The sequence below is a fragment of the Amycolatopsis sp. NPDC114503 genome (assembly GCF_055633655.1).
In genome coordinates, this window is sequence record NZ_JBVKDT010000001.1 from 191,500 (window position 1) to 246,038 (window position 54,539).

Below are 54,539 nucleotides of genomic sequence, written 5' to 3' on the forward strand. Positions count from 1 at the left end.
CGGCTGGCGATCGCCGACGGCACCATCGCGTTGTGCCCGCTGGTGCAGAACCTCGACGGCTCCGGCGAACCGACCGCCGCGCTGATCCGCGACAGCAGTCTGCTGGCCGCGCTGATCGCGCTGTTCGAGAGCTATTGGGAACGCGCGTGGCCGTTGCGCGCGGACGGAACTCCGCAGGACGCCCCCGGCGGTGCCGGGCCTGACCGGGACGAGCTGCATCTGTTGTCGTTGCTGGTCGCGGGGGTCACCGACAAGGCGATCGCGACGCGGCTCGCGGTGAGCCAGCGGACCGTGCAGCGGCGGATCCACGACCTGATGACCCGGATGAACGTGCAGACCCGGATGCAGCTGGCGTGGGAGGTCAGCAGGCAGGGCTGGCTCGACGAGCCTGCGGCAGCCGGATAACCGCGAGGGGTTATCCGGCTGCCTCTTTCTCAGGAGAGCCCGTAGGCCCGGATTACTGTCTGCTGCACCGCATTCCCGTCGGTGTCGGACCCGTGCACGCGCAGGGAGACGAAGCCGTTGGTCCGGTCCAGCCGCGGATGGTCGACCACGGCGCGGAAGCGGCCGTCGCTGATGCTGTCCATCCGCTTGACGTTCGTCCACGTGCGACCGTCGTCATAGGACACTTCGACGGCCAGCTGCGGATTCTTGGGCGCTGCCATGCCGTCCTGGTTCCGGACGGTGAACTCGACCGGCAGCGAACGCCCGGCGCGCGCCTTCTGCGTCAGGTCGGTCTGCACGCCGTAATCCACCTGCAGCAACGGAAGCAGGTCCGTTTTGCCTTCGGCGGGCCGCTTCGACCCGAAGGTCCACGACGTTTCGGTGTGCGTGCCGTACGCCCAGTCCGGAGTGGACTTGGTCAGCGACAGGTCGAGCCGGTACTTCGCCGGGTCCGCCGAAGCGGGGAACTTGCCCCACGCCGCCGGGCCTTCCTGGACGAGGTTTCCGTCCTGGTAAAGCTTCGCGCTCACCTGGTCCGGCTGATCGTCGCCCAATTCCGCTTCGGAGAACGCGTAGTGCGAGGTCTCCGGGTCGGCGAACTCCGGGATGCGGAAGGCGAAAGTGTCGCCGGTGCGCGACGTTTCCAGTCCCGCTCCGCGCGGGATCGCCGGGCGGACCACTGGCGCGTACCAGTTTTCCGTCGACCGTTGTCCGGGGTTGAGCGTGTGCGGCTGTTCGAGCATGCCGACCGCGAGCGGCTGGAAAGTGTCCCAGCTGAGCTTGTTGTTCACGCGGTGCTGCCAGATCGTCTCGTCGGTCGAAACGATCTCCTCGCGAGCCGTTCCGGTGTGCGCGTACCGCTGATACTGGTTGATCGCGGTCTTTTCCCATGGCCGCCAACCGAACCGCTGCTCGGAAAGCCACTCGTCCTTGCCGGTCGCGTGGTAATTCGCGGTGACAGTCGCGCTGTTGCGGTCGCTGACCTGATAGACGATCTTCTGCGGAATCTGGTCGTGCGTCACCTGCATGATGTCGTACAGGTACGGGCTCACCGGCGTGCCCTGCAGGAACATGCTGGTGAAACCGTATTTGGCACGCTCTGCCAGCTTCATGCCCTGTTCGTTCGTGACTCGCACGGCGGGAATCGCCAATCGCTTGCCGCGCGGCTGCCAATGTGCGTACGTGTGTTCGTCGGGCAGGCTGACGACCATCACCATCGCGGCGCCCGCGGCGGCGGCCAGCTTCGCCGCGTCCTCCGGGTTGGTGCCGTCCTTCGCGGGGGTCACCACCGCGATTTTCCCGCGCGCCTTGGCATATTGCTCCGGCTTGTTCGCGTCGACCGGAACGACGTCCAGCCACTTGAACCCGGAAATCGTCGGCGACGACGCGTAGTAGAACAGTTCGGTTTTAAGGCCGAGCCACGGCACCGTGGTCGCGGTCAGCATCGGCGCGGTGAGCTGCCACCGGCTGCCGAATTCGAAGGTTCCGTTCTTGACCTTCTGCGTCGGCGTCACGTAGATGTGCCGGACCCCGGGGAATTCCATGACGTAGTTCGAGATCTTGCGCGAGCCGAATTCGCGGTGCGCGTAGCTGCTGATGATGTTTTCCAGCGTCGACGGCCGCGGCGTCTTGATCTCCACCGGCACCGCGTTCCGCGCGTCCAGCACCAGGTTCATGTCCTTGGTGATGGAGAACTCGGGATTGAGCACGATCGCGAGTTCCTCGTCCGGAGCCAGTCCGGTGTGGAACATCCCCCGGGCGTAGTAGGTGCCCTCCGGGAGTTCGGTGACGAACGGATGGTCGCTGACGATGGTCCGGACGATGTCGTACCGCATGTCGTCCCCGAAGAGCTGGAGATCCATCGGGTACGCCTTGCCGTCGCGGCCGATACCGCTGATGGTCACCTTGTGCTTCGGCGGTTCCTTCACCAGGCCGACCGTCGTGTGCACCGCGCCGACGAGAACGCTGCCGGTGTAGTTGCCCGGCACCAGCGCGGCCGAGTCGACGGTGATCGCGACCGTCGCGGTCCCGTTCGCCGGAACCTCCACAGTGGACTTGTCGAGCTTCACCGCGTCACCCGGCGTGGCACCGTCGCCACGGCGCAGGTCGAGCTTCGGCGTGAGGGTGACCGGCGCGGAAGTCGTGTTGGCGTAAGTGATTTCCTTGCGCACCGGACCGCTGTCTTTGGTGACCGGGCCGAGGTTCAGCGTGCCGGTCGCGAAAACTCCGGGGTGCACCGCCGCGGCGGCGACGTCCACCCGGCCGCCACCCTGCTGGAAGGCGTTAAGCCCGGCAGAAGGTTTCGACGTACTGGCCAAGCCGTCCTTGAGCTGCTGCGCAGTCCACTGTGGATACCTCTGCGACAGGATCGCCGCCGCGCCAGCGACATGCGGAGTCGCCATCGACGTGCCGGACGCCGCGGTGTAGTACTGATCCACCACCTCGCCAAGCGAAGTGCCCGCCGCGCGCGCCGCGACGATTCCCACGCCAGGCGCGGTGATGTCCGGCTTCACGGCCTGGTCGCCCTGCCGCGGGCCCATGCTGGAGAACGGGGCCAGTTCGTCCTTGCGGTCCACCGCGCCGACGGTCAGCGCGGAATCCGCAGTGCCCGGCGTGCCGATGGTCGACGCGCCTTCCTGGCCGTCGTTGCCCGCGGCGACCACGAACAGCGCGCCAGTACGGGCGGTGAGTTCGTTGAGGCCGACGCTGAGATCGTCCGTGCCGTCGGTCGCGCCGCCGCCGAGGCTCATGTTGATCACCTTGGCACCGGAGTTCGCGGCCCACTCCATCCCTTGCAGGACTTCGGAAGACGAGGCCGTCCCGTCGTCGCCGAGCACCTTGCCGACGTACAGCTTCGCGCCCGGAGCGGCGCCCTTGCGCGTGCCGCCCGCGGCCGCGCCGCTGCCCGCGATGGTCGCCGCGACGTGCGTCCCGTGCCCGAACCGGTCGACGACGTCCGGACTGGTCGAGAAGTTGGCCGACTTGGCGACCTTGCCCGCGAGGTCCGGATGGTTGGGGTCGTAGCCGGTGTCGAGCACGGCCACGGCGACGCCGGATCCGTCGAACCCGGCAGCCCACGCCTCCGGCGCCCCGATCTGCGGGACACTGCGGTCGAGCGACGCGTGCACCTTGCGGTCCAGCGTAATCCGTTCCACCGCACCGGAAGCCGCGCGCGGACCGGTGAAGGACTGCCAGAACTCACCGGCGCGCTTCTTGTCTTCACGGACCGCGCGGCCGTTGACGCTGGGCAGTTCGGCACCCTGCGTGGTGGCGGCGAACGCCGGCGCGGAAGCGATCGAGACGCCCTTGGCGTAGTGCGCGATCATCGGCACCGTCGGGCTCGACTCGTCGGCGTAGCCCTGCGCGATCAGGTCGGTGACGTTGAACAGCGCTTTGTCGAGGCGTTTGTCCGCCACGAGCGACACCGCGTCGGCCGGGACGACCTGCAGCTTTCCGTCCACTTCGGACTGGCTGAAGCGGATGTTCTCCCGCCCCTTGCCCGGCCGGACGGTCGCGATCTGCCGTCCGCCTTGGACGCTTTCGACTTGCACGACGTCACCGGTGAGCAAGGTGACCGTGTGCCGCTCACCGGGACCGGATGCCGGTGAACCGCTCGCGGGCTCGGCCGCCGCGGGCACCGCTTGGCCGAGTGTCGCGACCAGTGCGCCCGTGCAGCCGAGAGTGATGGCTCGTGATCTCCACGTCATCGCACAAGATTCGGGGCGAGCCGGGGTTCACGTCACTACCTCTCGGTGTCGCGGTTGTGACATGTCGCAACTGGGACAACGCCTGGTTAGCCAGCCACTGCCGCGTAATAGGCCATTAGGCGGTCGGCCAGTTCGTCCGGACGGCTCAGCAGCGCGAGATGCGAACCGGCCATCTCGTCCGCGTCGATCCCCAGCCGCTCGCGCGAGACCCGGCGCAGCAGATCGGCGGAGAAGAACCGGTCGTCGCGGAAGAGCAGGACTTTCGTTGGCACGTCCGGCATCCGCTCGCCCGGCCACGGCACGCTGTACTCGGCGCTGTTCTGATCCCGGCCGCGCCGCTCGTTCTCCTCCGCCAGCTCTGCGGGGAGGTCCGCCAGGAACTGCTCAGTGGTGCTCAGGCCTTCGGCCGACTCGAAGCCGACGTTGCCCCACCACTCCCCCGGAGCCTCGCCCGGCGCGGGCACCATCCCGGCGACGAACACGAGAAGCCGCGCGCCGACCCGTTCCGCCACGAGCGGCGCGGTGAACCCGCCGTAGGAATGGCCGACCACGACGACGTCCCGCGCATCGCCGATCGCCGAGACGACGGTGCCGGTGAAGTCGGCGAACGTGGCCCGCGGATTCTCGATCGGCAGGTCCGGTGCCACGACCTCGTGCCCGGACGCCTTGAGCCGCGCGGCGACCAGGTGCCAGTCCCAGCCGCTGCCGCCGCCCCCGTGGATCAGTGCGAAAGTCGCCATGTCGCCCAGCTTGTCACGCTGGGCAGCGCTTCAGCATGTCCTGCAGCGCGTTCTTCTCCATGTCCGTGATCGTCAGCCCGTAGTAGTGCTTCACCGTGACCCAGTCGGTCGCGTACGTGCACCAGAACGACACCAGCGGCGGCTTCCACTCGTCCGGAGCCTTGTCGCTCTTCTGCCGGTTCACGCTCGCCGTCACAGCGAACAGCTGCGGGCGCGTGAGGTCGTTCGCGAACTGCTCGCGCTTCTCCTGGGTCCAGTCGCGCGCGCCGCTCACCCAGGCCTGGCCGAGCGGGACCATGTGGTCGATGTCGAGCTGAGTCGCCTTGGTCCAGGTCTGCCCGTCGTACACGCTCAGCCAGGTACCGGACGTCGGCTTGCAGTCGCTGCCCGCCTTGACGTCCTTGCCCGCGCGCTTGAGGACGGCCTCGCGGGTGTCGCAGCTGTCGCCCTGGCTGTCCCAGTGCTTGAACTTGTCGCGCGAATAACCGGTCATGGTGCCGCGGGCGCCGATTTTCAGTTCGGACAGCTGCTTCGTCGCGTCCGCCGCGGACGCCGGCGCGGCCTCGGACTTGGTGTCGCCGACTTCGCGCTGGCCGTACCAAAACCCGGCGACAGCGATGAGCAACACGACCGCGAGCAGCACGGTGCGCTTGGTGGGGAACGGCCGGGCCATGGTGCGCGGGATCCTCTCGGGCGGGGAGTTCGGGAGCCGGAGTATGCCTGTCGCCGGGCCGGTAATCGCGCAGACACTCTCGGCAGCGCCCGGGGCGTGGCAAGGACCACGTCGGACCAGTTGTTGCCCGCCAACGAAAAAGCCCAGTTCAGCGGGGGTGGATAACGCTCGCGAAGGTGTCACGTCCTCGGCCGCGCGAACGATTGTCTTCAGTGGGGGGCCGGAAAGGAGCGGGTCCGAGATGCCCGGGCGGCTGCGGAAGTGGAACACACGCGTCGACGACTACCTGCGCCGGAAGGCGGCAGAGGGCGGCAACGTCGTCGCGATGACGCGCGTGGCTGCTGACCTGCGCGAACGCGGCGATTCGGCGGAGGCCGAACAGTGGTATCGCCGGGCCGCCTCGGGTGGTGACCGGATCGCGATGACCGCGCTGGCCCACCTGCTGGCCGAGCGCGGCTCCGAGGACGAAGCCGCCCGCTGGTATCACGAAGCCGCGCAAGCCGGTGAGCCGCACGGCATGCTCGGATACGCGCGGACCTGCGAAAACCAGGGGCACCTCAACGACGCCGAGCACTGGTATGCCGCCGCGTTCCAAGCCGGCGTGCGGGAGGCGGCCGGACTGCTCGGCCACCTGCTCGTCGAAGACGGCCGGTACTCCGACGCCGAAGGCTGGTGCCGCAGCGCCGCGGAAGACGGCGACTCGACGGCGATGCTGGACCTCGGCGTCGTCCTGCGAGAACTCGGCGCGCCCGACGAGATGGCGCACTGGTGGCGGGCCGCGGCGGACGCGGGCGAACTCGCCGCGACCTGCCTGCTCGGCCGGGAAGCGGAACGGACCAACCGGGAAGGCGACGCCGAGCGGTGGTTCCGTCGCGGCGCGAAGGGCGGGCACGTCGAGGCGAAGGTGCGGCTGGGGCTGCTGCTGCATCGGCGGGGCGACCTCGAAGAGGCGGAGAACTGGTACCTCGAAGCCGCCGAGGCGGGTGACGCGGCGGCGATGACCAACCTCGGTGTCCTCGCCCGCAACCGCCGCGACGACGGCGAGGCTGCGGCCTGGTACCGCAAGGCCGCCGAGCACGGCAGCATCCCCGCGCTGACCAACCTCGGCCACCTCGCCGAATCCCGCAGCGACCTGGCGCAGGCCGAACGCTGCTTCCGGGTCGCCGCGGAGACCGGCGACGTGCAGGGAATGCTGAGCCTGACCCGGATGCTGCGCGCCCGCGGCGCGACCGCCGAAGCCGACCACTGGCAGGCGCTCGCCGCCGACCGTCCACAGTAGACACAGGGTTCTCGGGGCAGATCTCCGGGATCTTCCCGGATGTTCCCCGGCTCGGGCGCGGCTAGCGTCGATCGAGTGTTCAGACGCGTGCTTCTCGCCATCCTCGCCGGTATCGCGGTGTTTCTGGTGCCGTGGACCGTCTACCTCGGACTGACCCTGCCCGAGCATTTCGACACGAGCCAGTGGCGGGTCGCCTGGGTCGGCTTCGACATCGTCCTGCTGCTGTGTTTCGCCGCGTCCGTGCTGCTCGGGATGCGCCGCAGCCGCGCCGCGGTGCCGATGCTGGCCGCGACCGCGGCGCTGCTGTGCTGCGACGCCTGGTTCGACGTCGTCCTCGACTGGGGCGGCCCCGACCAGTGGGCGAGCCTCGGCACCGCGCTGCTCGCGGAACTGCCGATCGCCGTGTTCCTGATGCTGCGGGCCCGCGCGCTGCTCGCCGGCAACGCACGGCCACGGCCGCTGACCATGCGCGACATCGCCGTGCACACGAACCCGAACTACCAGCGGATGCTCCGGCTCCTGCCCGCCACCTCGGCCGAACTGCGCGCGCAACTCCCTTCCATCGACGTTCCGGCCGCGCTGCTGACTCTTACCCACGCCGGGTACACCCGCCGCACCCGCGACGGCCGCTGGCACCCCGTTCCGCAGAGCACGAACGAAGCGAAGCCGGAGGACTTCCCCGAGGAAGACCGTCCCAAGCTCGCCGCCTACCTGGACGCGAAGTACGACCGCGAGGTGCGGCTGATGGCCTGGGCCGCCGAGCGACGCGACACCTTCGACGGCTGGACTGCCGGGAGCCGCGCCGGAATGCGGCTGAGCTTCAAGGACTTGAAGGAGTTCGAAGCGGAGTACCTGGAACTGGTGCACCGCTACGCCGCCCGCCAGTCCGGCCCGGCCGACGGACGCCAGCTGGCCGTGCGGTTCTACGCGTTCCCGGAACCGCAGCCCGCTGAGCTGGCGTAGGTTTCGGGACATGATCCATCACGTGCAGGTCGCCTGCCCAGCGGGCGCGGAGGACGAGGAACGCGCCTTCTACACCGGCGTGCTCGGCTGGCCGGAACTGCCGAAGCCGCCGCTGCTGGCCGCACGCGGCGGATGCTGGTTCCGGGTTCCCGGGGTCGGCGGTCCGGACGGCGAGCTGCACGTCGGTGTCGAGGCGGATTTCCGTCCGGCGCTCAAGGCGCACCCGGCTTTCGTGGTCGACGTGGACACCGTCTCCGCCGCGATCGAAGCCGCCGGACGGCCCGTGACCTGGGCCGATCCGGCGGAAATCCACGGCAGGCGGCGGTTCCACACCTTCGACCCGGTCGGCAACCGGCTGGAGTTCCTCGCCGGCTGAGCCGCTTACAGTGTGGGGATGAGCCAGGAGGCGGAAGAAGCCGAGCAGCGGATCACGCGACGCCTGCGTGAGCTTCGCCTGGAACGCGGGCTCACCCTGGAGAAGGTCGCCGCTGCCGCGGACATCACCCCTGGCTACCTGTCCCGCGTCGAGAGCGGACAGCGCGTGCCCAGCCTCGGCACGCTCGTGGTGCTCGCGCGGGTGCTGGACGTCAGCGTCGCCGATCTCGCCGCTTCCGAAGAGCGCCGGTCGCCCATCGTCAGGCGCGCGGACGCCATCACGTACGGCACCAACGACGCGTCCATGACCCACCTGTCCCCTCCGTCGTCCGGCGTTGAGGCGACCCTGGTGACGCTGCGCGACAAATCCGTCCCCCCGCGCCCGACCCAGCACCGCGGCGAAGAGTGGCTGCACGTCGTCAGCGGCCAGCTCGAACTGACCCTGAACGGCGAAACCCACCTGCTCACGGCTGGTGACTCGGCCCAATTCCCCGGCACCACCGAACACACCCTGCGCGGTGCACCCGACGCGGAAGTGCTCGTCGTCATCGCTTGACACGCATTATGTCTCAGAGGCACTCTGATTGCCAGACAGGCAACAGTGGGAGATGCTGATGACCGACGCCCCGGTAGCCGAACTCGACCTCGACACCCTGCCCGAGCAGCTGGATTCCGTCGCCGCCGAACGAGCGCAGCGCAAACGTCAGCTCGCCGTCGCCTTCCGCCTGTTCGCCCGGTACGGGTTCGACGAGGGCATCGCCGGGCACCTCACCGCGCGGGATCCCGAGTTCCCGAACCGGTTCTGGGTCAACCCGTACGCCGTGCATTTCTCCCGGATCAAGGTCAGTGACCTGCTTCTCCTTGACGAGAACGGAAAAGTGGTCGAAGGAACGCGGCGCACGAACAAGGCCGCCTTCGCGATCCACTCGACCATCCACGAGGCCCGCGAGGACGTCGTCGCCGTCGCACACGCGCACACGATCCACGGGCGCGCCTGGTCGGCGTTGAATCGCCTGCTGGACCCGATTGTCCAGGAATCCTGTGCGTTCTATGAAAATCACGTGCTTTTCGACGAGTACAAAGGCCTGGTCCTGGAGCGCGACGAAGGCGTCCGCATCGCCGCCCGGCTCGGGTCGAAACGCGCCGCGATCCTTCGCCACCACGGATTGCTGACCGTCGGGCGAAGCGTCGGGGAGGCAGCGTGGTGGTTCATCACCATGGAACGCGCCTGCCAGATGCAACTCCTCGCCGAAGCCGCCGGTACGCCTCGCGTCATGACCGCCGAAGAAGCCACGCTCGCCGCCCGCCAGTTCGGCAGCGCGAACATGGCGCGCAACAACTTCCGCTTGCTGGAGGAGCTGATCGTCGAACAGGAACCGGACGTGCTGGACTGATCAGCGTCAGTCGCCGACCGCGTCCCGCCCGCGCTTCACGATCAGCGGATCCGGCTCCCCGACCACGTTCTCGTCTTTGCCCTCGTACTCGAACCGCGACAGGAAATACCGCATCGCGTTGAGGCGAGCGCGCTTCTTGTCGTTGCTCTTGATCGTGATCCACGGCGCGAGATCGTTGTCCGTGCGGAGGAACATCGCCTCCTTGGCCGCGGTGTAGTCGTCCCATTTGTCGAGCGACTGCAGGTCCATCGGAGACAGTTTCCACTGCCGCACCGGATCGACCTGGCGGATGATGAACCGCGTGCGCTGTTCGGCCTGGGTCACCGAAAACCAGAACTTCGTGACCGTGATCCCGCTCTCCACCAGCATTTCCTCGAACAGCGGCACCTGATGCATGAACTGCTCGTACTGGTCCGGCGAGCAAAACCCCATCACCTGCTCGACCCCGGCCCGGTTGTACCAGGACCGATCGAACAACACCATCTCGCCCGCGGTCGGCAGATGCTGGACGTAGCGCTGGAAATACCACTGATGCGCTTCCCGGTCGCTGGGCTTGGCGAGCGCGACCGTCCGAGCGTGCCGCGGGTTGAGATGCTCCATGAACCGCTTGATGGTGCCGCCCTTGCCCGCGGCGTCGCGCCCCTCGAAGAGAATGACGTGCCGGCTGCCGGTCTCGCTGATCGAGTTCTGCAGCTTGAGCAGTTCGACCTGCAGCAGGTATTTCGTCTCGTCGTACTCCGCGCGCGGCATGCGCTCGTCGTAGGGATAGTTCTCCCGCCAGGTGTCGACAGCCTTGCCGAACGCGTCGATCAACACGGGATCGTCATCGTGATCCTCGCCGACCGAATGCCCGTCGATCTCGAGCCGATCGATGTACTCCCGCACGTCCCGCAACATGCGGCCGACCTTAAGCAGGGCAGGTGAACGGGAGGTGTCTCAGACCAGGAACCGCTGGAGATCCGCGTGCGGCGTCTCCGGCTGCGGCATCTGCCATACCGGCAACCGATGTGCCTGCGCGACCGTCAACGGTGCGGTGAAGTCCACTCCGTACTCTTCACCGCTGATTCCGTTGAACCGCAGTCCCGCCGGGGAAAACCCGCTCCCGATCGCGACGAGACGCGCGTCGGCCACCTGATCGCTCACGGCGAGCCACGCCCCGGCGAAGTGCAGGACCGCCGCGTCCACCGTGGTGTCCCGCACAGTCCACCGCACTCGCGGCCAGCACTCGCTCCGCTTGGCTTGTTCGCCGAGGTACTGCCGCACCGCCGCCCCGACCCGGCTGCGCTCCGGCATCGTGGCGACCGGCTCGACGATGTTCATCAGCTTTCCGAGCGGACCGTCGAGAACGTCCGCGGTCTTCCCGACGAGCACTGCCCGGTCGCCCGCGTCCGTCCGGTGTCCGAGCCAATAAACCCCGCCCGCCGAAGTGTCCTCGACCGTCGCGATCCATTTCCGGTGCGGTTCCGGCCATTCGATGTCGAAAACCTCGCCTCGCACCGCGGCAGCTTCCTGAGCAGCCCCGTCGAGCCGTTCGCCGCGCAAGGGAGCCAGGTCCGCCATGACCGAACTTTACCGCGCATTGACCAGGTACAACTCGGCTCTCCCGTAGAGCGGCGCGGAAATCGTCCAGTGGGCAAGGTAATCCGGCGGCGGCGGACCCCAAACCCGCCGCAATGCGAGGTCCAGCCCGCGCGGCCGCAGGGTGTAGTCGAAGAACGCGAAGTTCACCCGAAGCAGTCCACGCGACAGATGCCCGGCCCGTGCTTCCGGGTCGGTGATCGCCCCGGGCATGCGGCCGCGGTCGGAGAAGACGTCGATGATCGCGCAGTCGCAGGTGTAGGCCAGCACTCCGATCTCATCGGCGCTGGCGACCGTTCTCCCGGCCGCCAGCCTGCCTACTTCACGGCCGATTTCGGCGTACTGCGCGCTCGTGGTGTAGTTCGACGTGAACGGGGCGAAGTCGCGCGGCAGACCGGCCCCGGCGTAACCGGCCACGCTGGCACCGACCAAAGCCACGACGACAGCCGTCCCGGCCGCGCGCTCGATTCGGCGGGCGGAGCCGGCCACGACCGCACAGACGAACAGCGTCGCCGCGACGATTCCAGGGCCGTAATACCAGTGATACGGCGGCACTTTCAACGAAACGTACGCCAAGCTGTGCCCTGCTCCGGCCGCAGCGAGCGCCGCGAACGGGAGCAGCCGGCGGAGCGCCGCGTCGCCGCGCAACGCCAGTACCAGCCAGCGCACCCCGGCCAACGCCGCCAACCCGACGCACGAGAACGCGAGCACCGTTTGTCCCGGCATGTTCTGCCAGTACAGTCCGACGCCGTTGCCGAATTCCCACTTCCCCCAAGCATTTCGCGCGCCTTGCAAGGTCTTGATGACGAGCGTGTCCGGAACAGCGGCTCCCAGCACGATCCAGCTGAACGCGAACCACGGCATCGCGATCAGCGCCGCGCCTTGCACGCTGCGCAGGCCGTCGACCCAGAATCGCCGCCGTACCAGGAAAATCACGCCCGCGAAAAGCAGCAGATCGACCCGGACCAAGGCCAGCGCACCAGCCACCAGGCCGAAAGCGAACGGCCGCCGTTCCACCGAAAAGACCAGCAGCCAGCCAAGTCCGGCCGCGCCGAGTTCGACTTCCATGCCGATCGACGACACCAGCAGCGGGTTCACCGTCAACGCGGCGATCGCGAGAACCGGGAACCAGCGAGGCAGCCCGGCAGCCGCACCCAGCCTCCGCAGCGCCAGCACCAGCAGCACCTGGCAGGCCGCATACAACACGCCCGCGGCGAGAACCGCGTCCCGCAGCACGAATGTCAGCGCCGCAAGCGAAAGCACGTTCAGCGGCGAGGTCGCCGTATTCGAGGTGCTGTCGGCCAGCAGTCCCCAATTTCCGTGGAACGCGAGATTGCGCGCGTAGCTCAAGGTGATATAGGTGTCGTCGATCAGATGACTGTGCGCCACAACAAAAAACAATGCCGACGCGACCGCCACTCCGAGCAACAGCCAATCCACCCGTCTTCGGACGGGAACCAGCTGTTCGCGACCTGATCGAGGCGTCGTCAAACCCAGTGCCATTATTGCGTTTCCCCCAGCAGAAGTCTTCGTGAGCCGACCGCTCCGGCGCTATCTCCCCGGAACGTCGCGGACTTGCCCGTCGCGTGTGGTCACTCGGAATTTTCGGTGGTAATCGTCACGCGGAGAACCGCCCTCGACGAATTTCACGACGAAAGTGCCGTCCTTCAGCAAGGCGGGAGTCATCGAGTCGTCCGGCCCGTACATCTCCACTTTGGTCACCTCGGGAGTGGCGACCCCGAACACGACGCTCGACCGGTAGGGATAGCTGACGCTGGTGAAACCGCAGATCGGGCGGGCGGCGCTGAGGAAGGCGTAGCCCTCTCGCCCGTGGGTCCAGTCCCTGGCGTCGGTGACCATCACGCCGGAGTTCCAGCCGTCAACGCCGGAACCCTGTCGGTGCCAGAACATGCAGGCCGCCGCGAGCGAGGCGTTGCGGATGACGAGGTAACTCCATTCCGCGTCCTGATCGATCTTGAGCGTCGAGCGCCAACTTCCCCGGTCAGGCAACTCGGCGCCAAGAGAGGGTGCGTTGTCGAGGCAGGACTTGAGCATTCGCGCATCCTCGGTATCCGGCTGGGCGGCAGCCGGAACCCGCGTCGGGTCCGGACTGGCGTCGTGCACCGGCGAGAACACCAGCGTCGCGCCCAAGGCCAGCGCGCCGACTCCCGCGGCGACCGCCAGCGGCAGGCCCAGCTTCCGGCGCCGTCGTGCGCGCAGTTCCGGAACGAGGCGGTTCCACATGGATTCCTTCAGGAGATCAGGCATCGGCCGGTCGGGCGGCAGGTTGAGATCGTCGGCCATCAGAACTCCTCGCTGGTGTCTCGCAGAAACGCGCGCAGCCGGGTTCGCGCCCGCGAAATCCGCGCGCGCACGCTCGGTTCGGCGATCCCGAGTACCGCGGACGCTTCCGCGGTCGACAAACCGCCCAGCAGACAAAGCTCAACAGCCCGCCGTTCGGCCCGAGGCAGCTTCGCGACCGCGCTCAGCACGACTTTCAGCCGTCGGTCCGCGTCGATCTGATCGGCCACGTCCTCAGCGTGATCGCGCACAACGTTGGTGCGCGGCAGCCGCGGCAGCACGGCCGCGAACCGGCCGAGCCGACGCTGTTCCCGACGAGCCAGGTTGGCGGTCACGGTGTACAGCCACGGCCGTGCGCTGTCGTTCACCAGCGTCACCTCGCCGAGGCGACGCCACGCGGTGAGGAAGGTCAACGAGGCCAGATCCTCGGCCGTTGCCCAGGAACCGGTCAGCCGGTAGGCGTAGTTCCACACCGCGCCGGCATGCCGGTCGAACAACTCTCCGAACGCCGCGACCTCGCCCGCCGCGGCTCGTGCCCACAGCTCCTGGTCGCCACCGGGGACGCCCGGGACGTCGGCATCGTGCTCCGCCGACATCCCCCACCCCCGCCCCTGATCCGAAACTGTCGTCACAACCCCATGTCCCCGCACGGAGCGGGAGCGTTGCATCCGGCCCGGGACGCAAGTGATCAGTGTCTCGCCTCGGCCGAAACGGGCAGATATAGTCGGGCCGAGCCAGGTCACGGTGCCCGGTTCATCGGGCGGAGGGCTGCGGGGGATGACCGACAACGGCCGCGACGACTCGCGGGTACCGGACCGCATCGAGCCGCCGACGAATCCGTTCGCCGCAGCCGGATACCCGCCACCTCCCGCGAAACCCCGGCGAACCGGCTGGATTATCGGCGGCTCCGCCGCGCTGGTGGCAGTGCTGGGAGCCGGGATCGCCGTCGGCGTCGTCGCCGGGCAGGCTTCCGATCCGCCGCCGAAGCCGGTCGCCGCGCCGGGCTATTCGATGGACCATGTCGGCAACGCCTGCGATCTCGTCGATCCCGCCCCGCTGCGGAAGTGGTCGCCCACTCCCGCCGGCCCGCCCAAGCACGAGGAAGTCCGTCCGAGCAAGACCAGCTCCGGAAGCCTGAGCTGCCAGATCCGCTACTCCAGCGGCAATGCCCTGGACACCGCCGAGATCCTCCTCGACGTCGAATTCACCGAAGGAACCGCGCCGTCCTCCTACGAGAACTGGAAACGCGGCACGCTCGCCAAAACCGGCGAGGGCAAGGCGTCCGGTCCGATCACCGGAATCGGGACCCAGGGCTTCTGGCACTCCGAGGTCTTCGGCGACCTGGTCGCGGACACGCGCTACGTCCTTTGTGTACTGGACGGCAACGTCTCGGTCCGAGTCCGGCTCAACTTCAGCCGCAGCCGGGACGTCGCCCAGGTGCACCGCACCGAAGTCCAGCCGATCGCCGAAGCGCAGGCCCGGAAGGCGTTGAACGGACTGAAAGGGAACCAGTGACCGACTCCCCTGGCGGCCGGCATCCCGATCCCGTTGCGGGACAACCGGTTCCGGGCTGGGTCCAGCACCCCGGCTACCCGCCGCCCCCGAAACCCGGCCCCAAAACGGGTTTGATCGTGGCCGGTGCGATAGGACTGGTCGTGGTCCTAGGCATCGGAATCGCGACCGGCCTGTCCCTCAGCGGCGGCTCCTCCCCTTCCGAAGCCAAACCGGCACCGACCCCCGCCCCCGCCACCACGACCTCGCCCACCGCGCCGCCGGGCAAGTACTCGATGAGCGGGATCTCCAACGCCTGCGACCTGCTGGACCCCAAGCCGTTGGCGAAATGGTCCACCACCCCGACCCCGCCGGTGCACCGGGAAGACCAGCCAAGCGGCGGCTACGGCGGCGGCCTGACGTGCAGTCTCCGCTACACCAGCACCTCCAAGACCGACGGCGTCGCCACCAACGAGGCGGGAATCGGCGTCCAGGTCGAGTTCACGTCCGCGGGCCAGCCACCGGCCTACGACAAGTGGAACACCGGCCCGTCGAAGGGCTGGACCGCCGGCACGACCGCCGGGCTCGGCACGCGCAATTACTGGCGCGCCGGTGCGGTCACGGAGCCTGGGCCGGGCGCGAGTTACGTCGTCGGGGTTCAGGACAGCAATGTCTCGGTGGAGATCCAGGTCGCGGTCCACCGCGCCCCCGGCGAGGACCCGCTGAAGATGGACGACTTGTCGTCGATCGCGCAATCACAGACTCGCGCAGTGCTGGATCGGCTGAAGAAGGCGTAAATGCACAACGGTCCGGGAGCTAAAGCTCCCGGACCGTTGTTTACTGTCTCGACCAGACAGTGCGCCCGAAGGGATTCGAACCCCTGACCTTCTGATCCGTAGTCAGATGCTCTATCCAGCTGAGCTACGGGCGCGTGTTCAGTTGTTAATCTAGCACCTGCCGAAACAGGCACCAGCGGAGGCTCCGGGATTTGAACCCGGGAGGGGGGGTTACCCCCAACCGCATTAGCAGTGCGGCGCCATAGACCAGACTAGGCGAAGCCTCCTGGGTCCCAACGACCACTGCTCAGATAGGTTACACACCCCTCCACCCCCTCCGGAAGGCACCCCCCTCAACGGTGCAGCACCCTGCGTAACCAGGGCGAACGGCCGCCGAGGCCCTCGGCCTCGAAGGTCGCGATGCCGACGCGGGGCAGCGATCCGACGCCCGGGTACACGAGGTAACGCGGCACCCACCGGGGCTGGAACTTGGCGTTGAACCGGTAGAGGCTCTCGATCTGGATCCAGCGCGAGAAGAAATGCAGGACCTTCGCCGAGAGGCGCGCGACTGGTCCCGCGCCGATGCGCTGGCCCTGTTCCATCAGGGCGCGGAAGGCGGCGAAGTTCAGCGACACCTGGTCGATGCCGTGCTCTCGGGAGTACAGCAGCAGCTCCGAGATCATCAGTTCGTTCACGCCGTTGTCGACGGTGCGGTCCCGGCGCATCACGTCCAGCGACAGGCCCCGCTCGCCCCACGGCACGAACTGCAGCACGCCTCGGACGCGGCCGCCCTGTTCCGCGGTGACGATCACCGAACCGTGGTCGCCCATGCGGCCCAGCGCCATCGAGAACCCTCGTTCGGTCTCGGTGCCTCGCCAGGTGGCGGCCAGGTGCGCCAGTTCGGGCAACTCGCCGGAGCGCAGGTCTTCCGCCCGGCGCACCAGGACCTTGTAGCCGGCCCGCTTCGTCCGCGACGCTGCCTGGCGCACGCCGCGCATCACGCGGCCTTCCAACGTGAACGTCTTGGTGTCGACGACGGCCTCGTCGCCGATTTCCAGTACCTCCAGGCCGAACCGGGCCCACACCGTCGCGCCCAGCTCGGACGCGCCCATCGCGGCGGGCACCCAGGCGTTGCGCTGGCAGATGTCCAGGTACTCCTCGATCGCGCCGGGCCAGGCCTCGTGGTCGCCGAGCGGGTCGGCCGACGTCAACGCGACCCCGGCGATCACGCGGAACGTGACGGCCGCCTTGCCGGTCTTGGAGAAGACCGCGAACTTGTCGCGGCGCAGCGCGAAGTAGCCCAGCGAATCCCGTTCCCCGTGCTGCTTCAGCAACTCGTGCAGCCGCGTCAGTTCGTCGTCGGACAGTTCCGGCGCGGGTTCGGCCGAGCGCAGCAGGAAGTACGCCGACACCAGCACGCCGGTGATGCTGAAGACCAGCCCGATCGACGCGGACAGGTCCTCGAACCACATCTCGTGGAACACCGCGGGCCCGCTGACGCCGGTGAGCGCGAGCGCGGACTGGGAAAGCCGGTCGGCGAAGCTCAGCGGATCGAGCATCCGGGCGGGCGCGACCGACAGCAGCGCGAAGTTGAGCACGAAACCGGCCAGCACCAGCTGCAGCAGCACCCGCAAAGCGCGCCAGCGGCCGACGGTCGGGTCCGGGCGGGCGATGAAGTACCGCCGCGTGCCGAGAAGTCCGGCGAGCAGCACCACGGACACCACGCCGGCGCCGAACACGTGCCGAAGCCCGAGGTGCGACAACGCCAACAGCGCCGCGAAGCCGACCGCCAGCTGCCAGGCGCGGCGTTTGCGGCGGCGGAGCCCGGCGGCGAGCATGATCAGCAACACACCGGTGACCAGTGCCACAGCGGCCGCGGCAGTAGTCGCTTCGCTCGGCAGTTCCAGCCATTTCGCCACGTGCCCGCGCACGTCGCGGCCCACCGGTACGACCGTGGACACGACGGTCAGCAGGCCGGCGAGCCTGGTCACCCATGTGATCGCGACGACCGACGTGACGCCGGCCGCCTGCCAAGTGTGCTGCGCGCGTGTCCCCGTCACCACGCGTGCAACACGCACGGCCCTGCCATGCTTCCCCCCGTTGGCGCGTTCAGTGCGCGGCGAGCTCCACAAAGGGGGCCAGCGCGGCCGGGTTGGCCAGCGCGTCCCTGCTCACCGCCCTCTCCGGCGCGACTCCGGAGAGGATCCGCTTCACTGGTACTTCGCACTTCTTACCGTTCAACGTACGGGGAATCTCGGAAACGACGATGAACCGATCGGGTACGTGTCGTGGCGACAGTGCGTTGCGAAGCTCTTTCCGCAGGTCAGGCTCCACTTCTTCAAGTGTGACGCCGTCGGTGAGTACTACGAAACACAGCAGTCGCCCGTCTTCGTTGCCCGCCGCCGACGTGTCGATGACCAGGGAGTCGGCGACCTTGGCGAATCCTTCCGCGACCCGGTAGAACTCGGCGGTGCCCATCCGGACGCCGCCGCGGTTGAGCGTCGAATCGCTGCGGCCGTAGACCACCGCCGAACCGCGGCGCGTGATCTTGACCCAGTCGCCATGCCTCCAGATACCCGGATACGTCTCGAAGTACGCCTCGCGCAGCCGGGAACCGTCCGGGTCGTTCCAGAACGAGACCGGCATCGACGGCATCGGTTCGGTGATCACCAGCTCGCCGACCTCCTCGACCACGGGCTCGCCGTCGTCGTCGAACGCCGCCGCGGCCACGCCCAGCGCGCGGCAGGACAGTTCGCCGAGCCACACCGGCACGTCCGGCGCGGCCGCGACGATCGCCGCGCACAGGTCGGTGCCGCCGGAGACCGAGCAGATCTGCACGTCCCGGCCGATCGCGTCGGCGATCCAGCGGAATCCCTCGGAGGACAACGGCGAACCGGTCGAGCCGACCACGCGCAACGCGCTGAGGTCGTAGCGCTCGGCCGGGGCGAGGCCCGCTTTGAGACAGCTCTGGATGAACGGCGCGGACGTGCCGAAGTAGGTGACGCGGTGCTGTTCGGCCAGATGCCACAGCGCGTTCAGGTCCGGATGGCCAGGACTGCCGTCGTACAGCACGATCGTGGCTCCGACGAGAAGCGCGGAGGCGACGAAGTTCCACATCATCCAGCCGGTGGTGGTGAACCAGAAGAACCGATCGCCCGGACCGAGCCCGCTCTGCAGGCCGAGCGCTTTGAAGTGTTCGACGACGATGCCGCCGTGGCCCTGCACGATGCCCTTCGGGAGCCCGGTCGTGCCCGAGGAATACAGGATCCACAACGGATGCGCGAACTCCACCGGCTCGTACGCCAGCTCGCCGCCGGCGTGTTCGGCGAGCATCGCGTTCCAGTCGATGACGCCGTCGAGCGTCTCGTCTCCCAAGTATTTCACCAAAACGGTGGCTTCCAGCGACGGAATCTGTTCTCTCAGCTGCTGAACGGTGTCGCGGATGTCGAATTTCCGGCCGTTGTAGGGGTATCCGTTCACCGCGACGAGCACCTTCGGCTCGATCTGGGTGAACCGGTCGGCGATCGCGCGGATCCCGAAGTCCGGAGAGCACGACGACCAGATCGCGCCGAGGCTGGCGGTGGCCAGGAAAGCGATGAGCGTCTGCGGGCAGTTCGGCGCGAGCGCGACGACGCGATCTCCTTTGCCGACGCCGAAAGCACGCAACGCGGCCCGCGCGGCGGCGACGTGGGCGCGAAGGTCGCCGTAGGTGAATTGCTCGGCGAGCCCGTCCTCGCGGTGGAAAATCACCGCGAGTTCGTCGTCGGCCTTCGGCGCGCCGCCGGTGCCCGGGCTCAGTGAGTGTTCGGCGTAGTTGAGCGCGCCGCCGTCGAACCATTTCGCGTCCGGCATCGCGCCGGACAGGATTTCCCGCGGTTGCTCGTGCCACCGCACGCCGAAGAACTCCGCGACCGCGGCCCAGAACTCCGGACCGTGCTCGACCGAGTAGTGCCACAGGTCGTCGTAATCGGCCAGGTCGACGCCGCGTTGCTCGCGCAGCCACCGGCGGAAGGCTTCGATCCGCGTGTCAGCGACCCGGTTCGGGTCGGGTCGCCAGAGCACCTCGGGAACAGCGGCGTTCTCGGTCACCCGCCGATGCTAACCCCGCGATGCTCGCAACGTCCTTTTTCGACCGCGCCCACCCCGGCCAGCACCGCGTCGACGACGCCCTCGATGAAGGAGGACGTCAGCTCCTGGTGGCCGAACAGCATCCGGAAGACGACCGGAGCGGCGAACAGGTCGATCAGCAGCTCGGCGTCCCGACCGGGACGGAGGTCGCCGCGTTCCTCGGCCTTGCGCAAGGTGCCGAGGCAGGCTTCCCGGCGCGGGGCCCAAAACGTGGCCAGAAAGTCTTCGCGCAGTTCCGGGTCGTCCGCCAGATCGGCGGTCAGCGCCGGGAGAACGCGCCCGAAAACCGGGTCGGCCAGCCCGGTCCGCAGCGCTTCGAGGTGGCCGACGAGGTCGCACCGGGTGCACCCGGTGTCGATCTCCGCGACCCCGATCCGCGCCTCCGCCAGCGCCGCGACCACCACGTGCTTCTGGCTTTTCCACCGGCGGCGGATGGCGGGTTTGGTGGTGCCCGCGCGCTGGGCGACGGCCTCCATGGTCAACGCCGAATAGCCCGATTCCCGGACCAGTTCGCACACCGCGGCCAGCACGGCGTGGTCGATCCGCTCGTCCCGTTGGCGCGCCATGGATTCTCCCGCTATTCGTTGAGCAGAACGACCTTACCGAACGATTTCCCGTGCTCCACGTGCCGGAGGGCGGCGGCGGCCTCGCCGAGCGGGAACGTCCGGTCGCGCACGGCGGAAAGCCGGCCGCCAGAGACCAGCTCGAGGACGCGGTCCCACGACTTCCGGCGTTCTTCCGACGACACCGAAGTGAGGCTGAACGCGAACAGCGTCGGCGACGTCGGAAAGTTGCTCATCAACGGCCCGAAGGCTTCCGGCTCCGGAATGCCCGCGGTTCCTCCACAAAGGACATAGCGGCCGTTGGGGCGCAACAGTTCCAGATGCTCGCGAACCTGTGGGCCGGCCACGGTGTCGATGATGACGTCGTAAGTCTCCTCGGGACGCTCGCGGGTGCGGTCGACGATCTTCGCCGCACCGAGCGTCCGCAACCGTTCGCCGTACTCCGGCGAGGAAGTCACCGCGGTGACCTCGGCTCCGCGGGCGTGGGCGATCTGGGTCGCGAGCACGCCGATCCCGCCGCTCGCCCCGCGAACGAGCACTCGCTCGCCTGGAGCCACTGCGGTCCGGTGCACCGCGCCTTCCGCGACCATCGCATTCACGCCGAGGGCGACCACGTCGGCCGGATCGAGGTTTTCGGGCACGGGGTACAGCTGGTCCGTGTCGGCCGAGACCTGCTCGGCGTAGCCGCCGGAAAGGATCAACGCCAGCACCCGCTGGCCCTGTTCGGTCCGGCCGACAACCTCGACACCAGGCACCGAAGTGACGCCGTTCCGCAGATACATGATGTCGACGTAGCCCACGCCGATCGCCTCGACCCCGACCACCGCCTGCCCTGGGCCAGGGGCCGGGTCGGGGGTTTCGGCCAGGACAAGCCGCTGCTGGGGTTCGACAAGCACCGCTTTCACGGATGGTTCCTCTCACTATAACGTTCCGATCCGGATCGGAACGTTATTCGCTTGCGCAGCGACCCGTCAAGGGTGCTGCCGGAGATCAGCGGAGGTGCGCGTCGAACCAGGCAAGGGTGCGCTGCCAAGCCTCTTCCGCCGCGCCGGGGTCGGCGTCGAAGCGGTGGTTCGCGCCCGGATAGCGCACGACGTTCGTCGCGACTTTCGCCGACGCCGCGGCCTCGCGCAGCTGCTCCACCTCGGCCTCGCCCGCCTCGTCGCCGGCGTCGCCGTACATGCCGAGCCACGGGCTCGTCACGCGACCGGCGATTTCCAGCAGCTTCGGCAGTTCCGCCACCGCCTGGCCGCCGACGCTCACCGCCGCGCCGAATTTGCGGTGCGAGGCGACTACCAGCGCCGCCGTGCCGCCGAGGTCGAAGCCGACGACGCCGCGCAGATCAGCTTCGACGCCTCGGTCGGTGAGCCATTCGAGCGTGCGGTCAGTAGCGTCGAGGAGATCGCGCTGAGTGAGCTGTTCGCCGGACTCGATGTGCGGCGTGACGGTGAGCCAGCCTTCGCCGGCAAGGCTTTTGACCAGCAGCAGGACGCCGTCGGTGACCCCGTCGCCCTCGTGCAGGACCACCAGGCCGCCGCGAAGCGCGCCGTCGGGTTCGGCGAAGGTCAAGCGGAGGGCGCTGCCGTCGGTACGCTGGTGATCCACGGTGGTCGTCGACGTCATCGCCTCATGCAATCACCTCTGGGTGAACATTGGGAACCTTCCCGGATCGGCCGGGGCGAGATACGGTGACCCCGTCGTCCCGTGAAAACCGAGGAGTTCCGACGATGCCGTCCCTCGCCCCCCGCCCTGACCTCGATTCGTTGCCGAAGTACGTCCCTGGCCGAACGATCGAAGGGGCCGTCAAGCTCGCGAGCAATGAGGTGCCCGGCGGTCCGCTGCCGAGCGTCCAGGCGGCGATCACGGCTGCGGTAACCGGAGTGAACCGGTACCCGGACAACGGTTCCCAGGCTTTGCGCGAGCGGCTTTCGCGGCGGCTGGACGTCCCCGCCGAAAGGCTCGCGATCGGCTGCGGTTCGGTTTCGCTGTGCCAGCAGATGATCCAGGCGCTGTGCGGTCCCGGCGACGAGGTGCTGTTCGGCTGGCGGTCGTTCGAGGCCTACCCGATCGTGGTCCAGGTGGCGCTCGCGACGGGCGTGAAGGTTCCGCTGACGCCGGAGCATGGGCTGGACCTCGACGCGATGCTGGCGCGGATCACCGACCGCACCAAGCTGGTGTTCGTCTGCAACCCCAACAACCCGACCGGCACCGTGCTGCACCGCGACGAGATCGAGCGGTTCCTCGAAGCCGTGCCGCCGCACGTGCTCGTGGTGCTGGACGAGGCGTACAAGGAATTCGTCACCGATCCCGAGGTGCCGGACGGCGTCGACTTCACGCGGACGCACAGCAATGTGGCGGTGCTGCGCACGTTCTCGAAGGCGTACGGGCTCGCCGGGCTGCGCGTCGGGTACGCGGTGGCTCCGGAGCCGATCGCGCAGGCGCTGCAGCAGGTGTACGTGGCGTTCTCGGTGAACAGCATCGCGCAGGTGGCGGCGATCGCGTCGCTCGACGCGGAGGACGAACTGCTCGCCCGGTGCCGGGAAATCATCTCCGAGCGCACCCGCGTGCGGGACGCGTTGCTGGAGATGGGTTACGAGATCCCGCCGACCCAGGCGAACTTCGTGTGGTTCCCGCTCGGCGATGCCACCGCGGCCTTCGCCGAGCACATGCTCGACCGGAAGCTGATCGTGCGCCCGTTCCCCGGCGAGGGCGCGCGGGTGACGATCGGGACTCCGGAGGAGAACGACCTGTTCCTGGCCGCGGCCAAGGAATTCCAGGCTATTTGAGGATCAGCTGCACAACCGCGGCGAGCCCGATCACGACGATCACGCCGCGAAGCACGGTGGGCGGCAGCTTGCGGCCGATCCTGGCCCCGAGCTGCCCGCCGATCGTGGACCCGAGCGCGAGCAGCCCGATCACCGGCCAGCTCACCGGCGCGACGAACGCGTAAATCGTGCCCGCGACGATGTTCACGACCGCGGACAGCACGTTCTTGACGCCGTTGAGCCGCTGCAACGGTTCGGACAGCAACATGCCCATGACGGCCATCATCATCACGCCCTGCGCGGCGGTGAAGTAGCCGCCGTAGATGCCGATGACGAAGAGCAGCCCGAACAGCAGCGGCCCGGCGTGATGCTCGCGCCCGTTGGCCTCGCGGCGCTTCTGCACCCACTTCGAGACCTTCGGCTGAACGATCACGAGCACGACCGCCAGCCCGACGAGCACCGGCACGATCTTCTCGAAGGCGTCCTTGGGCAGCGTCAGGAGGAGAATGGTGCCGCCGATCGCCCCGAAGAACGAGGCGACCGCGAACCGCACCACCTGCGGCCAGTACCCGACGAGCTCGTGCCGGTAGCCGTACGCGCCGCTGATCGTGCCCGGCGCGAGCCCGACCGCGTTCGACGTCGTAGCGGTCACCGGCGGATACCCCAGCGCGACGAGCACCGGAAACGTCACGAGGGTCCCGGAACCGACGACGGTGTTGATGGTCCCGGCCCACACCCCGGCGATGAAGATGACGACGGCATGCCACCAGGTCATAAAGCACTCACCCGCTGACCCTAAGCAGGACCCTCGGCGGTCGGCGACGCGATGTGTCCGGTCAGACACTCGAAGGCATCGCGGGGGCTCGCCTGCGATGGCTCAACGGTTGGCGGTCGGGTCGCCCTGCCTCAGCAGCCGACTCACTCCGTCCCACCGGTCAACGGCCGAGCAGCCCTGCCTCACCAGCCAACAGCCGACTCACCCCTGCCCGCCCCAGCGACCGCCACCCCCTCCCTTCCAGCCAACGCTCCCCTCACCGCTCAAAAACGCAAAACTCATTCCCCTCCGGATCCGCCATCACATGCCACTCCCGATCCCCGCCCCGCTCCGCCACCATCCGCGCCCCGGCCGCCCTCAGCTCCTCCGGATCGCCCCACACGTCGAGATGCATCCGGTTCTTCACCGTCTTGCGTTCCGGCACCGGGTTCAGCCAGATCAGCGGTCCCTCGCCGCCGGGGTCGACGATCGCGACCGGCCAGTCCGGCGGGCGTTCGCCAGGCGGGCTCCGGCGGACGTAGCCCATCGCCGAACACCACCAGTCCGCCAAGCCTTGATGATCAAGAGCGTCCAACGCCAGGTCTTTGAACTTCGCGGGCATGCTCCCTCCCTTCCCTCCTCGACGATGGTGACACCCGCCACCGACAATTTCCCGCGTCTCGGGTCGCCAGCTGCCAGGATGGGCGGCGTGGCCCACGAAACCGACCAGGTCTGGAGCGCCACGGTCGACCATCTGCGCGCGATGATCGATTCGGGCGAGCTTCCGCCGGGCTCGCGCCTGCCCGCGGAGCGCGCGCTGTGCGAACAACTCGGCATCAGCCGCGGGTCGTTGCGGCAGGCGTTGCGCGTCCTGGATTCGATCGGGTACGTCCAGATCCGCGCGGGGTCCGGCACCTACGTCCGCGAGCAAGGCACCGAGGAAAGCCCGCTGAGCAGCTGGTTTTCCGAGCACGAACAGCTGGTGGAAAAGCTGTTCGACCTGCGCGCGACCGTCGAGCCGACGCTGGCCGAGCGGCTCGCGCGGCAGCACACGCCGCGCGTCGTGCAGCGGCTCGCGGACAACGTCGCGGAAATGGAGGAGGCCGCGGCGAACGGCGACATGTTGCGCGTCATCGCGACCGACGCCGAGTTCCACCGGGTGATCGCCGGCAACGCGGGCAATGACGACGTCGCTGACCTGCTCCGTTCGGTGCTCGCCCTGGTCGGCGAGGAGCGCCGGGCCGCGCTTCGGCTGCCTGGGCAGATCCGCAAGGCCGTGGCCGAGCATCGCGCGATCCTCGAAGCCATCGGCCGTTCGGACGCGGCAGCCGCTCGAGAGATCACCCTCAAGCATTTGCTGGACGCGAAAACCTACGCCCACGATTACGCGTCTTCCTGAATCAGCACCCGCAGCATCCGGATACTGCCGCGCCCGACAATCAGCGCTACAGTCTTCACAAGTTTGTGAAGACCGTGACACCGAGGGGCTGACCGTGGAGAAAGTGCACTTCACCGAGGAGAAGGCGACCAACCTCGGCACGCTGTACGCCCGCGCGCTCGACGCTCGCCGAAAAGACCCGATCCTCGGCGACACCGCGGCCGACGAAGCGGTCAAGAAGATCGACTACGACTTCCGCAAGCTAGGCGTCAACGAGAACGCCGCCGTCTCCGTCGCGATCCGGGCGCGCGCGATCGACAAGATGGCGGGCAACTGGCTGGCCGAGCACCCCGACGCGATCGTCGTGCACCTCGGCTGCGGCATGGACACCCGCGTGTACCGGCTCGACCCGCCGCCGTCGGTCGAGTGGTTCGACGTGGACTACCAGGAGGTCGTCGACGTCCGCGGCCGGATTTACCCGCAGCGGCCGGGGTACTCGACGATCGGCTCGTCGGTCACCGATTTCGGCTGGCTCGACCAGGTTCCCGGCGACCGCGAGGCGCTGATCGTGGCCGAGGGCCTCACCATGTACCTCACCGCGGAGTCCGGCGCCGAACTGGTCCGCAGGCTCGTCGGCACGTTCCCGTCCGGCCGGATCGTGGCCGATTTCTTCAGCTCCCTCGGCATCAAGGCGCAGGTGATCAACCCGGTCGTCCGCCGCGCGGGGGCGACTTTGCATTGGGGCATCGACGATCCGCACGAACTGGAGCGCTACGGCCTCCGCCTGGTGTCCTGTTTGGACGCGACCGATTGGGCGACCGACGACGCGGTGGCGAAAATCCCGGCGACGTCCCGGCTGGCCTTGCGCGCGTCGGCGCTGTTCCCGATGATCCGCAAGATGGGGCGGATCGCGGAGTGGGACTTCTGAACCTCTAGCGAACCCGGCGCACCACCGCGTCGGCGACCTCGGACACCGGCACCGTGGTCACCACCTCGAATGTCGCCGAAGAACGCAGCAACGGCTCCACTTCGTCCAGATACCCCAACGTCTCGGCCAGCTCGTCCGGGTGCTTCCCGTACGGATTGCCCGTTCGCGTCGTCAGCCGTTCGATCAGCACCTCGCGCGGCGCGCTCAGCAACACAATGTCCGTGAACCGCGGGTAGAACCGCACTTGGTTCGAGACCGTGCCGGACACGAACAACGGCTCCGGCGTCGACAACAACGCGTCGATCCGGTCCTCGCGCCAGAGTCCGTCGCTGGTGTAGCCGCCGTAATCGGTGTCGACCGTGCGGTACCCGCGCCGGGAAAGTTCAGCGAGCAGGCTGCTTTTGCCCACTCCGGACATCCCGGTCACCAGCACCCGCACGGCGGTTACCGGGTTTCCAGCACCCGAGCCACGAACCGCCCGATTTTCTCGCTCATCCGCTCGACGCGCTCCTCCTCCGAGAGCGACTCCTTCGGCTGCGGCACCGCCGGCTTGAGTTCGCCGCGCAGGTACGCGCTGCACGCCAGGTCGGCGCACAAATACGTGCCCACCGTGTTGCCGTCGCGACCGGGCTTTCCGGCCAGCCGGGCGGTGAAGAGCGTGATGTCGGCGAGCGGATGCGTCGTGGAGCAGAACGCGCACATGTTGCTGCGCAGCCGCGATTTCGCCGGCGGCGCGGCGCGCAGCGACAGGCCGATCACCTCGTCGCCGTGCGACACGACGAGGTACGCCCGGCCGGGTGCCTTCACGTCGCGCCAGCCGAGGAAGTCTCGCTTCTCCCACGGGACGTCCACCGGCAGCGTGACGGACTTGGCTTCCCCGCGGGAACAATTGACGAACGAGGCGCGGATCTCTGCGGGGTCGAGCGGTTGCATACGGCCACGCTAACCATCGCCGCACCGCGAGGGCGACGGCTTTTTTCGCTCCCGGTGCCGCCACCCCATACGATCTGCGGGTGCGCACGATGATCGCGGGGAGGTTCCGGCTGGTTCTGCGCACCAGTCTGGGCTTCGCCGCGCTCGGCGTCGGATCGAGTGTCGCCGGTGCCGGAGTCGTCGCGTTGCTGCTGCTCCTGCAGGGTTTGCCGGAGGACGTCGACGACCGCGGCTGGGTGCTCGGAGTCACCGCGGCGGGCGTGGTCGCGCTGGCCCTGATCGTCGGCACGCTCTGGACCGCCTACCTGCAACGCCGCACCGTGGTGTGGTTCACGATCGGCCGCCCGCCGACCGCGGACGAGGCCAAACGGGCACTGCGGCTGCCCTTTGACATGGCGGTGGTGAGCGGCACCCTCTGGCTGATCGGCGCGCTCGCGCTCGGCATCCTGGCCGGAGTCCTCGGCTCGATCGGCGACGCGGCGGGCATCGCGCTCACCATCGGGCTCGGCGGGTTGACCACGGTCGGACTCACTTATCTGGCCGCGGAATGGGTCGCACGGCCGGTGATGACGATGGCGCTGGACGTGCTGCCGCCGCGCGGTTCGCTGCCGGTCACCGTGCTGACGCGGCTGGTCGTCACGTGGGTGCTGGCCAGCGGCGTGCCGCTGATCGGCGTGCTGCTGGTGACCACGCCGCCCGATCTCGGCCGCAACGGCAACCCGACAGCGAGCCTGATCGTGCTGTCCGTGACCGGCCTGACGACCGGCGCGATCGGCACCGCGCTCCTGTCCCGCGCGGTCGCCGCGCCGTTGCACCGGCTGCGGATCGCGTTGGACGGAATCGCGCGCGGGCGCAAGGACGTGCACGTCGACGTGGACGATTCCAGCGAGATCGGGATGCTGCAGACGTCAGTCAACGATCTCGCCGCCGGCCTGCGCGAACAGGACCGGATGCGCGACCTCTTCGGCCGCCACGTCGGCACCGACGTCGCCCGGCACGCGCTCGAATACGGCGCTTCGCTCTCCGGCGACGTCCGCGAGGTCACCGCGCTGTTCGTGGACGTCGTGGACTCGACAGCGCTCGCGTCACGGACCCCGCCGCAGGAATTGGTCGAGAAGCTGAACCGGTTTTTCGCGAGCGTGGTGTCCGCTGTGGACGCTCGCGGCGGGCTGGTCAACAAGTTCCAGGGCGACGCCGCGCTGTGCGTTTTCGGCGCGCCGACCCGGCTGTCCGACGGCCCGACGATGGCACTCGCCGCGGCCCGCGCGATCCGCGACGCGGTGGTGTCGGAAGGCGAACTGGACCTGGGCATCGGCGTCGCGACCGGGCAGGTGTTCGCCGGGCAGCTTGGCGCGTCGAGCCGCCTGGAGTACACCGTGATCGGCGACGCGGTGAACGAAGCCGCGCGGCTCACCGAACACGCGAAAGCCGTGCCGTCGCGGGTGCTCGCCAGCGAAACGACGGTGAAGTCCGCGCTCGGCGGCGAACGGGAACACTGGCGGCTGCACGGCGAACTCCACCTGCGCGGCCGCCACCGCGAGACCCGGACCTGGACGACCTAGTACTCCCGCCCCTCGTTCATCGCTTCCGTGATCCGGGCCAGAAAGTCCCGCACCACAGCGTTTTCCGACTCGCTGAGCGTGCGCGACACCGCATCCAGCTTCTCGATCGCCGGCCACCACACCGCCGTCGCGACCGTGCGGGCCTGCTCGGTGACCGTGACCGCCACCCGGCGCCGGTCGGTGTCGCTGCGGACGCGCGCGAGGTAACCGGCCTCTTCCATCCGGTCCACCAGCGTCGTCGCCGACGGGCCGCTGATCCCGAGCCGGCGGCCCAATTCCACCGGACCCATCGGTCCGTAGTGGTTGAGGAGCGCGATGGCGGTGAGGTCGTTCGCGTTCATTCCGACGCTCTTCGCCATCCGCGCCATCAGGTCGCGGCTGGCTTCGATGACGTCCCGCACCGCGAAGGTCGTCGCGTTCACGTTTTCGAGCGCTGCCTGGTTCTCGTCCACGCGCCCCTCCTTGTCAGTAGACAAACTAATAGATAGATTAACTAGGTACTTGAGCAACGGCAAGGAGGAGCATCATGACCCGTCGCAGTCTTCTCGTCTCCGGAGCCAGCATCGCCGGCCCCGCGCTCGCTTCCCGGCTCGCGCGGTCCGGCTGGGACGTGACCATCGTCGAACGCTTCGACCATCTGCGCGAGGAGGGCCAGAACGTCGACATCCGGGGCATCGGCCGCCAGGTGCTGCGCAAGATGGGGCTCGAAGAAGCCGTCCGCGCCGCGCACACCGGCGAGATCGGCACGCAGTTCGTGGACGAACACGGACGCGTCGTCGCCGAGTTCCGCGCCGGCGAGGGCGATTCCGGAGGCGGGACCGCGGAGATCGAAATCCTGCGCGGCCAGCTGTCGAGACTGCTGTATGAGCAGTCAGCGAGCGAGACGACGTATCGATTCGGCGACCAGATCCAGGCGCTCCACGACGACGGCGCCGGCGTGGACGTCGACTTCCAGAGCGGCCGGACCCAGCGCTTCGACGCCGTGGTCATCGCCGAAGGCCTGCGTTCCCGCACCCGCGCGATGCTGATGCCGGACGTACGTCCGCACGAACTCGGGCTCTACACCGCACATCTCGCGCTCCCGCGCATCGCGACCGATAACGCTTGGTGGCGCACGATGTTCTGCGGCCGCGGCCGGATGTTGTTCCTGCGCCCGGACAACGTCGGCACGATGCGCGCCGGGCTGTTCTTCCTGTCCGACGTACGCGGACTGGACCGGCTCACCCCCGAGGACACGGTGTCCGTGCTGCGCAAGACGTACGCCGACGTCGGTTGGGAGGGGCCGCGCGTTCTGGCCGAAATGGACAATGGCTCGCTGTACCTGGAGGACGTCGGCCAGGCGAAACTGCCGACGTGGCACCAAGGCCGGGTCGCGCTGCTCGGCGACGCGGCTTACTGCGCTTCGCCGGTCAGCGGCATGGGCACCACGCTCGCCCTCACCGGCGCGTACATCCTGGCCGGAGAACTCATGACGAACGAAGACCCACAGGCCGCGTTCGGCCAGTACGAACACCGGATGCGGCCGTTGGTCACCGAGGCACAGCGGCTGTTCCCCGGCGCACCACAGGTGACGATGCCGCGGGCGCAGGCGCATCGGACCGCGATCCACGCCGCGCTGCGGATGGCGAGCACGCCGTTGGCGCGACGGCTGGGCAAGGCCGCGGGACGGTTCGGGAAGCCGCGTTCGGAAGCGATCGCGCTGCCGGAGTACGCGTAGCTCGTGAGTGGCGATCCCGGTTCTCACCGGAATTGCCACTCACGACAGCTCGGGCCAGGTCAGCACTGTCGAACCCCAGGTCAGCCCGGCCCCGAACGCCGTCAGCAGCACCTTGTGCCCCGGCGTCAGCGTCCCGTCGGCGACCGCGTCCGCGAGCGCCAGCGGGATCGACGCCGCGCTGGTGTTGCCGACCCGGTCGATGTTCGACACCACCGTGTCCGCGGGCATGCCGAGCTGCTTCGCGGTCGCCTGCAGGATGCGGATGTTCGCCTGGTGCCCGACGAACCGGTCGACGTCGCCGACCATCCAGCCCGCCTCCTCCAGCACCGCGCGCGAGGATTCCGCCATCCGCGCGCACGCCTGCCGGAACACGGCCGTGCCCTGCATGACCATGAACCGGTCCTTCGGGTTCTCCGGCGCCCGCTGCGCGGCACCGCCCGCCTCGACCCACAGCAGCTTGGCCTGTTCGCCCTCGCTGTGCAGGTCGAACGGGCCCAGCGCGCCGCGTTCGCCGGGCTCGCCCGCGCGCAGCAGGACCGCGCCGCCGCCGTCGCCGAAGATCGGCACCGTGGTGCGGTCGTCCGGGTCGATCAGCGAGGTGAAGACGTCCGCGCCGATCACCAGCACCCGCTCGGCCATTCCGCCCGCGATGAATCCGGCGGCGGTCGCGAGCGCGTAGACGAAGCCGCTGCACACGGCGTTGACGTCGAGCGCCGGCACCGTGCCGAGGCCGAGCCGGGCCGCGACCTGCGGCGCGGTGGCCGGGCACAGCTGGTCGGCAGTGGAGGTGGCGAGCACGACGGCGTCCGCGTGGCCGTCCGGACCGAGCGCCGCCCGGCCCGCCTCCTCGGCGAGGTCCACTGTGGACTGGCCGGGCGCGACCACGCGGCGCTCCCTGATCCCGGTGCGGGTGCGGATCCACTCGTCGGTGGTGTCCAGGCGGGCCGCGATCTCGTCGTTCGTCACCACGCGCTCGGGCAGCGCGCCGCCGAGTCCGGCGACGACGGCGGCGCGGTGGCGCGACCGGACAGCACTCATGGCGGAACCTCCCAGACCGGCTTGTTGGCGGACGTCGCCGGTTGCCTCCCTTGTATGGCCTACCCCTGGGTAGACCGGCCAGTTGTGTTCCACGTCACTAAGAGACCTCTTCCACATTCGCTCAATAGGAGGTATTGCGATCGGCTGCTGAGCAGCGTGGTAATTGCGAGGCTTTTTGTCGGTCCGCCCGGTTAGCCTGAAGTGTGCGCACTCCCGACCTGGACCAGCTTGACCTCGCCATCCTGTCCTGCCTGCAGAACGACGCCCGCACGATCGCCGAGGTCATCGGGTCCAAAGTCGGCCTGTCCGCCGCGGCCGTGCAGCGGCGGATCAAACGGCTGCGCGAGGCCGGAGTGATCGAGAAGGAGATCGCGGTGCTGTCCCCGGCCGCGCTCGGGCTGGACATGACGTTCGTCGTCATGGTCGAGATGGAGCGCGAGAGCATGGCGGTGCTCGACGGTTTCCGCACCCAGGTCCTCGCCGACGACTGCGTGCAGCAGTGCTACTACGTCACCGGCACCGCGGATTTCGTCCTCGTGGTCACTTGCCCGGACATGGCGGCGTTCGAGACTTTCGCGCGGCGGACGTTCTTCGACAACCCCAACGTCCGGCACTTCACCACGAGCGTGGCGATGGACCGGGTCAAAGTGGGCCTCACGCTGCCGCTTTCCTGACCTCGGCGGAAACGCAAGGGTTCTGTGTCCGGCGTTACGCGTTCGCGTCCTGATGCAACCGATCGCGTGAACGTCGGCGGAACGACGTCATGTGCTCCCCAGTCGATCATCTCCCTGCCGACCAGTTCGCGAGGCGCGAACGACCGGAGGACTCCAGGAGCAGCCCGTGCACACCACCGACGCCGTACACCAGACCCAGTTCGTACTGCTGAACGAGAGCACTACGCCGGTGCTGTCCCGCCTCTCCTTCCACGTGTCGGAGCCTTACGCGGTCACCGTGGCGTTCCGGACCGAACGCGGCCGGTGGATCGAGTGGACGTTCGCCCGCGACCTGCTCGTGACCGGGCTGGACGAGCCGACCGGGATCGGCGACGTGCGGATCCGGCCGGACCTGTCCGAGGACGAAGCCTTGCTGACGCTGGAAATCGAGTCGCCGGACGGTTACGCGTCGTTCGAACTGGAGCGCGCCGACCTCGAGGCGTTCCTGGACTCTTCCTACGACCTGGTGCCGCTCGGAGCCGAGAGCGAGCACTTCGACATCGACGGGCTGATCGAGGAGATCAGCAACGTGTGAGAAGACCTGCCGATCCCGCGGCAATGAGGACAGGGGCGGTTCGAGTGCGCTGGAGGCACTCGAGCCGCCTTTGTCGCATGTGGACTCACTGTAAGCCGGAGCACAGTACCGATCGGGATGTCACCCGCCAAGCTCACCCGAGCTGCCGTCAGTGCCGCAGTGCTCGCGAGCGCCTTCCTCTCGCGGCCTGCGGTTCCGCGACCGATTCCTCCGCGCCATCCTGAAACGAAAGAGTGCCCGCACCGTCGCCGGTGCGGGCACTCCTCCCCCGGACGTCAGCCCCGGACGAGCGTCGTGCCGGTCGCGGACAGCGCGACGTTCACCGGGTAGTAGTAGCTGTTGACGGTGTCGCCGCCGGAAACCATGCCCTGTGCCTGGTTTCCGCTGATGAACGAACCGCCGGAGTCGCCGTGGTCGGACCGGGCGTTGGTGAGCACCATGCCGGTCACGGTGCCCTCCTGGTACCGCACGGTCTGGTTCTTGGCGCGGATCGTGCCGCAGGTCCAGCCGGTGGTGGAACCGGACTTGCAGACCGAAGCGCCGACCGCGGCCTCGGTGGAACCGGCGACGCGGGTGCCGTTGTTGATCTGGCCGACCGGGGTCCAGTTGCTGTTGACCCGCGCGGCCGCGTAGTCCGCGCCGGGGAAGCGGTAGGTGGAGAACTGACCCATCGCGACCCGGTTGTAGCCCGACAGCGCGCCGCCGCCGGTGAGCGCCGCGCAGTGGCCGGCGGTCAGGAATCCGCCGTTCACCGAGAATCCGACGGAGCAGCGGGACGAACTGCCGATGTAGTACGCGTCCCCGCCGAGCACGTTGTAGTGCGCCTTGGGCACCGCGGAGGTTTCTGTCACGCTCACCGCCGCAGTGTCCACACCGGACTGGCGGACGAACTGCTCCGCCGCGCCGCGCTGTCCTTTGAGGACAGTCAGGCTGATCCGGTTGTTCGCGGTGTCGATGCCCCAGCCGGTGACCGATTTCGGCGCGGCCTTCTCCTGGGCATTGAGCTTCTGCACGGTCGAGTCGAGCTGCCGGGCGCTGAACCGGACGACCTGCGCCTCGGCACCGACCGCGCGCACCTGGTCGACGAGCGCCGCGTCGGTCACCGCGACCACCGCCTTGCCGGTCGCCGCGTTGAAGCTCGTGCCGCTGAAGCGTTCGCCGAGAGCCTTCTCCAGTGCCGCGCCGACCTTGGTCGCGGCCTCCTCGTTCGCGAGCCGGGCGAGTGCCTGGCCGTGGGTGAGGCCGAGGTCGCGCTGCATCGCCGGGACCATGTCGGGGTTGAGCGGGGCGGCGCTCGCGGCCGGGACACCGGCGAAGATCGCCGCGACCGCCGCGGCAGCGGTTGCGGCACCGAGGAATCTGATGGCTTTCATGCTTCTCCCTCGCGTTCGGTTCCCCCCGGCCTCGAAGGGTGCGGCGGCGGTCCAATTCACTGCAATAAGTGGCCGCGAGAATAGGTAGCGGAGCAATCCTTAAGTAGGGACTTGCGCGACTACCGAGCGTTCGCCGCCGGAGCGGGCGTCCGTGGGTTGTTCCACTGAACCGGGGAACTCCGCGAGGTTTCGCACTCTTTGTGACCGCGCGCCGGGTTTTCTTCTGCCATTTGGTGACCGTACGGAGGCAGACGTGTGAGTAGCGTGCCCGCGTACCCGTCGAGAGTCGGTTTACCCCGCCCCGCGCACTGCTTAAGCTCCGGGCGAAACGGACAAGACGCTCGCTGGGGAGGTCGTGATGTGGCCGGCCGTTCCGACGTTGGTTTCCGTGCGTCCGCGACCGGCGGCATTCGCCGGACGCGACCGCGAACTCGCCGCCGTCGCTGAAGTTCTCCGCCATCGGCCCGCCGCGGTGCTGGTCGAGGGCGCGCCGGGAATGGGCAAAACCCGGCTGCTCGCCGAGCTCGCCGCGCGGCCGGAGTTTTCCCGGATCAGGGTGCTGCGCGGCGCGTGCCCGCAGTTGGCCGAGCCCTTTCCGTACGGCCCGGTGTTGGAAGCATTGCGATCCGCCGGGGACAGGCTCGGGCCGCTGAGCCCCGTTTCCGGTGCGTTGCAACCACTTCTTCCGGAACTGGCCGACGTTCTGCCTCCCGCGCCGGAGCCGCTGCCGGACGCTGGCGCACAACGACATCGGGTGTTCCGCGCATTCCGGGAACTGCTGATTGCCTGCGGGCCGACTGTCCTGCTCATTGACGATCTGCATCACGCCGACCCGGGAACCGGTGACCTGCTGCGGTTTCTCGCGGTTGACTGGCCGCCGGACCTGGGCGTCGTCGCCACTTGCCGCACCGGGGAGTCCAGCGTTCGCAGCGTTCCAGGGGTGCACAGCGCGCAGGTCACGCTCGGACCGCTCGACGCCGCGGCGGTCTCTGCGATGGCTTGCGACCTTCTGGATTTGCCCCGGATCAACGCTGGCTTCGCGGTGAAGCTGCATGAGTTTACCGCCGGGATTCCTTTTGTCGCAGAGGAAACTCTCCGCGCTTTGCGTGGTGTCGAGCTGACCGAGTCAGCGCTGGAACGGCTAGAAGTTCCTGCCGCGCTTCGGGAATCGGTGTCCAGGCAGGTGTCCGCGCTGCCGAAATCCGCCGTACAGCTCGCCAAAGCCGCGGCCGTGCTCGACGTCCCCGCCGAACTGTCGGTGTTGAATGAGCTGGCCGGGTTGGCCGAGGACGAGATCGTGGTGCCCGGTGGCCTGCTGGACGAGGTCGACGACAATCGCTACGGCTTCCGGCACCCGTTCGCGCGCAAGGCCGTGTACGATGGCCTTAGCGCGCTTGAACGAAAACTCTTGCACACCAAGGCAATGCACCTGCCAGGTCAATCCCTGTCGCTGCTCGCCGCGCACGCCCACGCCGCCGGGTGCGTCGAGGAATGGCGGCACTACGCCGAAGAAGCTGCCGACGAGGCGATCGCACACGGCGACACCGCACGCGCGATCGACCTGCTGCAGGCGATCGTCGCGAAGGCGGACGAGGACGCGGTCGGCCGGTTGGCGAAGAAGCTCAGCGACGTCGCGCTGCGCGTCTTCCGGCCGGATGTCCATCTGACGCTGGAGAAAGTGCTCGAGGACCGCCCGCTCCCGCCGGCCGTGCACGGGACGATCCGGCTCGCGCTGGGCATGCTGCTGGTCCGCGTCGCCGGACGGCTGGAGCAGGGTCGCGCGGCGGTCGAACGCGCCGTCGCCGAACTGTCGGACCGGCCGGAACTGGCCGTGCGCGGGATCAACCTGCTCGCGTTGCCGTTCGACGGGCTCACCCCGCTGTCGTGGCACGAGCAGTGGATGCGCCGTGCCCGGGAAGTCCACTCCGGACTGACCGATCCCGAGCTTCGGCTGACGCTCACCGGAGACCGCGTCGCGACCGCCTCGCACATCGGCGACGGTTCGGCGTGGGCGGAGTTCGAGGCGATGCCGGACACCGCGCCGAGCGTCGCCGAACGCGTCCAACTGGCCCGCCTGTGGTGCAATCTCGCCGACGCGCAGTCCTGGTCCGGACACCTCGACCGGACCGAAAAGCTGGTCGCCGAGGGGCTGCGCCGGGCTTCCGAAGCTGGCGCGCTGTACCCGAAAGGCCTGATCGAGGGCACCGAGGTGCGGCTCGCCTGGTTCCGCGGCAAATGGGACGGCCTGGCCGGGGCGACCGAAGACGTCCGCACGCGGCACCCTGCGCTGGGCGCGATCGTCATGGAAACGTCGCTGGTGCTGGGTGGCTTGGCCGCAGTGCGCGGTGAATTCGCGGCAGCGCGAAGACACTTGGCCGACGCCTCGGCGCACCGTCCGGGCGAAGGCCCTATCCCCGTTGTCTTGTGCGCGGCTTCGGTGTTGATCGGCGTGCATCTGTCGACCGACGACGTCGCCGCAGCCTGCGAAGCCGCCGATGTCGCTGTCGACGCCGCGCGCCGCAAAGGCGTGTGGGTCTGGGCAGCGTCGCTCGTCCCAGCTGCAGCGGAGGCGTACACGCGCGCAGACCGTTGGCACGACGCTGACGCCTTTGTCGAAGAGTTCGCGCGCGGCATCGAAGACCGCGACGCACCTCTCGCCGCCGCAGCCCTGCACGCTGGCCGCGCTGTCCTAACGAACGCCCGCGCGAAACACCTCGCCGCCGCGACGCTCTTCGACACCGCCGCCGACTCGTACGCAGAACTGCCGATGCCGTACCTCGCCGCAGGCATGCGTGAACGCGCAGCGCATTGTCGCCTCGAAGCAGGCCAAGACGGTGCGACGGCCGCCCTCAGCGAGGCCGCAGCTGCGTACGCACAGCTCGGTGCCACGCGCGACGCTGGCCGCTGCCATCACGTGCTTCGCGAACACGGTGCTTGGGCACCGTCACAGCGCGGCCGTCGCGGCTACGGTCGCGAACTGTCCCCGCGAGAGCGCGAAGTCGCCGAGATGCTCGCGGAGGGCCGGACAAACCGACAGATCGCCGACGGTCTGTTCCTGTCGCCGCGCACGGTGGAGCAACACGTGGCGAAGGTGCTTCGCAAACTAGGCGCGCGAAGCCGCACGGACGTCGCGAGGAAGCTGCCGAGCGTTCCGTCACCCTGACGCCGGTTCGTCCTCTTCGACCGCGCTGCCCGTCTATCGCTGCGACGCGCCAACCCGCGGCCTGCGCCCTACCGTTGTCCAGGTGGCTGACGAATCAGTGCCTGCCTGGCGGCGGGCGACCAAAGGCGAGACCCGATGGCCCGCGACGGCCGTCGTCATCGGGACCCTCGCCCTGCAGCTCGCCCTGCCCGACGAGATGGTGCTGCACCCGTGGTGGCTGCTGCCCTCGCTGACCGCCGTGCTGATCATCGCGCTGCTGTTGCTCAACCCCGGCCGGCTCAGCGAGTTCAACATCGTCGAGCGGATGGTGGCGCTGACCGCGCTCGCCGTCGTCAGCGTGCTCAACGGCGCGTCCGCGGTGCAATTGGTGATCGGGATCGCACAGGGCGCGCAACGCGGGCACGCGGTGCAGGTGCTGATCAGCGGCGTGGTCATCTACTGGACCAACATCGTCGTCTTCTCGCTCTGGTACTGGGAGTTCGACCGCGGCGGCCCGGCCAGGCGCGCGGCGGGCCGGGCGGACTTCCCCGACCTGCAGTTTCCGCAGATGAGCGACCCGTCGATGGCCAAGGACGAATGGGAACCGCGCTATCTGGACTACCTCTACACCTCGTTCACCAACGCCACCGCGTTCAGCCCGACCGACGTCATGCCGCTGCGGATCTGGGCGAAAATGACCATGATGGTCCAGGCCGGGATCTCGCTGCTGCTCGCGCTGATGGTGTTCGCCTGGGCGGTCAACGGCCTCCAGGGCTGAAACCCACTGGATTCGCGCGCGTCCGCCCGGTATATCTCCGGCCATGGAGCTTCCCGAACCGCCCTACTACGCGGTGATCTTCACGTCCCGGCGCACCGACGGCGACCGCGGCTACGCCGAGCGCGCCGCCACCATGAACGAACTCGCGGCGCAGCAGCCCGGATACCTCGGCATCAACTCCGTCCGCGACGAATCCGGGCTCGGCATCACCGTGTCGTACTGGCGGGACGAGGACTCCATCACCGCGTGGCGCACCAATCTGGAGCACACCGAAACCCGCAACCAGGGCCGCGCCGAGTGGTACCGCTCCTTCGACGTCCAGGTCACCCGGGTCGAACGCGCCTACCGCTTCGAACGTCCGTGAAGGGAACCCTGAGGGACTCTGATTCCCTCAGGGCTCCCCTCACGACCTTTTACTACTGACGGTTCATCGAGAAGCTCTGGCCGTCGGAGCCGATCGCGCCGGGGACCCAGGTCGCGCTGCCGCCGTCGTCGGCGTTGAGGCCCTGCGGGCTGGTGTCGGCGAGGTTCTTGCCGTCGAACTTGACCCCGTCGAACTTCACGCCGCCGTTGATCGCCGGGTACGAATCGGACGGCGATTCGATGATCGCCTCCGCCGACGAGTGCTTCGCGTTCAGCGACTGCGTGGTCGTCTTCGTCCAGCCCTGCGTGTCATTCTTCAGGTCGAGTTTGTAGCTGTTGTTGCTGCGCGTGACGGTCGCGGTGATGTGGTCGCCCGCCTTCACCGGCGCCTCGCTCGCCGAGTAGTACACCGGCGCGGCCGGGTACATTTCGTACCACGCCTGGTATTGCGGGCTGCCGCTGGAACAATCGGTCGCGACGCCGGTTTGCTCCACAGAGGACGATCCGTCGCCGTCGATGCCCACCCACGGCGCGAAAAGGTCGTTGCTGGAATTGCAGGTCGCCGACGGTTCGGTCCAGCCCGCGGTCGCGGTGGTGAAACTGCCGAAACTGACGTAGCCGCCCCAGTTTCCGCCGGAGTAGTGGTTCCCGTGGAAGTGCTTGCCGAACGTGACGGGCCCGGCTCCCGCGCCGGCGACGAGGGTCGCGGCCGCGAACGCGCCGACCGCCAGCAATCCGAGGGGACGACGGAAAGATCGTGAACTCATGGGCATCCAATCTGGTCACGGGAGTGCCTGCGCGTACCAGTGTTGAATTTCGCTTGCCCGAGTTGGTAGCTACTTTCGAAGGGTATTCGCATCTGGGGAAAACTTCACCAAATGTCCCGATTCTCCTTTGTGTACACGGAAGTCCGTGCCGGCCCGCCAGGGGAGGCGGCGGGCCGGCACGGACTCCTTCCGAAGTGGACTACCGCGCCGTACGGGCGTGCGCGGCGTCCACGAACTGGGTGGTGTACGTCTTGGACAAATCGATCTTGTCCTTTTTGGGCTTGACGTTGCTGGAAGAAGCACCCAGCACCTTCAAGACGTTCTGCGCGCCGGACGGGTCCATCCGGCCGTCCTTGGTGAACATCGGCAGACTGTCCTTGAGCGACTTGACGTACAACGCCTTGTCGCCGCCCGCGAACGACGGCGGCATCAGATCGGCCACCTGCTCCGCGGTGTGCGTGGAAAGCCACTGCAGCGAATTCACATACGCGTGAGCGAGTTTCTGCACGACGTCCGGATAGCGCTTCACGATTTCGCAGCTCATGTACAGCGAACTCGCCGGGTACAACCCGCCGAGTGCCGCGCGCGTGCCTTCCGGCGTGCGCATGTCGTACAACACCTTGGCCTGCCCGGTGTTGGTCAGCTGCGCGATGGTCGGGTCGGTCGTCATGCCGGCGTCGATCGAACCTTGTTGCATGGCGGAGATAAACGTCTGCCCGGCCCCGACCTTCACCGGCGTGTAGTCCTTGCTGCCGACCCCGCCGCGGCTGGCGAGCGCCTTGGTGAGGAAGTCCGTCGACGAACCCAGCGACGTGACGCCGAGGTTCTTGCCGCGGAAGTCCGCGCCGGACTTGATGTGGCCGGCCTTCGGGGTCGCGACCATTTCCGCTTCCCCGGGCACATTCGCGAACTGCACCACACTGGTGATGCACTGCTCCTTGGCCTGCAGGTCGATCGTGTGGTCGTAGAACCCGACCACGCCCTGCACCTCACCGGCGAGCAGCGACGTTTCCGCGTTGGCCCCGGACGGCTGGTCGAACAGTTCGACGTCCAGCCCCTGCTTCTGGTACTCGCCCAGCTGCTTCGCGAGCTGACCCGGCAGATAGATCACTTTGGACAGTCCGCCGACCATGATCTTGATGTGCGGCCGCCCGCCGTTGCCGAGGTCGATCTCCCGGGAATCCCGGCAGGCGCTCACCCCGGCCACGGCCACGAGCGCGGCCGCCGCGACCGCGAGTGTCCTCTTGAGACGCATGTCAGATCCCCTGGCTCGCCTGGGCCGACACCTGAGGACGCCAGCGCAACAGCCGCGATTCCAGCGTGCTGATACCCCATTCGGCCAGCAGCGCGACCACGGTGATGATCAGCATGCCCGCGTAGACCCCGGCGGTGTCGAAGGTGCCCTGCGCGTTGGCGATCAGGAAGCCCATACCCGCCTTGGCTCCGGTGTACTCGCCGACCACGGCGCCGATCAGCGCGAAACCGAACGCGACGTGCAGCGAAGAAAGAATCCACGAAGTCGCGCTGGGCAGCACGATCGACTTCAGCACCTGCCAGCGGGTCGCGCCGAGGATGCGGGCGTTGTCGATCAAATTGCGGTCCACCTCGCGAGCACCGGTGAACGCGTTGAAGAACACCGCGAAGAACACCAGCACGACGACCGTCGCGACCTTCGAGGACATTCCGAGGCCGAACCAGATCACGAACAACGCCGCGAGCACGATACGCGGCAAAGCGTTGGCTGCCTTGATGAACGGAGCCAGCACGTCCGAGAGGTACTGGCTGCGTCCGAGCACCACGCCCAGCAGCACGCCGAGCGCCGCACCGATGACGAAACCGAGCACGGCTTCTTCCACGGTGACCAGGATCTGATACCAGATGGAGCCGAAATCGGTTCCGGCGACGAACCATTCAGTGAGCCGTTCCCAGATCTTCGACGGCATCGAATAGAAGAACGGGTCGATCCAGAACCGCCCGGCGATTTCCCAGCTGCCGAGCCACACCACGACGATCGCGAGCCGCAGCAGCCAGATGTTGCGCCGACGCGCGGCGGTGCGCGTCTTCTGCCGCGCGATAATGCTTGCCTCGTCCTCGATCCGCGGGTTCGGGTTGGACGGGCCGACAGTCAGATCAAGCGACACCGGTCGCTCCCTTCTGGCGGGCCTTGTCGACCTCGCCGCGCAGCGATTCCCAGATGTCGGAGTAGATCTTGCGGAATTCCTCGGTCAGCCGGAGTTCTTCCACCTTGCGCGGACGCTCCAGCGGAATCTCGAAGACGTCCTTGACCGTCGCCGGGCTCGTGGTCAGCACGACCACCTTGTCCGCCAACGCGATCGCCTCGTCGAGGTCGTGCGTCACGAAGATCACCGCGGCACCGGTGCCGGACCACAGTCGCAGCAGTTCGTCCTGCATCAGTGCGCGAGTCTGGACGTCGAGCGCGGAGAACGGCTCGTCCATCAGCAGGATTTTCGGCTCGGTGACCAGAGTCTGCGCCAACGCGACGCGCTTGCGCATACCGCCGGAAAGCTGGTGCGGGTAATACTTCTCGAACCCGGCCAGTCCGACGCGACCGATCCAGTCCGCCGCCTTCTTCCGAGCGTCCTCTTTGGACACACTGCGGAAGCGCGGCCCGGATGCGACGTTGTCGAGCACCGAACGCCACGGCATCACCGCGTCGGTCTGGAACATGTAGCCGACGCCGTCCGGAATGGACTTCACGTCGGAGCCGTGCACGACGACCCGGCCCGCCGACGGCGGCTGCAACCCGGAGACCAGGGACAACGTGGTGGATTTGCCGCACCCGGTCGGTCCGACCACGGCGACGAACTCCCCTGGTTCGACGGTCATGGTCAGCTCGCGGACAGCGGTGTGGACAGAACCTGATCCGCTCGGGAACCTTTTGGTGGCGCCGATCAGTTCGATGAGTGGGGCCATCGAGGTGACTCCTTCGTCACGGTGGGGACTCGCTCGAGGCAGGTTAAGTTCGGGTGAGCGGCGCGAGAAGCTTGTCGACGTTCTGCGTGCGCTCTGCGCGTTCTCCACGTTTTGCTCGTTTAGCGCACAGCGCTGAGCTGGGGGTATGTTCCCTGGCATGCCGAAGTGGGCGCTCTTTCCGCGGATGCGGTTCACCCGTCAGGTGCTGCTGTTGCAGATCGGCGTGGTGGTCCTCGTCGTGGGCCTCGGCGTCGCGCTGATCAGCTGGCTCCTGCGCACGACGCTGTCCGAACAGTACGGCGAGCGGGCGCTGGCGATCGCGAAATCGGTCGCCACTGAGCCGGTGGTGATCTCGGGCGCGGCTTCCCGGAAGCCCAACCCGGAACTCCAGCAGCGAGTAGAAGCCGAAACGCAAACGGACGACGCGCTGTTGTTCGTGGTCATCACGGACGATCACGGCATCCGGCTGGCGCACCCGACGCCGTCCGCGGTCGGCAAGAGGGTGAGTTCGCCATGGGAGGAGGTGATCGCGGGCAACGACGTGGTGAGCGAGTTCAACGCGGGCACCTTGGGGCCGTCCGTGCGCAGCAAGACCCCGATCAAGCAGGGTTCGCGGGTCGTCGGCGAGGTGAGTGTCGGCTACCGCATCGGAGAGCTGACTGGCGACTTCAATCGGCTGTTCATCCTGACGATGGTCTTCGGCGGCGGCGCACTTCTGATCGGCGCGGGGGCGTCCGCCCTGCTCAACCGCCGTCTGCGCCGCGTCACCCACGGCCTCGAACCCCACGAACTGACCGAACTGCTCTACGAACACGAAGCCGTCCTGCACGGCATCGGCGAAGGCGTCCTGGCCGTCGACGCGGAACACCGGGTGACCGTCCGCAACGACGAAGCCGAACGCCTCCTCGACACCCCGCTACCCGTCGGCACGCCGCTGGAGGACCTCGACCTGTCCCCGCGAGTCCACAAGGCAGTCGCGGAAGGACGGCCAGTGGACAACCTCCTGGCCGTCGCAGGAGACCGAGTCCTGGTGATCAATTCCCGTGCCGTACAACGAGATGAACGCTCGCTGGGCACCGTGCTGACCTTCCGCGACCGCACCGACCTCGACACTCTCACCCGCGAACTCGACGGCATCCGCTCGCTGTCCGACGGCCTGCGCGCGCAACGGCACGAGTTCGCGAACCGCCTGCACACGCTGTCCGGCTTGCTGCAGCTGGGCCACCACACCGAAGCCGAGGAATACCTGCAAACCCTCACCGAATCCACCGCCTCGCGCGCGGAACCGCTCGACGACCGGGTCGCCGACCCGTACCTGCAAGCCCTGCTGGTCGCGAAAACCGAGCAGGCGCAAGAAAAAGGCATGGAACTGAGGCTGGCCGACGACGCCTGGGTGCCCGCCTCGGTGACCGACCCGATCGCCGCGGGAACCGTAATCGGCAACCTCGTCGACAACGCCTTGCACGCCGCCCGCATGGGCCCGAGACGTCCAGCGTGGGTCGAAGTCGGCCTGCTGGCCGATGGTGCCACTTTGCACGTGTCCGTTGTAGACACCGGACCTGGAATTGACGAGACCTTGAGGGACAGGCTTTTCGACGAAGGAGTGTCCACAAAGCTCAGTCCGGGTCACGGCCTCGGGCTGGCCTTGGCCCGCCAGGCCGCCCGAGCCCGCGACGGCGACGTCTGGCTCGCCGATCCCGGCGGTGCGACGACCGGCGCGTTGTTCGTCGCCAAACTTCCCGGCCTGCTGGACCGACCCGAGGAGACCGACGCATGATCCGCACCCTGATCGTGGACGACGACTTCCGCGTCGCCGGCGTGCACGCGGGATTCGTGTCGGAGGTACCGGGATTCACCGTCGCCGGGGTCGCGCACACCGCCGCCGAAGCCCGCGCCCGGGTCCGGGAATTGGCCCCGGACCTGGTGCTCCTGGACGTCTACCTGCCGGACGAGCCCGGCCTTTCCGTCCTGCCCGACCTGAAAACGGACACCATCGTGCTGTCCGCGGCCACCGACGCCGCGTCCATCTCCGCCGCGATCCGCGCGGGCGCGCTGAACTACCTGATCAAACCGTTCACGACGCGGCAGTTGTCGGAACGGCTCACGTCGTACGCCCGCTATCGCAGCCTGGTCACGACCGAACGTCCACTGTCCCAAGACGACGTAGACCGGGCTTTCCGCGCTCTGCACGACCAGGACCGCGCGGCGACGCCGAAGGGGCAGTCAAGTGCGACGGCGCGCCTAGTGTCGGAGCGGCTGCGCGGTTCGCCGACGCCACTGTCGGCCGCGGAAGTGGCCCGCGAGCTCGGCATGGCCCGCGCCACGGCGCAGCGATATCTGACCGCACTGGCGGAATCGGGCGCGGTGGAAATGCGGCTTCGTTACGGCGCGACCGGGCGGCCGGAGCACGAATACGGCTGGATCGGCTGACCCGAGGTCAGTGCCCGCCGGACATCCGCTGAGCCGCGTCGAACCACGGCTTCCAGTCGAGGAACTGGTCGATTCCCGACCGCTGCGGGGTTTTGCTCGGAGTGGACGTCTCGAGGTCCGCCCGCGGATCGGCCTGCTCCGGGGCCGCCGGAGCTGCCGTCGCGCGCGGGGTGGTCGGGCGGATCGGGTTGTGCCGCCGCACTGGGGTGTCGTGCGAGGGCACCGGGACGTACACCGTGACCGGCGGCACGGTTTGCGTCACCTGCGGCGTGATCGTCTGCGGGACCGGGATCTGCTGCTCCGCGATCGGGACGCGCTGCTCGGCCTGCACGACGGCGTCGTCCGAGGACTGCCCGGGAAGCGCGCCGGTGAAGAAGCCCCCGGCGAGCCAGCCGAGTCCGACCAGGACCACCGCCACCCCGGCACCGACCCACACGCGGGACCGCCGCCGCGACGCCACCGCGCGCGGACGTTCCTCGGCGGGCGCGCATCCGGCGATCACCGGGATCTGCTGGGTGGATTCACAGCTCGTCTCCGGCGCTGCTTCCTCCAGCAGCCGCGGCCCGCGCGGCAGGCTCGCGGCGATGATGCCGGTGCGATCGACCAGTTCCCCGGAGGCGCGGTCAGCGGGCGCGGCCAAACGGCGCTCGGCAAGGCGCAGCATCGAGGGCTACCTCCGGGGTGCGGACACACGAGTGGACTGGCAGCATTCTGCTGCATTTTCGCGCGGTCGGCGAAAATGCAACTCCATCGGGTGATCGAAGAATGCGGACAGTCGCGGCGCGTTATCCGTTCCGGTCGACGCGCTTGAGCCCTTGGCGCGCCAAAACCGCGAGCGGACGCTGGTATGCCGAACCGAGCACGCGCGGGATCGCGTCGATCACGTACGCGTCCGGTCCAATCAGGATCCGCGCGGACCGCCTGCGCACGCCGCGCAGGATGGTCTCGGCTGCTTTCTTCGGTGTGGTAAGGGCGATTTTGTCGAATCCGGCGGCCGCCTTGGCTTGGTCGCCGCCGGTTCCGCCGCGGGCGTTGCGGGCGATGTTGGTCTTGATCCCGCCCGGGTGCACACAGCTGACGCCGACCGGATGCCGCGCCGCGAGCATTTCTTCACGCAGCGACTCGGTGAATCCGCGAACGGCGAACTTCGCCGCGTTGTAGGCACTCTGCGTAGGCACTCCGACGAATCCGAACACGCTGGAGATATTGACGACGTGGCCGTCGCCAGACTCGATGAGGTGCGGCAGGAATGCCTTCGTGCCGTTCACGACGCCGCCGAGGTTGACGCCGAGCAGCCAGTCGAAATCCTCGAACGTCATGTCCTCGACGGTCGCGCCCAGCGCCACGCCGGCGTTGTTGACGACGAGATTGACCCGCCCGTGCTCCCGCACGACGTCCTCGGCGTGAGCGAGGACCGCGGCCCGGTCGGCGACGTCGAGCGAATGGCCCCGCACCTCGGCACCGCGTTCGCGGGCTTCGCGCACGGTGCCGTCAAGGCCCTCGGCGTCGACATCGGACAGTTCGAGCAGCGCGCCGTGCAACGCGAGTTCGAGCGCCAGCGCCCGGCCGATGCCCGAGCCCGCTCCGGTGATCACTGCGACTTTGTTCGAGAAGTCCTTCATCGTCTCCCCACCCTGGTCTCACCGCTTTCTCTGATACTAGTGACGAGGACCAGACCAGGAGGTGGCATGCGGCGCACGGTGATCGGGCTGTTCGCACTGTTGAGTGCGAGCGGGACCATCGTGGCGTGCGCTGAGCACGCAGCGGAGCCGACGCTCCCTTCGTCGACCCCGGCGAAGCCAATCCAAGCGTCCATCGGCGCGTTGTTCGTCGACGGCTCGCATTACTGCACCGCGAGCGTCGTGCACAGCCCGCGCGGGGACGAGCTGCTCACCGCCGCGCACTGCATCCACGACGGCGAAGGCGGCGGCTACCTGGCCAATGTCACCTTCGCGCCAGGTTTCCACGACGGCGTCGCGCCTTATGGGTACTGGCAGGTCGGCGGCGAACTGGTCGCGCAAGGCTGGATCGATTCGTCCGATCCAAACCTCGATGTCGGTTTCGCGACCGCGCGTCAGGAGGGTTCCCCCGAGCCCCTCGAAACGGTGACCGGAGCCAACCAGCTGGGCACGAACGGCCCCTTCGCGCGCCCGGTGACCGTGGCCGGCTACCCGGACGGCGTCGACGAGGTCGCCACCTGCGAAACACACACCCAGCAGCAAGACGCACACCAAATACGCCTCGACTGCCCCGGCTTCGCAACCGGCACGAGCGGCAGCCCACTGGTAGCGGACCCCTCCCCCGAGACGAAAACGGGCACAGTCGTCGGCGTAATCGGCGGCTACGAGGCAGGCGGGTATACGGACGACGTGTCGTACTCGAGCTATTTCGACGACCAGATCACCGATCTCTACAACCGAGCAACCACAATGCCGTGACATGATGCGGCCCATGAGCACGCGCGACGTCCCGATCACCGGGGAACCGATCCGGCTGGGCCAATTCCTGAAACTGGCCGACCTCGCGGACAACGGCTCGCACGCGAAAGACCTGATCGACGCAGAAGAAGTCACGGTGAACGGCGAGGTCGAAACCCGCCGAGGCCGCCAGCTGGCGGACGGCGACGTGGTCGCGGTCGGCAACGAGGAAGCTCGCGTCTCCCTGGAGCACTGACCCCCTGGCTCCGGCGTCCGTGAGGGTGGCCCTCACGGACTCTGATTCCCTCGGGGTTCCCCTCACAGCCCACCTAACCGGCACCCCGCCGCGCCCCAGCTGGCCAGGCGACCCGCGCACACCCCCAGCCGACGCACCCAACTCACCAGGCACCCAAGGCACCCCACCCAACCAGCACCCGCGCGCCCCAGCTAGCCAGGCACCCAACGCGCCCCGCGCACAAACTCGCCAACGCACTCAGCCCCGCGCCCTCTTGCACGCGGAGCGTGCACCCGCAGCCAACGCCCCCACCAATCGAGGCACCCAGCCCCTCCCCCACACCCCGATACGAAGCCTCCCTGCGGTTCGGGGGTGCTTGTCAAGGCATCTTTCCCGCCTTGACAAGCACCCCCGAACCGTCAGCACAATCGGGCTTCGGGGTGCCCCACGCAACACCGCAGCAATGTCGCCGCCAGGCGACGAGCAGTTCACCCCACCGTGGTCAACGGCGCCCTCCCCAACTTCAACGCCAGCGAATCCAACTCCCGCCGCACCGCCCCAGGCAACGGCACCCCCAACGCCCGGCACTGCTCCAAATACTGAGCCTCCCGCCACCCGGGATACCGAACCGGCGTCCCGCCCTCCCACCCGAGCATGCTCCCGAACACCGCACTGGCCGCCCGGTAAAACCCATCCGCGCTACGCAACGTCGTAGGCGCGATCGCCAGCACCAGCAACCCGGTGTCATGCTCATGATCAGCGACCCCGGACAACACCCCGGCCAGCACATCCACCATCAACGCGAACCCGGCGAACTGCGGATTCCGGGCGGTATCAGCAAGATCGATATCCAGCACGAACTCCGGATAAGCCCCGGCAGGCGCGGCCATCCCCAGCGGATGCACCGGCTGATCGGCATACCCGCCCGCGGCCATGACGATCCCGATCATCCCGTGCGGCAACGCCCGCGCCGCGTGATGCCCGACTCGCCCGAACGGTCCGACCCCGCGCAACGACAGCAGCCCGACGCCGAACCGCCCGGCCCGCTGCACCGCACGATCCATCGCATCGCCGACCGCCCACAGCCCGGACGCACGCCGGTAATCGACAAGCGCCGCCGCTCCACGGTCCGCGATCAGCAACGGCTGCGCGCCAGGACTGACGAATCCGCTTTCGATCGCGGGCACATGCACTCGGGTCAACTCGCCGACGCCGGTTTCCGGCGCGCCGGTGAGATCGCCGTGGCACAACGCTTCCGCCGCCGGACGCGCACGGTCTTCAGGAAAGCCTTGTGCCATCAGGACAACGGAAACGAGCGTGACCAGTTCGTCGGCGGGAACGCGGTGCCAGGCCTGTTCGGGAATCGGGGTGTCGGCGGGAACTTCCGGGACGGGGCGGCTGAGCCGGGGGGCACGCGGTCTGAGGGGCACTTCATCAAGGTTGCCGGGCGATCTCGGGCCCCGTCAACGAGGTTGGCCCTAGAGTGTGATGCGGTCAGCCGCAGAGACGTACCCTGAAGCACATGTGCCGAAACATCACCACGCTCCGCGGCCTGCAGCCCGCCGCCACCACGGACGAGATCGAGGCCGCGGCACGCCAGTACGTGCGCAAAGTGACCGGGGTGCAGTCCCTTTCGGACGCGACGCGCGAACCGTTCGAAGCGGCGGTCGCCGAAATCGCCGAGATCACCGCGCGATTGCTGGAAGAACTCCCGCAACGCCGCCAGCCGCCGACGACCGTGCCGCCGTTGCGCCGCCCAGAGGTCCAGGCGAGGATCGCCCTGCGCGAGGCCGAGAAAGCCTGACGCCGCAATCACTCCACGGCTTGCCCGGGGAACTTCGGCTTGATCTCCCGGTTGAGGTAACGCCCCGGGCTCTCGGCGGCCATCAGCGCGCGATGCACCCGCGCGGGCACGAGGTGGTAGCGATAGACGCTGCCGTTGCGGAACCCGATCTCCAGCACCGACTTCGCGGCGTCGTAGCCGACGTCGCGAATGACGGAAGACTCCACGGGAACCCGGCGCACAGCACGGCCAGCGTACCCGCGCGACAGCCGGACGCAGGTTCCCGAATCTGTCACGGCGGAGGAGGGGAACCGGCATCGCCGCCCCAGGTCTTGAGCCGATGCGCGACGCAAGCCAAGGTCCCGCGCCTGGACGGCTGGACACCTCAGCGTTCACCCGGTCGATCGACGGGCGAAGTCTTCAACGAACTCCAGCGGCGAGCGGGACCCGTTGCGGACACACCGGACACGGTGCCGCGCAAAGCCTTGAGGCTTGCCGCGACGCTCGCCTCTGGGAAGAACGGGACTCGGATCAGACCCAGCTGACTGCTCGGCAGCCTCGACCCGCCGAAAGAAAACGGCCCCGGCCCGCACGAACGCGGAACCCGGGGCCGGAACGCACCTCAAGCGGAAGCGGAGGGATTTGAACCCCCGGTAGGTTTCCCTACGGACGCTTTCAAGGCGTCTGCATTCGGCCGCTCTGCCACGCTTCCTTCCCGGTCAGGGTATCGCGCCGTCCTTCGACGTCGTCCAGGTGTTCGAGGACCCGGGTGAACGCCGTGGCCACCGCGGTCTGCTCATCCGGCGTCAGCAGGTCGATCAGGTGCTCACGGGCGCCTCGCACGTGCGTCGGCGCGGCTTTGTCCAGTACGTGCTGGCCGGCGTCGGTCAGTTCGGTCAGCACGCCTCGTTTGTCTTCCGGGTCCGGGCGGCGCGTGACCAGCCCGGCCGCCTCCAGTTTGCCGATCTGGTGCGACAGCCTGCTCTTCGTCGAGCCCAGCTGCGCCGCCAGCTCCGTCATCCGCGTGCACCGGCCCGGAGCCAGGTTCAGGCAGACCAGGACCTCGTAGTCGGCGAGCGAGATGCCGTGGCTTTCGGTCAGTTCGCGGTGCAGTCGCTGGCGCAGCCGCAGCGACGCGACGATGTAGGCCCGCCAGGCGCGCTGCTCGGCCGGGTCCAGCCAGCGCACGTCCTGGTCATCGCTCATGCCCGGAAGCGTAGAAGGCCGGTTTCGCCGCTGCCGTTTCGGCCCGCCGTGAAATTTCCAGGCGAACTTCCCCCAATGGAGGGTTACGAAAAGGTTGAGACTCGGCGCGAAGAAGCGCATCCTCGGGAGACAGCGGAGGGACGACGAGGATTCCCGGAGCGCGCCGAAGGGCACGCCGGACCCCGTTTCCCACCGGGAAAGGCCAGGTGGTGGCATGGCAGGTAGTTCCCGCGGTTGACCGCCCGCTGTGACCCCGCGATCGGCACGGCCCCGTTCCGGTTCGGTCGCGATTGCGAACAGCACGAGCACCCCGTGCGCTCCGGCATCGGCCACGCGCACCCGGCGTCGTCATGTCGCTGCTTCTCTTCGCGGCCTCGGCACCGCGAAGGCAGCGCCGGACGCCTGCCCGGCCGGTGGCCAACCGCTGTCAACGAAACCTCGGTAGTACCTGGGTGCGGCCCCCAGCGCAGGGGCCGCACCCAGCCACGTTCCCGGCTTTGCGGCTACCCTTTCCGCGTGCGATTCGACGACAACGCGGATCTGGACTCCTCCGAAATCCAGGACATGCGCGGCAGCGGCGGAGGCGGCGGCGGAATCGGCGGCCGCGTGGCCATCGGCGGCGGCGGGCTCGGCATCGTCGGCCTGGTCATCTACTTCCTGTTCTCCCAGTTCGGCGGGGGTCCCAGCACCGGCACGTCGCCCGCGGTGGGCGGGGTCGGGCTCGGCGACGTCCAGTCCGGGCAGCAGCTGGACTCCGGCACGCTCGCGAAGAAATGCCGCACCGGCGCCGACGCGAACCGGGATCACGACTGCGCGATCGTCGCGGTCGTCAACTCCATCCAGGACTACTGGACGCAGGAGTTCTCCCGGTCCGGGCAGACCTACCGCAAGGCGACCACCCGCTTCTTCACCGGCGGCGTGCGCACCGGCTGCGGCGGCGCGACGTCGGACACCGGCCCGTTCTACTGCCCGGCCGACTCGTACGTGTACATCGACCTGTCGTTCTTCAACGAGCTGAAGACCCGCTTCGGCGCGCAGGGCGGGCTGTTCACCGAGGCGTACGTGCTGGCGCACGAATACGGCCACCATGTGCAGAACCTCACCGGAACGTCCAAACGCGGCACCGGCACCGGACCGACGTCCGGCTCGGTCCGGCTGGAACTGCAGGCCGACTGCTACGCCGGCGTCTGGGCCAACCACGCCAGCACGACCCCGACCAGCTCCGGGAAACCGCTGGTGCAGGACGTCACGAAGGACGACATCTCGCGCGCGCTGGACACCGCGTCCCGGATCGGCGACGACTACATCCAGAAGAACCTCGGCAACGGCCACGTCGACAAGTCGAGCTTCTCGCACGGCACCTCGGCGCAGCGCGAGAAGTGGTTCACCACCGGCTACCAGACCGGCCAGCCCGCGCGCTGCAACACCTTCAGCACCAACGATCTCGGCTGACCCGGGATACAGTCGGGCGCATGCACGCGATCACTATCCGCGAACCCGGTGCCCCTGACGTGCTCGAATGGACCGAGGTCCCCGATCCGGAACCGGGCCCCGGCGAGGTACTGCTGGACGTCACCGCCAGCGCGGTCAACCGCGCCGACCTGCTGCAGCGCCAGGGCAACTATCCGCCGCCGCCCGGGGCGAGCGACATTCTCGGCTTGGAATGCTCCGGCACGATCGCCGAACTCGGCGAGGGCGTCGAGGGCTGGCAGGTCGGCGACGAGGTGTGCGCGCTGCTCGCCGGCGGCGGGTACGCCGAGCGGGTCGCGGTCCCGGCCGGGCAGCTGCTGCCGGTGCCTGGCGAGATCGAGACGGTCTCCGCGGCCGGGCTGCCCGAGGTGGCCTGCACGGTGTGGGCGAACGTCGTGATGCACGCCGGCCTCGACGAAGGCCAGGTGCTGCTGGTGCACGGCGGCGCGGGCGGTATCGGCACGCACGCGATCCAGGTGGGCAAGGCACTCGGCGCGACCGTCGCGGTCACCGCGGGTTCGGCCGAGCGGCTCGAACGCTGCCGCCAGCTCGGTGCCGATCTCACGATCAACTACAAGGAACAGGATTTCGTCGAGGTGCTGCGCGCCGAGACGAAGGGCGCCGACGTCATCCTCGACAACATGGGCGCGAAGTACCTGGACCGCAACGTCGACGCGCTCGCCGCCGACGGCCGTCTGGTCGTCATCGGCATGCAGGGCGGGATCAAGGGCGAGCTGAACATCGGCAAGCTGCTCGGCAAACGCGCGAGCGTGTACGCGGCCGGGCTGCGGTCGCGTCCGCTGGACCAGAAAGCGGCGATCGTCGCGGATGTCCGGAATCGGTTGTGGCCGTTGGTGGAACAGGGTTCGGTGCAGCCGATCGTCGGCCACGTGGTGCCGATGGCCGAGGCCGCGTCCGCGCACCGGATGCTCGAGGAGGGCAGCATCTTCGGGAAGGTCCTGCTGGCCGCGAAGTCGTGACGCGGCGCCTCAGCGCAGTTCTTCGAGCACCCGCACCAGCTGGTTGATCTCGAACACGTTGGAGTAGTGCGCGAGCCCGATCCGCACCGCTCCGCCGACCTCGCCGACGCCCAGCGACGCGAACACGCCGCTGGTGCCGTCGTCGGCGAAGGCGCACAAGCCTTGCGACGCCAGGTATTCAGCGACCTGGGACGCTTTCGCGCCGGCCACGGCGAACGCGAGCGCCGGGATCCGGCGCATCGCGTCGCCGATCACCATGATGTGCCGCAGTGAGCGCAGTTCCGTGGACAGCTGCGCGAGCAGCCCCGCGTGATACGACTTGGCCGAGCCGAGCGACGTCACCAGGCGTTCGCGACGCGAGCCGGCCGCGGCGTCGTCGAGGCCGGCGAGGTAGTCGATGGACGCGATGAGGCCGGCCAGCAGCGGGTACGCGTGCGGACCGAGTTCGAGGCGCGCGGGACCGGTGGCGGTCGGGTCGAGCGACACCGACGAGACGCGTTCCAGCAGCTCCGGATCGCGGAACACCAGCGCGCCGACGGCGGGCCCGCCCCACGACGGAGCAGAGACGACCAGGACGTCGGCGCCGAGTTCTTGCAGGTCAAGGGGCACGAACGGAGCCGCGTAGGTCGCGTCGACCACCACGAGCGCGCCGACGCGCTTGGCGAATTCGATCACCGTCGGCACGTCCGGCCGGGTCCCGACGGACCCGGACGCCAGCGTCACCGACACCGCTTTCGTCCGCGCGGACACGAGGTTCTCGTACTGCCACGCGGGCAGTTCGCAGGTCTCGATGTCGATCTCGCTCCACCGCACGACCGCGCCGACCCGCTTCGCGGCACGCCGCCAGGGCGCGATGTTGGCCTCTTCGTCGAGCCGGGAGACGACGACCTCGTCGCCTATCGTCCAGCGCTCGGCGAGCGCGTCGACGAGCCTGCGCAGCAGCACTGGCGCGCTCGGCCCGAGCACGACTGCGGCCGGGTCCGCCCCGACCAGATCGGCCACGGCCCGGCGGGCCGCGGTGACGATGCTTTCCGCCCGCTGGGAGGCCGGAAAGGCTCCGCCCGGCCCGGACACCGGCGCCCGCATCGCCGTCGAAACGGCCGAAGCGACCTGTTCGGGCACGAGCATTCCGGCGGCGCCGTCGAAGTGAATCCAGCCGTCGCCAAGCGCGGGGAACAGCCCACGGATACGAGCGACGTCGAACGCCATGGGGACACCGTACGGACGTGCGGTTTCGCGGTTGCCGCGGGGTTGGGCAGAACTGCCCGAACGGCCGCTAGGCTCGGGTCAGGACCGCCAACAGCGACGGGGATGGAGCACATGAGCGAGCCGAACTTCGGGGGAACGGGCGCGACCGGGGACGGAACGGACGCGCCGCACGTGGTGGTCGTCGGGCCGGACGGGGTTCCGGTCGGCACCGCGCAGATCGCCCCCGACGGCGAGGACAACGAGACCGTCGGGGACCTGGTCGAGGAACCGGCCAAGGTGATGCGCATCGGCACCATGATCAAACAGCTGCTGGAAGAGGTCCGCGCCGCGCCGCTGGACGACGCCAGCCGCAACCGGGTCCGCGAGATCCACCAGACGTCGGTGCGCGAACTGGAGCAGGCGCTCGCGCCCGAACTGCGCGAGGAACTCGAGCGCCTCGTGCGGCCGTTCACCGAGGACCAGACTCCTTCGGACGCCGAACTGCGGATCGCGCAGGCCCAGCTGGTCGGCTGGCTGGAGGGTCTGTTCCACGGCATCCAGACCGCGCTGTTCGCGCAGCAGATGGCCGCGCGGGTGCAGCTGGAGCAGATGCGCCGCGGGTTGCCCGCTGGTTCGTCGGGGTCGGTGGGGCAGCCGGGCGAGGGGCACGGGCACGGCATCACGGGGACTGGGCAGTACCTCTAAGACGGCGCTGGTCCGTCTCCGGAGACTCTCCGA

56 protein-coding genes and 3 tRNA genes (1 of these 59 running past the window's edge) are annotated in these 54,539 nt (G+C 68.5%); 26 read left to right on the forward strand and 33 right to left on the reverse strand.

Annotated features, from left to right (window positions below):
• A protein-coding gene (locus ACZ7OI_RS00990; RefSeq protein WP_470228952.1) for a helix-turn-helix domain-containing protein crosses the window boundary here: on the forward strand, positions 1 to 405 show its final stretch. 597 nt of this gene lie to the left of the window's left edge; 405 of the gene's 1,002 nt are visible here — the last part of the coding sequence; its start codon lies beyond the left edge, outside the window; the stop codon is at positions 403 to 405.
• A gap of 29 nt (positions 406 to 434) precedes the next feature.
• Here the strand turns inward: ACZ7OI_RS00990 and ACZ7OI_RS00995 are convergent, their stop codons facing one another.
• The 3 genes from ACZ7OI_RS00995 to ACZ7OI_RS01005 form a co-directional block, all read right to left on the reverse strand.
• Positions 435 to 4,151 carry a S8 family peptidase gene (locus ACZ7OI_RS00995; RefSeq protein ID WP_470262198.1) on the reverse strand — a complete coding sequence of 1,239 codons (3,717 nt, stop codon included), beginning with the start codon at positions 4,149 to 4,151 and terminating at the stop codon, positions 435 to 437.
• Positions 4,152 to 4,237: 86 nt separating this feature from the next.
• Positions 4,238 to 4,891 (reverse strand): alpha/beta fold hydrolase, encoded by a 654-nt coding sequence (locus ACZ7OI_RS01000; protein ID WP_470262199.1) that lies wholly within the window; start codon positions 4,889 to 4,891, stop codon positions 4,238 to 4,240.
• Between the two features lie 13 nt (positions 4,892 to 4,904).
• On the reverse strand, positions 4,905 to 5,564 hold the full coding sequence (locus ACZ7OI_RS01005; protein ID WP_470262200.1) for an HNH endonuclease family protein: 660 nt from the start codon (positions 5,562 to 5,564) through the stop codon (positions 4,905 to 4,907).
• Positions 5,565 to 5,805: 241 nt separating this feature from the next.
• Between ACZ7OI_RS01005 and ACZ7OI_RS01010 the strand changes: the two genes are divergently transcribed.
• From ACZ7OI_RS01010 to ACZ7OI_RS01030, 5 genes are all read left to right on the forward strand, one after another.
• Positions 5,806 to 6,843 (forward strand): tetratricopeptide repeat protein, encoded by a 1,038-nt coding sequence (locus ACZ7OI_RS01010; protein ID WP_470262201.1) that lies wholly within the window; start codon positions 5,806 to 5,808, stop codon positions 6,841 to 6,843.
• Positions 6,844 to 6,918: 75 nt separating this feature from the next.
• Positions 6,919 to 7,806 (forward strand): hypothetical protein, encoded by an 888-nt coding sequence (locus ACZ7OI_RS01015; protein ID WP_470262202.1) that lies wholly within the window; start codon positions 6,919 to 6,921, stop codon positions 7,804 to 7,806.
• Between the two features lie 10 nt (positions 7,807 to 7,816).
• Positions 7,817 to 8,182, forward strand: a complete 366-nt coding sequence (locus ACZ7OI_RS01020; RefSeq protein ID WP_470262203.1) for a VOC family protein — start codon at positions 7,817 to 7,819, stop codon at positions 8,180 to 8,182.
• An 18-nt stretch (positions 8,183 to 8,200) separates the two neighbouring features.
• On the forward strand, positions 8,201 to 8,737 hold the full coding sequence (locus ACZ7OI_RS01025; protein WP_470262204.1) for a helix-turn-helix domain-containing protein: 537 nt from the start codon (positions 8,201 to 8,203) through the stop codon (positions 8,735 to 8,737).
• A 58-nt stretch (positions 8,738 to 8,795) separates the two neighbouring features.
• Positions 8,796 to 9,575: a class II aldolase/adducin family protein gene (locus ACZ7OI_RS01030; RefSeq protein ID WP_470262205.1), complete on the forward strand. Its 780-nt coding sequence runs from the start codon at positions 8,796 to 8,798 to the stop codon at positions 9,573 to 9,575.
• A gap of 6 nt (positions 9,576 to 9,581) precedes the next feature.
• Here ACZ7OI_RS01030 and ppk2 read toward each other — a convergent pair whose 3' ends face one another.
• From ppk2 to ACZ7OI_RS01055, 5 genes are all read right to left on the reverse strand, one after another.
• On the reverse strand, positions 9,582 to 10,472 hold the full coding sequence (gene ppk2 / locus ACZ7OI_RS01035; protein WP_470262206.1) for a polyphosphate kinase 2: 891 nt from the start codon (positions 10,470 to 10,472) through the stop codon (positions 9,582 to 9,584).
• Between the two features lie 39 nt (positions 10,473 to 10,511).
• Positions 10,512 to 11,135, reverse strand: a complete 624-nt coding sequence (locus ACZ7OI_RS01040; protein WP_470262207.1) for a hypothetical protein — start codon at positions 11,133 to 11,135, stop codon at positions 10,512 to 10,514.
• Between the two features lie 9 nt (positions 11,136 to 11,144).
• Entirely contained in the window at positions 11,145 to 12,542 is a 1,398-nt protein-coding gene (locus ACZ7OI_RS01045; RefSeq protein ID WP_470262208.1) for a hypothetical protein, read from the reverse strand.
• Between the two features lie 162 nt (positions 12,543 to 12,704).
• Complete coding sequence (locus tag ACZ7OI_RS01050) at positions 12,705 to 13,457, reverse strand: hypothetical protein (RefSeq protein ID WP_470262209.1); 753 nt, start codon at positions 13,455 to 13,457, stop codon at positions 12,705 to 12,707.
• Positions 13,457 to 14,050: an RNA polymerase sigma factor gene (locus ACZ7OI_RS01055; RefSeq protein ID WP_470262210.1), complete on the reverse strand. Its 594-nt coding sequence runs from the start codon at positions 14,048 to 14,050 to the stop codon at positions 13,457 to 13,459. The genes ACZ7OI_RS01050 and ACZ7OI_RS01055 overlap by 1 nt, the downstream gene beginning before the upstream one ends.
• A 181-nt stretch (positions 14,051 to 14,231) precedes the next feature.
• On the opposite strand from ACZ7OI_RS01055, the gene ACZ7OI_RS01060 reads away from it, so the two are divergent.
• Entirely contained in the window at positions 14,232 to 14,969 is a 738-nt protein-coding gene (locus ACZ7OI_RS01060; RefSeq protein ID WP_470262211.1) for a hypothetical protein, read from the forward strand.
• On the forward strand, positions 14,966 to 15,742 hold the full coding sequence (locus ACZ7OI_RS01065; protein ID WP_470262212.1) for a hypothetical protein: 777 nt from the start codon (positions 14,966 to 14,968) through the stop codon (positions 15,740 to 15,742). Before ACZ7OI_RS01060 ends, ACZ7OI_RS01065 begins: the two co-directional genes overlap by 4 nt.
• 60 nt (positions 15,743 to 15,802) lie before the next feature.
• Here ACZ7OI_RS01065 and ACZ7OI_RS01070 read toward each other — a convergent pair.
• From ACZ7OI_RS01070 to ACZ7OI_RS01100, 7 genes are all read right to left on the reverse strand, one after another.
• Positions 15,803 to 15,876: transfer RNA gene (locus ACZ7OI_RS01070), tRNA-Arg, on the reverse strand.
• A 42-nt stretch (positions 15,877 to 15,918) separates the two neighbouring features.
• Positions 15,919 to 16,008 (reverse strand) — tRNA-Ser (locus ACZ7OI_RS01075).
• A gap of 66 nt (positions 16,009 to 16,074) precedes the next feature.
• A complete protein-coding gene (locus tag ACZ7OI_RS01080) occupies positions 16,075 to 17,784 on the reverse strand; it encodes a phosphatidylglycerol lysyltransferase domain-containing protein (RefSeq protein WP_470263413.1) in 1,710 nt (569 codons plus the stop codon).
• A 46-nt stretch (positions 17,785 to 17,830) separates the two neighbouring features.
• Positions 17,831 to 19,810, reverse strand: coding sequence for an acetoacetate--CoA ligase (locus ACZ7OI_RS01085; protein WP_470262213.1), 1,980 nt, complete (start codon positions 19,808 to 19,810; stop codon positions 17,831 to 17,833).
• Entirely contained in the window at positions 19,807 to 20,415 is a 609-nt protein-coding gene (locus ACZ7OI_RS01090; RefSeq protein ID WP_470262214.1) for a TetR/AcrR family transcriptional regulator, read from the reverse strand. Before ACZ7OI_RS01090 ends, ACZ7OI_RS01085 begins: the two co-directional genes overlap by 4 nt.
• Before the next feature lie 11 nt (positions 20,416 to 20,426).
• Entirely contained in the window at positions 20,427 to 21,317 is an 891-nt protein-coding gene (locus tag ACZ7OI_RS01095; protein WP_470262215.1) for a quinone oxidoreductase family protein, read from the reverse strand.
• A gap of 85 nt (positions 21,318 to 21,402) precedes the next feature.
• The gene (locus ACZ7OI_RS01100) at positions 21,403 to 22,035 is read right to left on the reverse strand and encodes a dienelactone hydrolase family protein (protein WP_470262216.1); all 633 of its coding nucleotides are present in this window, start codon (positions 22,033 to 22,035) and stop codon (positions 21,403 to 21,405) included.
• Positions 22,036 to 22,139: 104 nt separating this feature from the next.
• Between ACZ7OI_RS01100 and hisC the strand changes: the two genes are divergently transcribed.
• Positions 22,140 to 23,198 carry a histidinol-phosphate transaminase gene (gene hisC / locus ACZ7OI_RS01105; RefSeq protein WP_470262217.1) on the forward strand — a complete coding sequence of 353 codons (1,059 nt, stop codon included), beginning with the start codon at positions 22,140 to 22,142 and terminating at the stop codon, positions 23,196 to 23,198.
• Here the strand turns inward: hisC and ACZ7OI_RS01110 are convergent.
• Together ACZ7OI_RS01110 and ACZ7OI_RS01115 are read right to left on the reverse strand one after the other, a co-directional pair.
• Positions 23,191 to 23,952: a sulfite exporter TauE/SafE family protein gene (locus ACZ7OI_RS01110; RefSeq protein ID WP_470262218.1), complete on the reverse strand. Its 762-nt coding sequence runs from the start codon at positions 23,950 to 23,952 to the stop codon at positions 23,191 to 23,193. The two genes, hisC and ACZ7OI_RS01110, sit on opposite strands and share 8 nt — an antisense overlap.
• Before the next feature lie 256 nt (positions 23,953 to 24,208).
• Positions 24,209 to 24,553: a VOC family protein gene (locus ACZ7OI_RS01115; protein ID WP_470262219.1), complete on the reverse strand. Its 345-nt coding sequence runs from the start codon at positions 24,551 to 24,553 to the stop codon at positions 24,209 to 24,211.
• 78 nt (positions 24,554 to 24,631) lie between these two features.
• Here ACZ7OI_RS01115 and ACZ7OI_RS01120 point away from each other — a divergent pair, with 78 nt between their 5' ends.
• Together ACZ7OI_RS01120 and ACZ7OI_RS01125 are read left to right on the forward strand one after the other, a co-directional pair.
• Complete coding sequence (locus tag ACZ7OI_RS01120) at positions 24,632 to 25,330, forward strand: FadR/GntR family transcriptional regulator (protein ID WP_470263414.1); 699 nt, start codon at positions 24,632 to 24,634, stop codon at positions 25,328 to 25,330.
• Between the two features lie 94 nt (positions 25,331 to 25,424).
• Positions 25,425 to 26,237: a class I SAM-dependent methyltransferase gene (locus ACZ7OI_RS01125; RefSeq protein ID WP_470262220.1), complete on the forward strand. Its 813-nt coding sequence runs from the start codon at positions 25,425 to 25,427 to the stop codon at positions 26,235 to 26,237.
• A 4-nt stretch (positions 26,238 to 26,241) separates the two neighbouring features.
• Here the strand turns inward: ACZ7OI_RS01125 and ACZ7OI_RS01130 are convergent, their stop codons facing one another.
• Together ACZ7OI_RS01130 and ACZ7OI_RS01135 are read right to left on the reverse strand one after the other, a co-directional pair.
• Complete coding sequence (locus ACZ7OI_RS01130) at positions 26,242 to 26,676, reverse strand: AAA family ATPase (RefSeq protein ID WP_470262221.1); 435 nt, start codon at positions 26,674 to 26,676, stop codon at positions 26,242 to 26,244.
• A gap of 5 nt (positions 26,677 to 26,681) precedes the next feature.
• Complete coding sequence (locus ACZ7OI_RS01135) at positions 26,682 to 27,170, reverse strand: FBP domain-containing protein (protein ID WP_470262222.1); 489 nt, start codon at positions 27,168 to 27,170, stop codon at positions 26,682 to 26,684.
• An 89-nt stretch (positions 27,171 to 27,259) separates the two neighbouring features.
• Here ACZ7OI_RS01135 and ACZ7OI_RS01140 point away from each other — a divergent pair, with 89 nt between their 5' ends.
• Positions 27,260 to 28,732 (forward strand): adenylate/guanylate cyclase domain-containing protein, encoded by a 1,473-nt coding sequence (locus tag ACZ7OI_RS01140; RefSeq protein ID WP_470263415.1) that lies wholly within the window; start codon positions 27,260 to 27,262, stop codon positions 28,730 to 28,732.
• On the opposite strand, the gene ACZ7OI_RS01145 is transcribed toward ACZ7OI_RS01140, so the two are convergent.
• Complete coding sequence (locus ACZ7OI_RS01145) at positions 28,729 to 29,184, reverse strand: MarR family winged helix-turn-helix transcriptional regulator (protein WP_470262223.1); 456 nt, start codon at positions 29,182 to 29,184, stop codon at positions 28,729 to 28,731. The genes ACZ7OI_RS01140 and ACZ7OI_RS01145 overlap by 4 nt on opposite strands.
• A gap of 74 nt (positions 29,185 to 29,258) precedes the next feature.
• On the opposite strand from ACZ7OI_RS01145, the gene ACZ7OI_RS01150 reads away from it, so the two are divergent.
• Positions 29,259 to 30,449, forward strand: a complete 1,191-nt coding sequence (locus ACZ7OI_RS01150) for an FAD-dependent monooxygenase (protein ID WP_470262224.1) — start codon at positions 29,259 to 29,261, stop codon at positions 30,447 to 30,449.
• Positions 30,450 to 30,488: 39 nt separating this feature from the next.
• Here the strand turns inward: ACZ7OI_RS01150 and ACZ7OI_RS01155 are convergent, their stop codons facing one another.
• Positions 30,489 to 31,487, reverse strand: coding sequence for a beta-ketoacyl-ACP synthase III (locus ACZ7OI_RS01155; RefSeq protein ID WP_470262225.1), 999 nt, complete (start codon positions 31,485 to 31,487; stop codon positions 30,489 to 30,491).
• Between the two features lie 203 nt (positions 31,488 to 31,690).
• Here ACZ7OI_RS01155 and ACZ7OI_RS01160 point away from each other — a divergent pair, with 203 nt between their 5' ends.
• A complete protein-coding gene (locus ACZ7OI_RS01160; RefSeq protein WP_470262226.1) occupies positions 31,691 to 32,161 on the forward strand; it encodes an Lrp/AsnC family transcriptional regulator in 471 nt (156 codons plus the stop codon).
• A 166-nt stretch (positions 32,162 to 32,327) separates the two neighbouring features.
• Positions 32,328 to 32,735 (forward strand): SsgA family sporulation/cell division regulator, encoded by a 408-nt coding sequence (locus ACZ7OI_RS01165; RefSeq protein WP_470262227.1) that lies wholly within the window; start codon positions 32,328 to 32,330, stop codon positions 32,733 to 32,735.
• Between the two features lie 275 nt (positions 32,736 to 33,010).
• Here the strand turns inward: ACZ7OI_RS01165 and ACZ7OI_RS01170 are convergent, their stop codons facing one another.
• Entirely contained in the window at positions 33,011 to 34,108 is a 1,098-nt protein-coding gene (locus ACZ7OI_RS01170) for a S1 family peptidase (protein WP_470262228.1), read from the reverse strand.
• 388 nt (positions 34,109 to 34,496) lie between these two features.
• Here ACZ7OI_RS01170 and ACZ7OI_RS01175 point away from each other — a divergent pair, with 388 nt between their 5' ends.
• From ACZ7OI_RS01175 to ACZ7OI_RS01185, 3 genes are all read left to right on the forward strand, one after another.
• A complete protein-coding gene (locus ACZ7OI_RS01175) occupies positions 34,497 to 37,271 on the forward strand; it encodes an ATP-binding protein (protein ID WP_470262229.1) in 2,775 nt (924 codons plus the stop codon).
• A gap of 82 nt (positions 37,272 to 37,353) precedes the next feature.
• Entirely contained in the window at positions 37,354 to 38,028 is a 675-nt protein-coding gene (locus tag ACZ7OI_RS01180; RefSeq protein WP_470262230.1) for a hypothetical protein, read from the forward strand.
• 43 nt (positions 38,029 to 38,071) lie between these two features.
• Positions 38,072 to 38,392, forward strand: a complete 321-nt coding sequence (locus ACZ7OI_RS01185; RefSeq protein ID WP_470262231.1) for an antibiotic biosynthesis monooxygenase family protein — start codon at positions 38,072 to 38,074, stop codon at positions 38,390 to 38,392.
• Between the two features lie 52 nt (positions 38,393 to 38,444).
• On the opposite strand, the gene ACZ7OI_RS01190 is transcribed toward ACZ7OI_RS01185, so the two are convergent.
• From ACZ7OI_RS01190 to ACZ7OI_RS01205, 4 genes are all read right to left on the reverse strand, one after another.
• A complete protein-coding gene (locus ACZ7OI_RS01190) occupies positions 38,445 to 39,158 on the reverse strand; it encodes a G1 family glutamic endopeptidase (protein ID WP_470262232.1) in 714 nt (237 codons plus the stop codon).
• Between the two features lie 199 nt (positions 39,159 to 39,357).
• Positions 39,358 to 40,413, reverse strand: coding sequence for an ABC transporter substrate-binding protein (locus ACZ7OI_RS01195; RefSeq protein ID WP_470262233.1), 1,056 nt, complete (start codon positions 40,411 to 40,413; stop codon positions 39,358 to 39,360).
• A gap of 1 nt (position 40,414) precedes the next feature.
• Positions 40,415 to 41,254, reverse strand: coding sequence for an ABC transporter permease (locus ACZ7OI_RS01200; protein WP_470263416.1), 840 nt, complete (start codon positions 41,252 to 41,254; stop codon positions 40,415 to 40,417).
• Between the two features lie 34 nt (positions 41,255 to 41,288).
• The gene (locus ACZ7OI_RS01205) at positions 41,289 to 42,092 is read right to left on the reverse strand and encodes an ABC transporter ATP-binding protein (RefSeq protein ID WP_470262234.1); all 804 of its coding nucleotides are present in this window, start codon (positions 42,090 to 42,092) and stop codon (positions 41,289 to 41,291) included.
• A 157-nt stretch (positions 42,093 to 42,249) separates the two neighbouring features.
• Here ACZ7OI_RS01205 and ACZ7OI_RS01210 point away from each other — a divergent pair, with 157 nt between their 5' ends.
• Both ACZ7OI_RS01210 and ACZ7OI_RS01215 read left to right on the forward strand, forming a co-directional pair.
• Entirely contained in the window at positions 42,250 to 43,869 is a 1,620-nt protein-coding gene (locus ACZ7OI_RS01210) for a sensor histidine kinase (protein WP_470262235.1), read from the forward strand.
• Positions 43,866 to 44,522 carry a response regulator gene (locus ACZ7OI_RS01215; protein ID WP_470262236.1) on the forward strand — a complete coding sequence of 219 codons (657 nt, stop codon included), beginning with the start codon at positions 43,866 to 43,868 and terminating at the stop codon, positions 44,520 to 44,522. The genes ACZ7OI_RS01210 and ACZ7OI_RS01215 overlap by 4 nt, the downstream gene beginning before the upstream one ends.
• A gap of 7 nt (positions 44,523 to 44,529) precedes the next feature.
• Here the strand turns inward: ACZ7OI_RS01215 and ACZ7OI_RS01220 are convergent, their stop codons facing one another.
• Together ACZ7OI_RS01220 and ACZ7OI_RS01225 are read right to left on the reverse strand one after the other, a co-directional pair.
• The gene (locus ACZ7OI_RS01220) at positions 44,530 to 45,186 is read right to left on the reverse strand and encodes a hypothetical protein (protein WP_470262237.1); all 657 of its coding nucleotides are present in this window, start codon (positions 45,184 to 45,186) and stop codon (positions 44,530 to 44,532) included.
• Positions 45,187 to 45,307: 121 nt separating this feature from the next.
• Positions 45,308 to 46,144, reverse strand: a complete 837-nt coding sequence (locus tag ACZ7OI_RS01225) for an SDR family NAD(P)-dependent oxidoreductase (RefSeq protein ID WP_470262238.1) — start codon at positions 46,142 to 46,144, stop codon at positions 45,308 to 45,310.
• A 66-nt stretch (positions 46,145 to 46,210) separates the two neighbouring features.
• Between ACZ7OI_RS01225 and ACZ7OI_RS01230 the strand changes: the two genes are divergently transcribed.
• Together ACZ7OI_RS01230 and ACZ7OI_RS01235 are read left to right on the forward strand one after the other, a co-directional pair.
• Positions 46,211 to 46,960 (forward strand): trypsin-like serine peptidase, encoded by a 750-nt coding sequence (locus ACZ7OI_RS01230; RefSeq protein WP_470262239.1) that lies wholly within the window; start codon positions 46,211 to 46,213, stop codon positions 46,958 to 46,960.
• Between the two features lie 13 nt (positions 46,961 to 46,973).
• Positions 46,974 to 47,195 (forward strand): RNA-binding S4 domain-containing protein, encoded by a 222-nt coding sequence (locus ACZ7OI_RS01235; RefSeq protein WP_470262240.1) that lies wholly within the window; start codon positions 46,974 to 46,976, stop codon positions 47,193 to 47,195.
• A 467-nt stretch (positions 47,196 to 47,662) separates the two neighbouring features.
• On the opposite strand, the gene ACZ7OI_RS01240 is transcribed toward ACZ7OI_RS01235, so the two are convergent.
• Positions 47,663 to 48,604 (reverse strand): Ldh family oxidoreductase, encoded by a 942-nt coding sequence (locus ACZ7OI_RS01240; protein WP_470262241.1) that lies wholly within the window; start codon positions 48,602 to 48,604, stop codon positions 47,663 to 47,665.
• Positions 48,605 to 48,696: 92 nt separating this feature from the next.
• Between ACZ7OI_RS01240 and ACZ7OI_RS01245 the strand changes: the two genes are divergently transcribed.
• A complete protein-coding gene (locus ACZ7OI_RS01245; RefSeq protein WP_470262242.1) occupies positions 48,697 to 48,978 on the forward strand; it encodes a DUF2277 domain-containing protein in 282 nt (93 codons plus the stop codon).
• A gap of 8 nt (positions 48,979 to 48,986) precedes the next feature.
• On the opposite strand, the gene ACZ7OI_RS01250 is transcribed toward ACZ7OI_RS01245, so the two are convergent.
• The 3 genes from ACZ7OI_RS01250 to ACZ7OI_RS01260 all read right to left on the reverse strand — a co-directional run bounded on the left by ACZ7OI_RS01250 (position 48,987) and on the right by ACZ7OI_RS01260 (position 50,163).
• Positions 48,987 to 49,184, reverse strand: coding sequence for a KTSC domain-containing protein (locus ACZ7OI_RS01250; protein ID WP_470262243.1), 198 nt, complete (start codon positions 49,182 to 49,184; stop codon positions 48,987 to 48,989).
• Between the two features lie 400 nt (positions 49,185 to 49,584).
• Positions 49,585 to 49,669, reverse strand: a tRNA-Ser gene (locus ACZ7OI_RS01255).
• Positions 49,633 to 50,163 carry a MarR family winged helix-turn-helix transcriptional regulator gene (locus tag ACZ7OI_RS01260; RefSeq protein ID WP_470262244.1) on the reverse strand — a complete coding sequence of 177 codons (531 nt, stop codon included), beginning with the start codon at positions 50,161 to 50,163 and terminating at the stop codon, positions 49,633 to 49,635. Before ACZ7OI_RS01260 ends, ACZ7OI_RS01255 begins: the two co-directional genes overlap by 37 nt.
• Positions 50,164 to 50,679: 516 nt before the next feature.
• Between ACZ7OI_RS01260 and ypfJ the strand changes: the two genes are divergently transcribed.
• Positions 50,680 to 51,615: a KPN_02809 family neutral zinc metallopeptidase gene (gene ypfJ / locus ACZ7OI_RS01265; protein ID WP_470262245.1), complete on the forward strand. Its 936-nt coding sequence runs from the start codon at positions 50,680 to 50,682 to the stop codon at positions 51,613 to 51,615.
• A gap of 20 nt (positions 51,616 to 51,635) precedes the next feature.
• Positions 51,636 to 52,613, forward strand: coding sequence for an NAD(P)H-quinone oxidoreductase (locus ACZ7OI_RS01270; protein WP_470262246.1), 978 nt, complete (start codon positions 51,636 to 51,638; stop codon positions 52,611 to 52,613).
• 9 nt (positions 52,614 to 52,622) lie between these two features.
• On the opposite strand, the gene ACZ7OI_RS01275 is transcribed toward ACZ7OI_RS01270, so the two are convergent.
• Positions 52,623 to 53,822: a cysteine desulfurase-like protein gene (locus tag ACZ7OI_RS01275; protein ID WP_470262247.1), complete on the reverse strand. Its 1,200-nt coding sequence runs from the start codon at positions 53,820 to 53,822 to the stop codon at positions 52,623 to 52,625.
• Between the two features lie 102 nt (positions 53,823 to 53,924).
• Here ACZ7OI_RS01275 and ACZ7OI_RS01280 point away from each other — a divergent pair, with 102 nt between their 5' ends.
• Positions 53,925 to 54,506: a bacterial proteasome activator family protein gene (locus ACZ7OI_RS01280; protein ID WP_344281653.1), complete on the forward strand. Its 582-nt coding sequence runs from the start codon at positions 53,925 to 53,927 to the stop codon at positions 54,504 to 54,506.
• The last annotated feature ends 33 nt before the right edge of the window (positions 54,507 to 54,539 follow it).

What these genes read in the sequence shown, in the direction of transcription:
- ACZ7OI_RS01090 (WP_470262214.1), bottom strand. Translation starts at nt 20,415, where the DNA reads ATGGCGCGCCAACGGGACGAGCGGATCGACCACGCCGTGCTGGCCGCG.
- ACZ7OI_RS01220 (WP_470262237.1), bottom strand. Translation starts at nt 45,186, where the DNA reads ATGCTGCGCCTTGCCGAGCGCCGTTTGGCCGCGCCCGCTGACCGCGCC.
- ACZ7OI_RS01110 (WP_470262218.1), bottom strand. Translation starts at nt 23,952, where the DNA reads ATGACCTGGTGGCATGCCGTCGTCATCTTCATCGCCGGGGTGTGGGCC.
- ACZ7OI_RS01185 (WP_470262231.1), top strand. Translation starts at nt 38,072, where the DNA reads ATGGAGCTTCCCGAACCGCCCTACTACGCGGTGATCTTCACGTCCCGG.
- ACZ7OI_RS01055 (WP_470262210.1), bottom strand. Translation starts at nt 14,050, where the DNA reads ATGTCGGCGGAGCACGATGCCGACGTCCCGGGCGTCCCCGGTGGCGAC.
- ACZ7OI_RS01260 (WP_470262244.1), bottom strand. Translation starts at nt 50,163, where the DNA reads ATGAGCGATGACCAGGACGTGCGCTGGCTGGACCCGGCCGAGCAGCGC.
- ACZ7OI_RS01280 (WP_344281653.1), top strand. Translation starts at nt 53,925, where the DNA reads ATGGAGCACATGAGCGAGCCGAACTTCGGGGGAACGGGCGCGACCGGG.
- ACZ7OI_RS01100 (WP_470262216.1), bottom strand. Translation starts at nt 22,035, where the DNA reads ATGACGTCGACGACCACCGTGGATCACCAGCGTACCGACGGCAGCGCC.
- ACZ7OI_RS01000 (WP_470262199.1), bottom strand. Translation starts at nt 4,891, where the DNA reads ATGGCGACTTTCGCACTGATCCACGGGGGCGGCGGCAGCGGCTGGGAC.
- ACZ7OI_RS01150 (WP_470262224.1), top strand. Translation starts at nt 29,259, where the DNA reads ATGACCCGTCGCAGTCTTCTCGTCTCCGGAGCCAGCATCGCCGGCCCC.
- ACZ7OI_RS01120 (WP_470263414.1), top strand. Translation starts at nt 24,632, where the DNA reads ATGGGCGGCGTGGCCCACGAAACCGACCAGGTCTGGAGCGCCACGGTC.
- ACZ7OI_RS01245 (WP_470262242.1), top strand. Translation starts at nt 48,697, where the DNA reads ATGTGCCGAAACATCACCACGCTCCGCGGCCTGCAGCCCGCCGCCACC.
- ACZ7OI_RS00995 (WP_470262198.1), bottom strand. Translation starts at nt 4,151, where the DNA reads ATGACGTGGAGATCACGAGCCATCACTCTCGGCTGCACGGGCGCACTG.
- ppk2 (WP_470262206.1), bottom strand. Translation starts at nt 10,472, where the DNA reads ATGTTGCGGGACGTGCGGGAGTACATCGATCGGCTCGAGATCGACGGG.
- ACZ7OI_RS01005 (WP_470262200.1), bottom strand. Translation starts at nt 5,564, where the DNA reads ATGGCCCGGCCGTTCCCCACCAAGCGCACCGTGCTGCTCGCGGTCGTG.
- ACZ7OI_RS01010 (WP_470262201.1), top strand. Translation starts at nt 5,806, where the DNA reads ATGCCCGGGCGGCTGCGGAAGTGGAACACACGCGTCGACGACTACCTG.
- ACZ7OI_RS01020 (WP_470262203.1), top strand. Translation starts at nt 7,817, where the DNA reads ATGATCCATCACGTGCAGGTCGCCTGCCCAGCGGGCGCGGAGGACGAG.
- ACZ7OI_RS01270 (WP_470262246.1), top strand. Translation starts at nt 51,636, where the DNA reads ATGCACGCGATCACTATCCGCGAACCCGGTGCCCCTGACGTGCTCGAA.
- ACZ7OI_RS01225 (WP_470262238.1), bottom strand. Translation starts at nt 46,144, where the DNA reads ATGAAGGACTTCTCGAACAAAGTCGCAGTGATCACCGGAGCGGGCTCG.
- ACZ7OI_RS01215 (WP_470262236.1), top strand. Translation starts at nt 43,866, where the DNA reads ATGATCCGCACCCTGATCGTGGACGACGACTTCCGCGTCGCCGGCGTG.
- ACZ7OI_RS01275 (WP_470262247.1), bottom strand. Translation starts at nt 53,822, where the DNA reads ATGGCGTTCGACGTCGCTCGTATCCGTGGGCTGTTCCCCGCGCTTGGC.
- ACZ7OI_RS01195 (WP_470262233.1), bottom strand. Translation starts at nt 40,413, where the DNA reads ATGCGTCTCAAGAGGACACTCGCGGTCGCGGCGGCCGCGCTCGTGGCC.
- hisC (WP_470262217.1), top strand. Translation starts at nt 22,140, where the DNA reads ATGCCGTCCCTCGCCCCCCGCCCTGACCTCGATTCGTTGCCGAAGTAC.
- ACZ7OI_RS01060 (WP_470262211.1), top strand. Translation starts at nt 14,232, where the DNA reads ATGACCGACAACGGCCGCGACGACTCGCGGGTACCGGACCGCATCGAG.
- ACZ7OI_RS01135 (WP_470262222.1), bottom strand. Translation starts at nt 27,170, where the DNA reads ATGCAACCGCTCGACCCCGCAGAGATCCGCGCCTCGTTCGTCAATTGT.
- ACZ7OI_RS01235 (WP_470262240.1), top strand. Translation starts at nt 46,974, where the DNA reads ATGAGCACGCGCGACGTCCCGATCACCGGGGAACCGATCCGGCTGGGC.
- ACZ7OI_RS01205 (WP_470262234.1), bottom strand. Translation starts at nt 42,092, where the DNA reads ATGGCCCCACTCATCGAACTGATCGGCGCCACCAAAAGGTTCCCGAGC.
- ACZ7OI_RS01030 (WP_470262205.1), top strand. Translation starts at nt 8,796, where the DNA reads ATGACCGACGCCCCGGTAGCCGAACTCGACCTCGACACCCTGCCCGAG.
- ACZ7OI_RS01230 (WP_470262239.1), top strand. Translation starts at nt 46,211, where the DNA reads ATGCGGCGCACGGTGATCGGGCTGTTCGCACTGTTGAGTGCGAGCGGG.
- ACZ7OI_RS01170 (WP_470262228.1), bottom strand. Translation starts at nt 34,108, where the DNA reads ATGAAAGCCATCAGATTCCTCGGTGCCGCAACCGCTGCCGCGGCGGTC.
- ACZ7OI_RS01140 (WP_470263415.1), top strand. Translation starts at nt 27,260, where the DNA reads ATGATCGCGGGGAGGTTCCGGCTGGTTCTGCGCACCAGTCTGGGCTTC.
- ACZ7OI_RS01040 (WP_470262207.1), bottom strand. Translation starts at nt 11,135, where the DNA reads ATGGCGGACCTGGCTCCCTTGCGCGGCGAACGGCTCGACGGGGCTGCT.
- ACZ7OI_RS01050 (WP_470262209.1), bottom strand. Translation starts at nt 13,457, where the DNA reads ATGGCCGACGATCTCAACCTGCCGCCCGACCGGCCGATGCCTGATCTC.
- ACZ7OI_RS01210 (WP_470262235.1), top strand. Translation starts at nt 42,250, where the DNA reads ATGCCGAAGTGGGCGCTCTTTCCGCGGATGCGGTTCACCCGTCAGGTG.
- ACZ7OI_RS01115 (WP_470262219.1), bottom strand. Translation starts at nt 24,553, where the DNA reads ATGCCCGCGAAGTTCAAAGACCTGGCGTTGGACGCTCTTGATCATCAA.
- ACZ7OI_RS01025 (WP_470262204.1), top strand. Translation starts at nt 8,201, where the DNA reads ATGAGCCAGGAGGCGGAAGAAGCCGAGCAGCGGATCACGCGACGCCTG.
- ACZ7OI_RS01155 (WP_470262225.1), bottom strand. Translation starts at nt 31,487, where the DNA reads ATGAGTGCTGTCCGGTCGCGCCACCGCGCCGCCGTCGTCGCCGGACTC.
- ACZ7OI_RS01190 (WP_470262232.1), bottom strand. Translation starts at nt 39,158, where the DNA reads ATGAGTTCACGATCTTTCCGTCGTCCCCTCGGATTGCTGGCGGTCGGC.